The 57,671-nt window shown below is 46.2% G+C and carries 44 protein-coding genes and 2 pseudogenes (2 of these 46 cut by a window edge); 25 read left to right on the top strand and 21 right to left on the bottom strand.

The genetic code is table 11. From position 1 onward, the window contains the following. A protein-coding gene (locus L0659_RS13490) for a pyridoxamine 5'-phosphate oxidase family protein (protein ID WP_235126613.1) crosses the window boundary here: on the bottom strand, positions 1 to 404 show its 5' portion. The gene continues 322 nt to the left of window position 1, outside the view; the window shows 404 of its 726 coding nt (coding positions 1–404); the start codon lies at positions 402 to 404; the stop codon falls past the left edge of the window. A gap of 58 nt (positions 405 to 462) precedes the next feature. Beyond that, complete coding sequence (locus tag L0659_RS13485; protein ID WP_235126612.1) at positions 463 to 894, bottom strand: hypothetical protein; 432 nt, start codon at positions 892 to 894, stop codon at positions 463 to 465. 264 nt (positions 895 to 1,158) lie between these two features. Here L0659_RS13485 and L0659_RS13480 point away from each other — a divergent pair, with 264 nt between their 5' ends. Both L0659_RS13480 and L0659_RS13475 read left to right on the top strand, forming a co-directional pair. After that, on the top strand, positions 1,159 to 1,533 hold the full coding sequence (locus L0659_RS13480; RefSeq protein WP_235126611.1) for a nuclear transport factor 2 family protein: 375 nt from the start codon (positions 1,159 to 1,161) through the stop codon (positions 1,531 to 1,533). 190 nt (positions 1,534 to 1,723) lie between these two features. Further along, on the top strand, positions 1,724 to 2,278 hold the full coding sequence (locus tag L0659_RS13475; protein ID WP_235126610.1) for a hypothetical protein: 555 nt from the start codon (positions 1,724 to 1,726) through the stop codon (positions 2,276 to 2,278). A gap of 582 nt (positions 2,279 to 2,860) precedes the next feature. On the opposite strand, the gene L0659_RS13470 is transcribed toward L0659_RS13475, so the two are convergent. The 3 genes and pseudogenes from L0659_RS13470 to L0659_RS13460 form a co-directional block, all read right to left on the bottom strand. Beyond that, complete coding sequence (locus tag L0659_RS13470) at positions 2,861 to 3,757, bottom strand: Rpn family recombination-promoting nuclease/putative transposase (protein WP_235126609.1); 897 nt, start codon at positions 3,755 to 3,757, stop codon at positions 2,861 to 2,863. A 235-nt stretch (positions 3,758 to 3,992) separates the two neighbouring features. Further along, positions 3,993 to 4,139: pseudogene (locus tag L0659_RS13465) on the bottom strand (EamA family transporter); the annotation flags it as partial. A gap of 12 nt (positions 4,140 to 4,151) precedes the next feature. Further along, entirely contained in the window at positions 4,152 to 4,481 is a 330-nt protein-coding gene (locus tag L0659_RS13460; protein WP_235126608.1) for an EamA family transporter, read from the bottom strand. A 128-nt stretch (positions 4,482 to 4,609) separates the two neighbouring features. On the opposite strand from L0659_RS13460, the gene L0659_RS13455 reads away from it, so the two are divergent. After that, positions 4,610 to 5,329 carry a hypothetical protein gene (locus L0659_RS13455; protein WP_235126607.1) on the top strand — a complete coding sequence of 240 codons (720 nt, stop codon included), beginning with the start codon at positions 4,610 to 4,612 and terminating at the stop codon, positions 5,327 to 5,329. Positions 5,330 to 5,462: 133 nt separating this feature from the next. On the opposite strand, the gene L0659_RS13450 is transcribed toward L0659_RS13455, so the two are convergent. From L0659_RS13450 to L0659_RS13420, 7 genes are read right to left on the bottom strand one after another with little or no spacing between them, the layout of a single operon-like run. Further along, entirely contained in the window at positions 5,463 to 6,623 is a 1,161-nt protein-coding gene (locus L0659_RS13450; protein WP_235126606.1) for an exo-alpha-sialidase, read from the bottom strand. A 2-nt stretch (positions 6,624 to 6,625) separates the two neighbouring features. Next, the gene (locus L0659_RS13445) at positions 6,626 to 7,852 is read right to left on the bottom strand and encodes an AGE family epimerase/isomerase (RefSeq protein ID WP_235126605.1); all 1,227 of its coding nucleotides are present in this window, start codon (positions 7,850 to 7,852) and stop codon (positions 6,626 to 6,628) included. A 6-nt stretch (positions 7,853 to 7,858) separates the two neighbouring features. After that, positions 7,859 to 9,376 (bottom strand): sialate O-acetylesterase, encoded by a 1,518-nt coding sequence (locus L0659_RS13440; protein ID WP_235126604.1) that lies wholly within the window; start codon positions 9,374 to 9,376, stop codon positions 7,859 to 7,861. Beyond that, positions 9,373 to 11,976 carry a sodium:solute symporter family transporter gene (locus L0659_RS13435; RefSeq protein WP_235126603.1) on the bottom strand — a complete coding sequence of 868 codons (2,604 nt, stop codon included), beginning with the start codon at positions 11,974 to 11,976 and terminating at the stop codon, positions 9,373 to 9,375. Before L0659_RS13435 ends, L0659_RS13440 begins: the two co-directional genes overlap by 4 nt. A 47-nt stretch (positions 11,977 to 12,023) precedes the next feature. Then, positions 12,024 to 12,965: a dihydrodipicolinate synthase family protein gene (locus L0659_RS13430; protein WP_235126602.1), complete on the bottom strand. Its 942-nt coding sequence runs from the start codon at positions 12,963 to 12,965 to the stop codon at positions 12,024 to 12,026. Positions 12,966 to 12,989: 24 nt separating this feature from the next. Beyond that, positions 12,990 to 14,570, bottom strand: a complete 1,581-nt coding sequence (locus L0659_RS13425; protein ID WP_235126601.1) for a RagB/SusD family nutrient uptake outer membrane protein — start codon at positions 14,568 to 14,570, stop codon at positions 12,990 to 12,992. A 1-nt stretch (position 14,571) separates the two neighbouring features. Continuing rightward, positions 14,572 to 17,958, bottom strand: coding sequence for a SusC/RagA family TonB-linked outer membrane protein (locus tag L0659_RS13420; protein WP_235126600.1), 3,387 nt, complete (start codon positions 17,956 to 17,958; stop codon positions 14,572 to 14,574). Positions 17,959 to 18,139: 181 nt separating this feature from the next. Here L0659_RS13420 and L0659_RS13415 point away from each other — a divergent pair, with 181 nt between their 5' ends. Further along, positions 18,140 to 18,841: a FadR/GntR family transcriptional regulator gene (locus tag L0659_RS13415; protein WP_235126598.1), complete on the top strand. Its 702-nt coding sequence runs from the start codon at positions 18,140 to 18,142 to the stop codon at positions 18,839 to 18,841. 11 nt (positions 18,842 to 18,852) lie between these two features. Here L0659_RS13415 and L0659_RS13410 read toward each other — a convergent pair whose 3' ends face one another. Beyond that, the gene (locus L0659_RS13410; RefSeq protein WP_235126597.1) at positions 18,853 to 19,560 is read right to left on the bottom strand and encodes an SOS response-associated peptidase; all 708 of its coding nucleotides are present in this window, start codon (positions 19,558 to 19,560) and stop codon (positions 18,853 to 18,855) included. 161 nt (positions 19,561 to 19,721) lie between these two features. Here L0659_RS13410 and L0659_RS13405 point away from each other — a divergent pair, with 161 nt between their 5' ends. The 12 genes from L0659_RS13405 (at position 19,722) to L0659_RS13350 (ending at position 30,014) form a co-directional block, all read left to right on the top strand. Beyond that, entirely contained in the window at positions 19,722 to 20,162 is a 441-nt protein-coding gene (locus L0659_RS13405; protein WP_235126595.1) for a LexA family transcriptional regulator, read from the top strand. A gap of 1 nt (position 20,163) precedes the next feature. Next, the gene (locus L0659_RS13400) at positions 20,164 to 21,426 is read left to right on the top strand and encodes a Y-family DNA polymerase (protein ID WP_235126593.1); all 1,263 of its coding nucleotides are present in this window, start codon (positions 20,164 to 20,166) and stop codon (positions 21,424 to 21,426) included. Positions 21,427 to 21,556: 130 nt separating this feature from the next. Beyond that, on the top strand, positions 21,557 to 22,288 hold the full coding sequence (locus L0659_RS13395) for a hypothetical protein (RefSeq protein WP_235126592.1): 732 nt from the start codon (positions 21,557 to 21,559) through the stop codon (positions 22,286 to 22,288). Positions 22,289 to 22,339: 51 nt separating this feature from the next. Next, positions 22,340 to 22,714: a DMT family protein gene (locus L0659_RS13390; protein WP_235126591.1), complete on the top strand. Its 375-nt coding sequence runs from the start codon at positions 22,340 to 22,342 to the stop codon at positions 22,712 to 22,714. 18 nt (positions 22,715 to 22,732) lie between these two features. Beyond that, positions 22,733 to 23,428: a hypothetical protein gene (locus L0659_RS13385; protein ID WP_235126590.1), complete on the top strand. Its 696-nt coding sequence runs from the start codon at positions 22,733 to 22,735 to the stop codon at positions 23,426 to 23,428. 20 nt (positions 23,429 to 23,448) lie between these two features. After that, on the top strand, positions 23,449 to 24,132 hold the full coding sequence (locus L0659_RS13380) for a response regulator transcription factor (protein WP_235126589.1): 684 nt from the start codon (positions 23,449 to 23,451) through the stop codon (positions 24,130 to 24,132). Further along, positions 24,129 to 25,469 (top strand): HAMP domain-containing sensor histidine kinase, encoded by a 1,341-nt coding sequence (locus L0659_RS13375; RefSeq protein WP_235126588.1) that lies wholly within the window; start codon positions 24,129 to 24,131, stop codon positions 25,467 to 25,469. The genes L0659_RS13380 and L0659_RS13375 overlap by 4 nt, the downstream gene beginning before the upstream one ends. A 163-nt stretch (positions 25,470 to 25,632) precedes the next feature. Next, the gene (locus L0659_RS13370) at positions 25,633 to 26,763 is read left to right on the top strand and encodes an AI-2E family transporter (protein ID WP_235126587.1); all 1,131 of its coding nucleotides are present in this window, start codon (positions 25,633 to 25,635) and stop codon (positions 26,761 to 26,763) included. Positions 26,764 to 26,817: 54 nt separating this feature from the next. Beyond that, positions 26,818 to 27,111, top strand: a complete 294-nt coding sequence (locus L0659_RS13365) for a TIGR03643 family protein (RefSeq protein WP_235126585.1) — start codon at positions 26,818 to 26,820, stop codon at positions 27,109 to 27,111. Between the two features lie 161 nt (positions 27,112 to 27,272). Next, positions 27,273 to 28,361, top strand: a complete 1,089-nt coding sequence (locus L0659_RS13360; RefSeq protein WP_235126584.1) for a sensor histidine kinase — start codon at positions 27,273 to 27,275, stop codon at positions 28,359 to 28,361. Next, the gene (locus L0659_RS13355; protein ID WP_235126583.1) at positions 28,358 to 29,113 is read left to right on the top strand and encodes a LytTR family DNA-binding domain-containing protein; all 756 of its coding nucleotides are present in this window, start codon (positions 28,358 to 28,360) and stop codon (positions 29,111 to 29,113) included. Before L0659_RS13360 ends, L0659_RS13355 begins: the two co-directional genes overlap by 4 nt. Before the next feature lie 127 nt (positions 29,114 to 29,240). Beyond that, positions 29,241 to 30,014, top strand: a complete 774-nt coding sequence (locus L0659_RS13350) for a hypothetical protein (protein WP_235126582.1) — start codon at positions 29,241 to 29,243, stop codon at positions 30,012 to 30,014. On the opposite strand, the gene L0659_RS13345 is transcribed toward L0659_RS13350, so the two are convergent. The 7 genes from L0659_RS13345 to L0659_RS13315 form a co-directional block, all read right to left on the bottom strand. Further along, positions 29,983 to 31,188 carry an efflux RND transporter periplasmic adaptor subunit gene (locus tag L0659_RS13345; RefSeq protein ID WP_235126581.1) on the bottom strand — a complete coding sequence of 402 codons (1,206 nt, stop codon included), beginning with the start codon at positions 31,186 to 31,188 and terminating at the stop codon, positions 29,983 to 29,985. The two genes, L0659_RS13350 and L0659_RS13345, sit on opposite strands and share 32 nt — an antisense overlap. A gap of 43 nt (positions 31,189 to 31,231) precedes the next feature. Continuing rightward, entirely contained in the window at positions 31,232 to 35,623 is a 4,392-nt protein-coding gene (locus L0659_RS13340; RefSeq protein ID WP_235126580.1) for a CusA/CzcA family heavy metal efflux RND transporter, read from the bottom strand. Positions 35,624 to 35,710: 87 nt separating this feature from the next. Further along, complete coding sequence (locus tag L0659_RS13335; RefSeq protein ID WP_235126579.1) at positions 35,711 to 36,031, bottom strand: DUF6660 family protein; 321 nt, start codon at positions 36,029 to 36,031, stop codon at positions 35,711 to 35,713. Between the two features lie 124 nt (positions 36,032 to 36,155). Further along, entirely contained in the window at positions 36,156 to 37,175 is a 1,020-nt protein-coding gene (locus tag L0659_RS13330) for a chemotaxis protein CheB (RefSeq protein ID WP_235126577.1), read from the bottom strand. Between the two features lie 69 nt (positions 37,176 to 37,244). Next, complete coding sequence (locus L0659_RS13325; RefSeq protein WP_235126575.1) at positions 37,245 to 40,430, bottom strand: CheR family methyltransferase; 3,186 nt, start codon at positions 40,428 to 40,430, stop codon at positions 37,245 to 37,247. A 357-nt stretch (positions 40,431 to 40,787) separates the two neighbouring features. Further along, entirely contained in the window at positions 40,788 to 42,146 is a 1,359-nt protein-coding gene (locus L0659_RS13320; RefSeq protein WP_235126573.1) for a hypothetical protein, read from the bottom strand. A gap of 180 nt (positions 42,147 to 42,326) precedes the next feature. Continuing rightward, complete coding sequence (locus L0659_RS13315; RefSeq protein ID WP_235126572.1) at positions 42,327 to 46,337, bottom strand: hybrid sensor histidine kinase/response regulator transcription factor; 4,011 nt, start codon at positions 46,335 to 46,337, stop codon at positions 42,327 to 42,329. A gap of 220 nt (positions 46,338 to 46,557) precedes the next feature. Here L0659_RS13315 and L0659_RS13310 point away from each other — a divergent pair, with 220 nt between their 5' ends. From L0659_RS13310 to L0659_RS13285, 6 genes are all read left to right on the top strand, one after another. Beyond that, positions 46,558 to 49,644 carry a SusC/RagA family TonB-linked outer membrane protein gene (locus tag L0659_RS13310; RefSeq protein WP_235126571.1) on the top strand — a complete coding sequence of 1,029 codons (3,087 nt, stop codon included), beginning with the start codon at positions 46,558 to 46,560 and terminating at the stop codon, positions 49,642 to 49,644. A gap of 20 nt (positions 49,645 to 49,664) precedes the next feature. Then, on the top strand, positions 49,665 to 51,170 hold the full coding sequence (locus L0659_RS13305) for a RagB/SusD family nutrient uptake outer membrane protein (protein ID WP_235126570.1): 1,506 nt from the start codon (positions 49,665 to 49,667) through the stop codon (positions 51,168 to 51,170). 92 nt (positions 51,171 to 51,262) lie between these two features. Further along, positions 51,263 to 53,776 (top strand): membrane or secreted protein, encoded by a 2,514-nt coding sequence (locus tag L0659_RS13300; protein WP_235126569.1) that lies wholly within the window; start codon positions 51,263 to 51,265, stop codon positions 53,774 to 53,776. A gap of 101 nt (positions 53,777 to 53,877) precedes the next feature. Continuing rightward, positions 53,878 to 54,312, top strand: coding sequence for a helix-turn-helix transcriptional regulator (locus L0659_RS13295; protein WP_235126568.1), 435 nt, complete (start codon positions 53,878 to 53,880; stop codon positions 54,310 to 54,312). Positions 54,313 to 54,381: 69 nt separating this feature from the next. Beyond that, a complete protein-coding gene (locus L0659_RS13290; RefSeq protein ID WP_235126567.1) occupies positions 54,382 to 54,957 on the top strand; it encodes a Panacea domain-containing protein in 576 nt (191 codons plus the stop codon). An 8-nt stretch (positions 54,958 to 54,965) separates the two neighbouring features. After that, positions 54,966 to 55,391 carry a hypothetical protein gene (locus L0659_RS13285; RefSeq protein ID WP_235126566.1) on the top strand — a complete coding sequence of 142 codons (426 nt, stop codon included), beginning with the start codon at positions 54,966 to 54,968 and terminating at the stop codon, positions 55,389 to 55,391. A gap of 73 nt (positions 55,392 to 55,464) precedes the next feature. Here the strand turns inward: L0659_RS13285 and L0659_RS13280 are convergent, their stop codons facing one another. Further along, the gene (locus L0659_RS13280) at positions 55,465 to 56,058 is read right to left on the bottom strand and encodes a hypothetical protein (RefSeq protein ID WP_235126565.1); all 594 of its coding nucleotides are present in this window, start codon (positions 56,056 to 56,058) and stop codon (positions 55,465 to 55,467) included. Positions 56,059 to 56,422: 364 nt separating this feature from the next. On the opposite strand from L0659_RS13280, the pseudogene L0659_RS26545 reads away from it, so the two are divergent. The 3 genes and pseudogenes from L0659_RS26545 to L0659_RS13270 all read left to right on the top strand — a co-directional run. Continuing rightward, positions 56,423 to 56,596, top strand: a pseudogene (locus L0659_RS26545) (DUF1016 N-terminal domain-containing protein); the annotation flags it as partial. Further along, positions 56,573 to 57,199: a YhcG family protein gene (locus L0659_RS13275; protein WP_409019078.1), complete on the top strand. Its 627-nt coding sequence runs from the start codon at positions 56,573 to 56,575 to the stop codon at positions 57,197 to 57,199. The pseudogene L0659_RS26545 and the gene L0659_RS13275, both read left to right, overlap by 24 nt. A gap of 280 nt (positions 57,200 to 57,479) precedes the next feature. Further along, on the top strand, positions 57,480 to 57,671 hold the start of the coding sequence (locus L0659_RS13270) for a cupin domain-containing protein (protein ID WP_235126563.1). 375 nt of this gene lie beyond the right edge of the window; only the first 192 of its 567 coding nucleotides appear in the window; its start codon is at positions 57,480 to 57,482; its stop codon lies beyond the right edge, outside the window.

Here is a 57,671-nt window from a genome sequence, read left to right as displayed (position 1 = left end):
GTGTTGGTATTGCCCACCGTAATGTATTGCTTGTTACCCCGCAAGTCTGCAAACCCTAATGTAACGGGATCAATCATGTGGAGAAACCCTTTCTTACCGCCTCTGTGCTGAACGTAGGGAAATCCGTTTTCACCAATACTTGCAATATAAAAACTGTCCCGATCCTTAATAAAATCCTTTTCGCTGTCTCTGAGCCCGGTTCCCGGCGCTTTCTGTTCCAAATGGGCATATGCCTTTCGGCTTCCGAAGCGCTCCTGCAAAGCTTTTACTTCCTCCGTAAAAGCCACAGACGCATAATTCTCCTGCTTTTTCGGTGGATTCAGATTCTCATCGTTCCACATCGTATCACCACATTCTTCGTTAACAAAAGGAGTCTCATCATCAGGCCAGTAATCCGGTTCCATATATAGTTGTTTTAAAATGCAGGTGTATTTCAGCAAGGCTCGATAGATCGTAAATACGTTATTCGATTCGCTTCCATTTTGAAATATAATTTATTGCTGTTCTATTTTCAATAGTTAGCTCCATTGTGTCAGCGTAAAATTTCGGAGTGTAGTACGATCTGTCTCCACCTGGAATTCCAACATTTAGAAGTGTATCAATCCAATATTTGCTAGTTCTTGTTTGTTTTGTTGCATAATCGAATTCTAATAGCACACTATCAGGAAGAAAATACCAATATCCATTTGATTTGTAGGGTGGTTGATATTCTCCGTTACCGGAGTAAAAATTTTCCCATTTGCCAAGAATAACTTGCTGACGATCAATTTCATCCTCTTTACATCCTGACATAAATAAAATCAGTAATAAAGAACCTAGTAACCTTAACGGGGAAAAACGGATGAGTTCCTTCCAGCATAAATTAACCCGGGAAGAGAGTCTGAAACCTTTCATATTTTAGAATAATAGGTAGTTTAGCTTAGACACTTTCCGGATCCCATAGGTTGCAATAATATACATGTCAACCGATATGCATAATCCGGCTTCCCTCCCTAAAGTAAGACCATGGATCTATATTTGAATCATCAAAATCAGTAATGAACACTAAAGGAAATTAGAAAGAACCGAGCATTATATTATTAAACAATCAACGCCAGTATTCAATTCGAAAGCGATAGCCGGCGTTGCTGAAGCGACGAACAATAAGCCCCTACACCCATGACATTATTAGAGCAGTATATCGCCGGCTGGCGCACGCATAATACGAACGCGATCCTTGCAACGCTCACTCCGGATTGTGTCGTCATCGAGAGCTTCGGACCCGTTTACCGCGGCCACACTTCGGTCGAACGCTGGATTGCGGCGTGGTTAGCCGAGAATGGCCGCGTCATCGATTGGACAATCCAGAATTTGCAATCGCTAGGGGATGTGGAAATTGCAGAATGGACATTCCACTACACTTGGCGCGGCGAAGAAAAGAGCTTCAACGGTGCAACCATCGCGAAGTTGCATGAGGGAAAAATCTCATATCTGCGCGAGTATGCGACAACCGCCCAGCTCTATGATTGGCTAGGTGAGTGGCGTCCTTTATAGCGATGGTTTGAATGAACCGGCCTCTGCAAAATATCTCTGTTTCTCTGCGGGTCACAAAATTTGATAGAACTAATTATCACTTTTTGCTTGACCTTTTGCGTCATTATCGATACTTTTGGAACCACAACATTGATATCAATAGTATCAATGTTGTGATTAACGTTCTTCATCAACATTATCGATCAACATTATGAATACAGCATCAGGCATGACCGAAAGCGAGACCTACAAAAGCCTTGGCTTATCCAGCGACGACTTTGCTAAAATCGGCGATCGAAGTTTCGTTTGGTTGCTAATCCCATTCCCTGCCGAAGTGCGAGAATCAATAGCTGCATTTTCAAGCTTCGAATGTGCTCTAAAATTAGCGCAGCGCTTGAATGCATTTGCAGAGGATGGCGTTGGATTACGTCCGGTGTCTGCATCAATGAATAAATTAGAAGTTGACAGATATAAGAAACCTGCCGAAATAGGCATGACTCCCTTTACAGTTCGCCTGAACGAGAATAATGGAAATATTGAACTCGTAGACATAATCGGCGACAATCTGGATGAATTAGAAATTAATGAAGCACTCGGACAAATCATCTCCCAGCCCTATGCTGACATTGCAGGCACTTCCGGTATCAGCTTTCATGGGACATTTTGGGCTCCTAGCTCCCACCTTGCGATTAAAAAGGCGAAAGTATTTCAGAAATTGCTGATCGCGCTGGTCAACAAGGAAAGGAAACTTACTTCCGTAATTTGAAAACTAAATGTTAGGTCATCAAATTCATCAACTTCAAATCACTCGATTATGGAACAAAGACTTAGCCTGGTTACGCTTGGCGCGAACGACTTAGCCGCATTCTTATCAAAATTCCACCATCCAGATTTTCTGTCAGCTGCAAGCTGGAAAATTTAGGATTTAACTCACTTCGGACTAATCAACCATTCAGAAAGTGCTGATAAGAATATTTGCTGCTGATCGATAAACAATGTATGGGAGCAGAGCTGTCGTTTGTGTAGAAGCTTTAATTGTGGACTTACGTCAATGTTATGCTTCGATTCGTTCGCCCAGAATGTTGGTACTGCCTTTTCGTTTTTCACGTAACCGGTGATTAGCGGATTAGTTTTGTACGTGTCATAGATTGTCCTTGCCCGGTCGTTTGGTGCCGACAAGTTGAAGAATCCATTGGCTGATGCATGTTTGAAAACGAGTTTTCAATAGTCCAGTGAATTCGTGTCCAACCGGGTGATTGATGGGAGTTCCTTTAAATTGATCTGCGTCGGTTATTCTGTCACCTTCGCGGCAAGATATCTAGTTTGTCCAACTCTTGCCAAGACCTACCTACTTTTCAGCAGTTATATTTTTCCGGATATCTGAAACATAGCTTACAGTAACTTCCATAGCGGAAGCAATCTGCTCATCTGTAAGCAATGATTGCTTAATGAGGTTCTTTACCGCGTTTTCTGTCTTTTCCCTCCGCCCTTTTTCAACAAAAATTTCTAAGGTATCCATAACCGTTTCTTGGTTTTGTATTGGTAGTGATGTGATTAGTGCAAAGATCTGATCTTGATTAAGACCGCTATTCACGAATGTATAAACAATGAGGCTGTTTTGCAAGTTCTTTTCCGTTTCACCAGGTAACTTCAATATCGCCGGAATCAGGCTCTTTAATCTGTCTTTAAGGACACTATATTTCATGGCTAGAAGCGATGCAGCCAGAAATTTGTTATGCAGCGCCTGAATCTCTTCGTCAGGTATTTCGCCCAGATTGTGAAAAATGTATTGGTAATCTGGTACAAATCCCTTTAAAGCCGGTTCGGGATTATTGAAAAGATCAGCCAGCGTTTTATACTCCCAACGAGCTTTGCCATGATAAAGAAGTATGGGAATGATTAGCGAAGGGGCTTCGCCATTGCCGATTTGTTTCAAAAAGCCGGAAAAAAGATAACTGCCCATCTGGATCGGTGTGTACTTATCAATATAGCTCTTATGCTCGACAAGCAGCGCAATTTTCACTTCTTCCGTTGCATCCGCTTTCCGGCAGGTGTAGATAATGTCTGATATGGATTTTTGGAGGTCTTTTGAGACATAAGTATCAGGAAGTTGCCGGAGGGTTGAAAAGTCGAGCGTATCCTGGATGTTTTGGGGAAGACAGGTCCGGAAATAATCCAGCGCGACCTGCTGATTTCCCATAATCGCCCTGATGAATGTGTCGTGTTTTTGTGTGTGTCGGCTCATCTGGCGAAGATATAAAACGAAAAACGAGACGGCCGGATCCAATTATTTAAAGGTATCCCAAAATTATTTTCCTACCCGGGACGCCCTACGTGGGTCGCCCTGCGCGGGTCGCCCTGCGTGGGTAGTCGTACGCGGGCCGCCATGCACGGCCTACTAATAACTTACATTGCACTGCCCGTAATTTACCCGGGCACTTAAATTCACAGCTATGGCCAGCTGGACGGGAATGACACGCTTATTTACCAGAATCAGACACGGCAATCAGAACTGCTCCACCAATAATCAAAATGGAGCCGGCAATCAGTTGCCAGGTAAGTTTTTCTTTCAAAAACAGCACAGATAGCAGCACGGCAATTACCAATGAAGACCGTTCGATTGTCGTAACGGAGGAGGCTTACCCCAAAGACAATGCTTTAAAAGAAAATAACGTTGAAAGTGTAGTCGCAACACCGGCAAGCCCCAGAAATACCCAGGCTTTTGTTTCAATTTCCTTGATGCCCGGCGTTGTCCCTTGCCATGCAACTACGGCCCATGTTATGGAGACGATCAGGACGGATTGAAGTGCGAAAGCAAGGCTCGAATCAACATTTTTTAAGCCAGCCTTCGTCAATACAGTTACTAATGCTGCTGAAACAGCAGCCAACATTGCCCACATCCACCACATCTTCACACTATATTTGGTCCTTGATTTATAATATTTCCGGATAGAACTTATAAGAATCATACCAACCAAATGTCCTGAAAGAGTTCATTTATTTCATCATCCGGTAATCATCCGTTGTGCCTGGCGATAGACTGGGTAAATTGTCGGATAAACAGTACTTTATCATCCTGTAAATTTTATTGCCAAAAATGACTAAACACTTTACATGCCTTTTATGCCTTCTCGCAATGGTGCACCTTTTGAGTTGCCGAAGCCAGAAGGACAGTCCGAAATTTAATTTCGCTGATGGGGTTTATCATACCAGCTTGAAAGGTCAGCGGCAGCAGGTGTATGTCGAAAACACAGAAGATTCGATCTCGATATATCCCCTTAAAAAAGGCTGGCAACATGCGCCTTTAAAGCCCTCTGAACTAATGAAGCATTCCGTTTCTCAAAAGGCTCAGATCACTGATAGCAAGAGCAGCAAATACTGGCAAAATGGATTTGATGTGGACATTCTGACCATTCCCATTAAATTCCGGCCCTCATCAAGCACCTTTCCAAAACAATTTAGTAATCACCTGAATGGTGCAGTTTACCTGGGCTACCGCACGGATGTTTATCGATTATCATTTGTGAGAGACCCGATTGGCAGGCTTCACGAAAAAGTAAAACATTACGGAATCTCCGGCGGATTCGTCACAGGTTTTGGCTTAACACCCATAAACCCTTGGGTGACAAACAATGGTATATCAATAGAATATGATGGCATGGCTTGGTCAAAAGGTGTTGCAGTGCTCATGGGCGTCGAAAATTTGACTTTCGGATTAATCGGCGCCGTAGATCACTTGTTAGATGGAAACAGATCTTTATGGCTTTACCAAGGAAAACCCTATTTAGGATTGGTCGTAGGGCTCAACCTTAATTAACAACCATATGCAACTGTTGCAGGTGTTACCAAGTCACTTTGAATGGTCCAGGCTGTGACCAGCCTCGTTTACTCTTTCGCTTGCTTATGGTATACTTGCTTTGGCAGTATCCTGTGGAAACGAGGAAGGAAACCTAATCCTTCCAAACAACCTCCTTAAACATGATCGAGCGGTAACCGTTGAACTCGTATATGACACCCACGCTTTTCTTGCTCGTTTGCACGATGTCCGAGTAAGCCGTGTAATCCTTTTCGCCGTTTTTGCTTTTATCAATTACATATTGCTTCGTCCACGTTTTCCCGTCGTCGAAACTGATCCTCAATGTGAGGTTGTCGCGTTTTGCGGTGTCGGCTGCGTTTGAGAATGCCAGGATGTTGTGTTTTTTGTTTTTACCAATGGTTAGAATACTTCCTTCGCAAACGGGATCCGGGAGATTATGGTCAAAGTAAGTCGTGTCCCATTTCACGCCCCCGTCACTGCTTACCGCCACGATCCGCGCCCCCACGTCGCCTTTTTGATTTCTTGCATTGAACATTACCCGACCGCCCGAAATCTCCGCCGCGGTGGATTCATTGGAGCCTTCGATCGCAATTGTTTCGCTCAATTTGAATGTTTTGCAATGATCGTCGCTGTAAAATCCGTGTGCCTGGTAATCTGCACCTTTGGGTTTGGGATCACCCGCTGAATGGTTGGCTGCAATGTAAATTCTGCCTTTGAACGGACCTTCGGTGAGTTGCATGCCGTGGCCCGGCGTGTTCGCGTAACTTCTCCAATCCGCATCCGAATTGTAAGCCGCATTCACTTCCGGCTGTTTTGGCTTGTGGACCTGCGTCGTAATGTTCACCGGCTCAGACCAGGTTACGCCTGCATCGGTTGAGGTTTTATACCAAACTTCCCGTAACCCTTTGCCCTTCCGTACTTCACCTTCATGATTGTTCCCGGTGTTGAAAAACAAAAACAACCTTCCCTTCGGAAACGCCGGATCGCTCAAATCGAACACTGGGGCTGGATTTCCGGCTTGTAGTTTGTCATAACCGGCCACAACCTGCGATGAGGACCAGGTTTTTCCTTTGTCTTTGCTGCGCTTCATTACAATGTCAATGTCGCCAAAGTCACCGCTTCCGGCGACCCTGCCTTCTGCAAATGCAAGCAGGTCATCATCCGGCGCGCGAACAATGGCAGGGATGCGAAATGACTTATAGCCTTCTGCGCCGGACACGAAAACGGGTGTTTGTGCATAAGCAGCCGTCAGGGCGATGATGCATGCGATAAGGGTTAGATTTATGATTTTCATATTCAAGATTGCTGTTTTTCAGTTTCAAAAATGTTGCTTTCCAGGCTCGTTCCAACAAATTCCTGCATCAGTTGGGCGCAATACCATTCTTGTCGCGGCAAGTGGAACGGGCCTTTGAACAAATTACCTTTTGCGGTTTGCGCTACACTTCCGTCCCGGTGTAAATAGCCAAACCATTCGCCATTTTCCTTATCATGAAAGTGCGTGTATGCCCAATCGTGCACCATAATGTGCCATTTTGCATATTTTTTATCCTGCGTAAGTGTATAAGCGAGCAATGTGGCAATAATGGCTTCGTTATGCGGCCACCAGAATTTCATATCCTGCCAATATTCCTGCACGGGCCGGTCATAAACATCCCGGAAATAGAATATCCCGCCAAACTCCTTATCCCAGCCGCGCTCCCACATGTAATCGAGCATTTTGCAGCCCAGCGCAATCAAATGCGGATCATTGTTCCTGTATTTGGCCTCATGCAAGATGAACCAAGCGCCTTCAATCGCGTGTCCCGGATTGAGCGTCCGGCCATCTATATGATCAATAATACTGCCATCCGGTGCGACTTGTTCCATCACGCATTGCATGTCGTCTTTGACAAAATCTGCCTCAATTTCTTTGATAAACTGGTCAATCAATCCGTCGCATCGCGGGTCGCCAATGGTCTCGCGGAGTTGCTGGGCGGTGTTCATGAGGATCATCGGCACGCCTATTCCCTTCGCAGGGCGGGTTGGGGTAAACTTGGGTTCGAGCAAGCCCGGAACGGTCGCGTATTCAATGCATTTGCCAAATAAGTAACGCGCTTTTGCTGCGGCTTCTTCATCTCCGCTTGCTTTTGCGTAGGCTGCATTGGCTATCACGGCGAATGTTTCGGAGAAGAAATAGCGGCGTTTGCGAATGGGTTCCCCGGCGCGGGTCATGTGGAAAAACATGCGTCCATCCGTGTCGAAGCAATGTTTATTCAAAAAATCAATCCCTGATTTTGCACTGTCCAGCCATTCCTGCCTTGGCTCTATGGTGTTATACAAAGTAGCGAGCAACCAGGCCGCACGTCCTTGTATCCAGACCGCCTTATCATCGTCAATCAATGTTCCATCGTGATCGCGCATCAAAAGATATCCGCCAAAATCCTCATCCAGCGACCTGGGAAACCAAAACGGCAAAGTGTCGTTCAGAAGCTGGTTTTTGTAAAAATCGCCCAGGTTTTGCAGCTCTGTTTTTGTGTAATGCATTGCTTTCTATTTTACTGCTATTGAAAAAGTTGAAGCTGGTAATCCTGCCTCATTATAAAGATTCGCCCGCGTAAATGGCTGATATGCGTACAAAACGGCTTTGATCCGCTCACCAGCCGGAACACTGATCACGACTTCATTGCCTGAAATTTTCGCGTTTGCAAACAGTCTATGGCCATTTTCCGTAAGCAGTTCGAAGCCCGTCAACGGTGCGTTATTATTGGTCAAAAGACTGTTTTGTTTTGATAAATCTCCCTTCCCATTTGAAAACTGGATCCTGATCTCGCTATCTTTTAGCAATGCTTTTTCAGGAATAGGCCCTTCGGCAATGACATTCATTTGATATATATCCCGCAGCGCGAGCAATGCCAGCCGCTCGCCGACTTCCTTTTTTCGGGTTGGATGCACATTCAGCGAATCGCCAAAATCGTAACTCACCGCCATGCCTGAATTTGGGATTTTGGCTAGCATAAGCCGTTGTGAATCCCTGAATTCGGGCCAGTTAGGCCGGTTAATGCCGGACAATTGCACAAAATAAAATGGAAATGGATAGCCCCAATTCTCCCGCCAGTTTTTCACCAGCATTTCAAAAAGCTGCGCGTGAAGCGGCACATTAAATACATTACTTTCGCCCTGATACCAAATCACACCTGCAATCGCGAAGTCGGTTAGCGGGGCAATGCCAGCCTGGAAGTTGTAGCCGGGTTGGTAAGGATGCTTTTGGTCTGCCGAATGAGCATTCATACTATTTTTTGCGGCGCGCTCCCGGCACCATTCCATCACCAAAGTTGAATGTTGCCAATCGCCGAGCATTCCTGCAAATTGTTGGGATTGCTCCAAAAGCGAATGTTCTATCCATGATTCAGTAGGAGAGCCGCCCACCGCAATCTGGATCAGGCCGATCGGGACGTGGGCTTCCGGTTTTATTTTTTTACCAAAATAATAAGCGACTGCCGAGAAAGAAGCGGCGGAAACTTTATTTAATGGTTTCCAGCTGCCGGCAAAAAATTCATAACGATTCACCCTGGCAAGCGAAGCAGAATCCCACGCCACATCGCCGGTTGAAACAATGCCGCCCATTTTCAGCAAGCGCATATTCGGATCGAACTGATCGGCCTGCAATTCCTCAGGCCCGGTCTCCGCATCCCGCAATGCAAATTCCATATTCGATTGGCCTGAGCACAGCCACACATCCCCGATCAGCACATCATTTATATTGATCTTACGATCTTTTGCAGAAACTGAAATCGAATACGGACCGCCTTCTTGGGATGCTGGGAAAACGACATTCCAGTTACCCGATCGATCGGCTTTTGTAGTCAATGCTCTATTTAAAAATTGAACATGAACATTGCCTCCACTCGATGCTTTTCCATAGATTCTGATGGGTTTGTTTCTTTGCAAAACCATATGATCCGAAAAAACGGGAGCTAATGCTAATGTGCTTTCCAAGGCATTCTGCGCTTTGGTAAAACCATTAACGAAGACATTGAGCAACAACAAAAGGAGCATTCTCACCATCATTCGTACATGGTTAGCCCTTTCAAATCACGTTCTGCGGGCATTATTAAACTGAATAAATAACCGAAAACCACGCAGCTTACGAGCCCGGTGAAGGCGTACATCAGCAAGTGAATGTTGGTGTAATGCTGGATCAGGATCTGCGTGAAGCAGCTGATCGCCATGCCTGCCATAACCCCGTTTCCGCTGGCTTTTCTGGTAAAAATCCCGAGGATAAATGCGCCGCCTATGCATCCTGTAAACAAGCCCAGAATGGTGTTAAACTTATCCCAAAGCGAGGAAACGCCCTTATGCGCCATGTATAGCGCGATGCAGGTCACGAAAATGCCGAGTAATAATGTTGTCGTTCTGGCAAAAAACAGGGTTTGCTTTGGGGTAACTTCGGGTTTGAATTTCTGGTAAAAATCAGTTGTCAGCAATGTGGCGGTAGAGTTCATGCTGGCCTCCGTGCTGCTCATGGCTGCGGCGAAAATGCCTGCAATGAGCAAACCCGACAAGCCCGCCGGAAGCTGGCTCACAATGTACCAGGGAAAAATGTTGTCCTGATCACTCAAAGCCATATTTACCTCCTGCGGATGCTCGCGGAAGAATAAAAACAGCAATGTGCCAATGGAGAAAAAGACCAATGTGGAAGGCAATGTCAGCCACGCGCCGAGTTTGAGGCTTTTGATGGATTCCTTTTCTGATTTGGTCGTCAGGTAACGTTGTACGGTGGTTTGGTCCGTCCCGTAAGTCAGCAGGTTAATGGCTAACCCGCCGATGACCACGACCCAGAATGTGGGCTCGGTAAAATCAAACCGGAAGTCGAAAACCTTTAATTTATCCGCTTGATCCAATGCTTTGAAACCAGAATTCCAGTCATTAATGTGAAATGGCAAGTAAAACAAACAAAACAATGCACCCGTCGCCAGGATCAGGACCTGAATCACCTCGACCCAGATCACAGCCTCAATGCCGCCTTTGACCGTGAAGAAAATGCTGATCGCGCCGATCATAATGATGCAAATGTTGATGTCGATGCCCGTTACCAGCGTCAGCGCAATGCTCGGCAGGAGCACCACAATGCCCATCCGGCCAATTTGAAGCAAAACATAAAGCGCAGAAGCCATCACCCGCGAGCCGTAATTGAAGCGTTTGCCCAGATATTCATACGCGGACGTCACATGGAGCCTTCTGTAAAACGGGATAAAATAACCCGCGACCAGCGGCATCACCATAATGATGGTCATGAGCAGGAAAAAATACGTCCAGTCGGTGCCGTAAGTCTTGGCCGGAATGCCCATGAATGTGATCGCGCTGAGTTTTGCGCCAAAGATGCTGATGCCCGCTGCCCATTGCGGAATGCGTTCACCGCCTTTGAAATAATCGTCTGTGTTGCTGGTTTTGCCTGTGAAAAGGAACCGGCCGGCTGTCATTAATAGGAAACAAATCCCTAACACCGCTGAGTCGATCCAGGAGAAAAATGGCTTGTGCTGAATGGTGCCTTTGGTAATGATGGGTGTGCGGGTTCCGGGGCGGATTTCGCCGCTGGGGATGAAAATGTCGTTGTCCCATTTTACGGCCGTGGTAGTAACCTGCGCCGGGCCGGGGAGCTGGCCGATGGTCGTCCAGGCGTCGGTAATGGTGTTGTATAAATATATGTCTTTGCTAAAACCCTGGTGGGAAGTCAGCAGCGTCACTTTTTCTGCTTGCAGCTTTTGTTTCAATTCCGCTGACTCCGCCTTGGCGATCTGCGCATTGAATGTTTCGATCTGGTGAAACACATTGCCCTTATCGCCGCCGATCAGCATAATGTAGGACGCGCCGCTGGCAACGCCCGTTCCCGCAGACCAGTTTGTGACCGTTTTCCCATCGCTGATGTCGCTGAGTTTCTGCCAGGATTTTTTCGCAGGATCATAAGTAAAATTGGTGCTATGCAAATCGCTGATCCCGCTAGCAGTTGCGCTTCTTCCGCCCAGCACATACACCTGGGAATGCTTCCCATTCTGCTGGGACACCACCACCGAATGCGACATTGCCATTGGAAGCTCAGGTAAAATTTCCCATTTTGGCACAGCGTCTGAAAGATTTAATGCAAAAAAAGCATTAGATGGTTTACCAATGTTTTCGCCGCCCGCAACATATATTGTGTTACCAATGCTGGTCGCGCCGGCATTGGCCAGCGCAACCGGCATATCCGGTAAGGGTTTAGAAATTACTTCACTTTTTGCAGCATTCCACTGCATTAAAAAAGCCTTTTTACCCACACCATTTTCCTGTTCTCCACCTAGACAAACGATGCCATCCGCAACCGAAACGCTTGCACCATAGGCAGCTTTTTCTTGCAAACGGGGCGTTTTTGAGACAATCCACTCATAGGCATCGCGCTTTTTTTGCAAAACATAAATCTCGTCCCTATACACCTTTTTACCACCTTTCCAAGGCATTCCGTCGGGAAAATTGGCACCGCCAGCTACGATGAGCACACCATTGTGCACGCCTGTGAAGGCACCTGCGACACCGAACTGTTTTTCGCCTTCGGATGGTTGCGGCAGACTCGTAAGTTCCGTCCACACGATATCATTCGCCTTTTGATCCTGGGCATGCAGGGTTGGTGACCACATAAAATGTAAGCAGAGTAGAAAACAGAGAAAAGGAATTTGGCGCTGCATTAATAGATGGTTTTGGCCACAGGCTGGCCCGATTTAAATGAATCAAAATCCAGCGCCGCCACATCCGATCGGAATGCTTCGAACTGCGCATCGCTCATGTTTTTCACTGGCAAGCGAAATGTACCACAATCCATCCCAACAACCTTCATATAAGCCTTACCAACCGAAATTCCGCCGTATTTTCCCAACAACCGGATCATATCAATGGATTTCTGCTGCAATGCACCGGCTTTCTCCATATCATTTTGTTCAAATGACTCAATAAGCTCATGATAAAGCGGCGCTGCATAATTGAATGTGCTCCCTACCGCGCCCTTAGCACCCACAGCCAGGGCAGAAAGCATGTTTTCATCACGCCCCCAGAGCATATCATATTGGCCATTCCGGAAGTTCAGGCAAGACTGAAAATCCATGAAATCCTCATGCGTATACTTGATCCCGGCAAAATTCGGAAGACGGCCGTCGATCACCTTTAACAAATCGAACATTGGAAAGTTCACGCCTGTGAGCACGGGAATGTGGTAATAATAAAACGGCATTTCAGGCACCGTTTCGGCAATGGCGATGATGCATTCGGCCAGCATTTCAACATTCGCAGGCTTGAAATAGAATGGGCTCGTAAACGAAACTGCGTCTAATCCGATTTGTTGCGCGTGCTTGGCCAAGTCAATGCAATCTGCAATGCAAGTGCCGCCCAGCAATGGCATAACGGTGAAGTTTTGATCGTCTTTGGCGCAACTTGCCCATGCTTCGGCCACGTGCTTCTTTTCGGAAACGGTCAGCGAAACGCCTTCGCCTGTGGAACCGCAGATGAATGCGCCGTTGATGCCGTTTTGTTTTAAAAATTGATAATAGTCCGGGATCAAATCCAGGTTAAGGCTGCCGTCGGCTTGCATGGGTGTAAACGGAGCGGCAATGAGGCCTTTTAAATGTAAATTCATAATATAACAGTGAAAATCTGATGCTTAATTAGGTCTTGCAGTTTGGTAGCCGGGCGTCTGCGCCACGAGCGGGTCATTGGTCCAGATAGCAGCCTCGATTGGCCACAGAATCCGGTACGCTTGTGTGGCTTTGTCGAGCAGTCCGTAGGGATGGCCTGGACTCTTAAATATAAGTGGTTCAGCGCCATACTTCATCCTGCGGAGGTCATACCAGCGCTTTCCTTCGTGCACAAATTCTTTGGTACGCTCCTCGAAAATGGCCAGCTCATTGGCATCTTTCCCGGCGTTTTTAAATGGTTTGGGATCTTTCGCTGGGGCATAGGCGCGGTCGCGCACGGGCTGGATAAATGCGGTTGGATCGCCGCCTTCTGCATTGGTGATTTCGGCCAGCATAAGGAGTCGGTCCGCTTCGCGATACACGGGCCAGTCGTCTGAAAAGTAGCGTTTGTTGGCGTCGATTGTTCCCAGGAACTTCACCAGGGCTGTGTTTTTAATGGTTACCGCATATGGTTTCACATCCGTATTGACTTTATAAAAATCATAAAATGTGGCATTCCGTCGCGTGTCGGCCACATCGTAAGACTGGAAAAGCTCGAACGTGTAGGCATAACGCTGGATCACCTGCATGGAATTAGGCGCAGCCAGCACCAGCGGATCAACTAAAAAATTCCCAACCCCGGCACTTACCGTCGAATCCTTATAATGCAGTCCGTTGAAATTGAAAGTGGAATAAGTATAAGCCGCCACATTGCCCATTTCAGCCTCTCCTACCCGGAAACGGATCGCGAAAATGATCTCGCTGTTGTTTTTCTGGCCATAGGCAAACACATTGGCAAAATTGGGAAGCAATGCACTGCCCGTCACGGCGTTCAATGCGGTTTTAGCTTCTGCCAGATCGGCGGTCGCATTATACACTTTGGCAGACCATAGGAAAACCTCGCCTTTGAGCATCAAAGCCGCATTGGGCGACCATTGGCTTTTATCTGTAACCGCAGCCTGCGCGCCAAAAAGCGAGATAGATTTGTTCACATCTGCCTTAATGGCCGCCAAAACATCCGCTTCGGCAGCACGTGCTTTTCGTAATTGCACCGCATCGGTTGACCCATTCAAAACATCCGCTTCCAAAACCAGCGGCACGCCGCCATAAGTGCGCAGCAAATGAAAGTAATAGTAAGCACGCATCGCATACGCTTGCCCAAGCAGGTAATTTTTGCGCGTTTCGGGCAGGAAACTGATGGCTTCTACTTTTTGGATAAACAGATTGAGTTGCAAAATCGGGCCGTAAAATCCGCCCCAGTTGCTGACGCCCGATGATGTTTCTTCCAATCGCTGCTCAATGACGGGAAGCTCGTTCAGCGAAGTGGCCTGCCGGTCTACGGTGCTGTAATTGCCTCCGCGCATTTCGCCCAGACGCAAAAACTGGAACTGGTTATCGCGGAATTGCTTGTGCAGGCCGACCATAAAGTTGCTCACCTGCGATTCGTTTTGCCAAAAATTGCTGTCGCCGAAATAGTCCTGCGGCGTAAGTTCAAGCGCATCCTGGCAGGAGCTCGCCAGCACCGAAAGCAGTGCGCAGCATATGTAAAGTCTGATCTTTTTCATCATTTCAAAAAGTGAAGTTGGCTCCAAGGATAAGGGTTGTAGGAATAGTATAAGCGCTGTTTTGCGAGCCCGTGCGCTCAGGGAGGCTCAGCATTTTGTTGGTAACATAACCCAGATTCTGGCATGTTGCAGTGAATGTTAACCCGGCAATTTTAGCCCTTTGCAGCCACGCCGACGGCACCGTGTAGCTAAGTGAAATTTCACGTAATGCCAGGTAAGATGAATTTACCCAGAACATGCTGCTAGGCCGGTCGAAGTTCTTGGAATTCAGCTGATCGGCCCAGGTGTAGCGTGGATATTTGGCGTCCGGATTTTCTGGTGTCCAGGTGTCTTTCACCAATTCGGTTGCATTAAATTCTCCCTGAAAACTGCCCAGCGACCACATTTGCTGGAAGTCCATTTGTTTGTGACCCAAGGCAAAGTCCATACGGGCAAAAAGTGAGAGGTTTTTCCAGCGAATGGACGTGTTGAAACCGCCTGTCCATCTTGGAATCGTTCGTCCGAGCGAAACCATATCGCGCGTGTCGATGGTGTCATTCTGGTCCAGGTCTTTCCACATCATGTCGCCCAATTGGGTTGAAATGTAAGTTGCCCTGTTCAGATTTTGGGAGTTGATCAATGCATTGCTGGCAACCCTTTTTCCGGCAGATGCGCCATATTGAACTTCACCCGCCGCAATGTCGATCTTATTATATTTATCCAGATCTTCACCTGTGCGAATGATCCCGTCGCTCACATAGCCAAAAATCTCGCCCGGCTCCTGCCCTTCCTGTAAGCCGCCCGCCCAGATCACATTGCCCGAACGCGGATCGTAAATGCGCTGTCCGCCCTGACGGTTGTTTTCATTTCCGTTAAATGGCAGTTTCAAAATCAGATTTTTGTTCCAGGCCGCATTAGCCCCGATTTGCACCGTAAAGTCCTTTTTCTGGATCGCCTTGAAAACGCCTTCCAGTTCTACGCCGCGGTTGCGCATGCTGCCGTTGTTCGTACGAATGCTCGCCACACCCGCGGATGTAGGCAGCAAAACGCTGGCGATTTTATCCGTCGTAACCCGGTTGTAAACGGCAATGTTGGTTGTGATGTGGTTATTGAAAAATCCCATTTCCAAACCACCTTCAACTGTATTACTTTTCTCCCATTTCAGGTTTGGATTGGCAACGCCGGTTTGTAAAAATCCAATGCTGCCATTGTAGGGAATTTGTGATCCATAAGAACCCTGCAACTCGTAAACGCCGATTCCATTGTTGGTGCCGATGCCGATGTTTCCGTTTTTACCATAACTAGCACGCACTTTCAGGAAGGAAAGCCATGATTGCGTGGCAGCCAAAAATTCTTCTTTGTGCACCAGCCAGCCTGCCGAGAATGCCGGAAATGTACCAAACTGGTTGTCCCCGATCAGCCTGGAATAGCCGTCACGCCTTACTGTAAACGAAGCCAGATATTTGCCGTCATAATCATAATTCAGTCTGGCAAAAGCCGAGATAATGCGCTCCTGGGTGTGGTAGGAATCAATGGTCCGGGTGTTGGCGTCGTTAATGGTCAGGCCTAGATCCTGGAAATCATCGGTTGGCGCGAGGCGTCCTGCGGCGCTGAAACCTTTGGTGGCTTCGTCGTAATATTCAAATCCGGCCATGGCGTCGATGAAGCTTTTGCCAAGGAAGGATTTTTTGTAATTTAAAATGGCATTGTAAGTCTGGCGGATGATGCGGTCGAAACCTGCGGAAGAAGCCCGGTCACGGTTCCATCCCGTATTTGGGTTGGTCGTGCTCATGATCCCGATTCGGAAATCGCGGTTGAAAGACTCGGCCTCAGCTTCGTCATACATTAATATTCCACCCACGCGCAGATAAAGATCATCGCTGAAATCAACTTTGAATGCTTGTCCGAGCGTGAATTTGTCCGACTGGTTTTTCCTTTTGTATTTATCAATGTTTAAGCTTGGGTTTCCATCACTGGCATCGCGACCGAGAATCAGCTCGCCGTTTGCGTTGGTCCCGCGCATGGTAGGCGGTGCGGAAAGCATTCTGCCCCAGTAATTTGCCTCGCCATTTTGCAGCGACTGATCCCGCCAGTTGGCTCTCGCAAATGCTAAGCTGCTTTCTGATTTCAACCAGCTTTTGATCTTGTAATCACCATTCAATGTGAATGTTAACCGGCGGTAAAACGTGCCCAGCGAAAGCCCGTCTTCATTATAGTAGCCCAAATTGGCATAGTAACCTCCTTTTTCATTGCCACCATTCATTCCAATGTTGTAATCCTGGGAAATAGCGGGTGATTTGAATGCATAATCCCCGTAATTGAAATCTTTGTAAATCAGATCTGCGTTGGTTCCGTTGGGATCATATGCGCCAGACTCATTGGTTTTGATGGGATCTTTCATCGTTTTCCAACCGTCGTTCGCACTTAGCAATTCACGGTTCTGGTCGGTCAGGCGCATGGTGCTCCATATCGCGCGTGAATCGTAGTTTCCGTCCAGAATGGCGCCGTTTGCATCCTTATATAGGTTCCCGGTTCCGCGTGGGCCTACGCCACTGAGCAGCGAAGACGTGGTAACGCCGTTTTTAATCGCTTCCAAAACACCCATCCGCGTCCATTTGATATAATCTTCTGCATTGAGATAGTCATAAGGAACATTCAGGAAATTGATCCCGGTTTTGGATTTGAATGTAATGGATGACGAGCCGGCTTTTCCTCTTTTTGAGGTGATCAAAACAACACCATTGCTGGCACGCGCACCATAAATGGCTGTGGCCGAAGCATCTTTCAACACTTCCATGCTTTCAATATCATCAGGATTAATGTCGCTCAATGAGCCACGGACTTGTCCGTCCACCACGATAAGCGGGCTTCCGCTGCCATCGAAGTTGGTCCCTCCACGCAATGTAATGCTCGCCACCGATCCCGGGCGACCCGTTGACGTGGCTACGCGCACACCCGCAATCGTCCCCGCAAGCGCCTGCGCCGGATTGGAACGCATCCCCGTTTCCAAAACCTTGGAATCCAGCTTGGCAATGGATGAGGTGATTTTAGCGCGACTGGCTGAACCGTAACCCGTTACAACCACTTCGTTCAGCGCCGACACATCCGGTTGCAGCAAAATATCCAGTGTTTCTGAAACACCCACCGGCACTTCCTGGATCACATAGCCGACCATTCTGAACTGTATCACGTCACCGCCGCTCACCTGGATCGAATAGTCGCCTTCCACCGAAGTTTCCACGGCAACACTTTTTCCTTTGAGTAACACGGTAACATTAGGGAGGGGTTGCTTGTCGTCCCCGGAGATCACCTTGCCGGTGAGTTGCCTGGTCGACTGTGCTTGCAACCCCATCGCCAGGAGCAGCCCGGCAAGGCTTAGCAGCACTTTTAAGCGTGTAATGTTCAATTTCATAAAAGGTTAAGTTTAAAAATATGTATTATGTATGACATAATAAAGGTAAATGGATTAGGCCGTTGATTGCAAGCATCTTGTGAAAATTATTTTTTATGATCTTAAATTGATAATAAAAAAATCACTTGCAGATTGGAAGAAAACCTGCACTTTTGTCAGACATAATACGCTATACGCTGCAATGGACGACATTTTTCAAAGCATCAAGAGCATTGATACAAGCTCGCTGGTGGACAAAGTTGAGAGTAACCTGATCGCGCTGTTTATCGAGAAGGATTTTAAAGTGGGTGACTCCATTCCGAAAGAACTGGAACTGGCGCAGTCGCTTGGCGTGAGCCGGACGGTTGTTCGGGAGGCTATGCTGCGGCTGCGGCTGATGGGTTTGGTGGAATCAAAGAAACATCGCGGCGCGGTGATCACAAGCCCGGACCTGGTTTCGATTCTTGAAAAGAGCATGAACCCGAAGATCCTGGATGACAATACATTAAAGGAGATTTTCGAAATGCGCCTGTCGCTCGAAATCGGTATGGCCGACTTCATTATGGAGCGCGTGACGCCGGAAGACATTGCTGCTTTGAAAGTTTTGGTCGAAAATGAGCCTTCTTCCTCGGACCGGATGCTTTTTCAGATCGAGCACGAAATTGCGTTTCATGGCAAACTATATGAGATTACCCGCAATGAAACGATGAAGAAATTCCAACGGCTGCTTTTGCCTGTGTTTGATTATGTGCACAAAAGCGGATTGCTGCGTAAATATTCGGCCAATGCCAATTTTGTGTCACATAAGGGACTGGTCGAGATTATCGAAAAGGGCAATTCCGAACAGTTAAGGAATGGCATGCGCAGCCATCTGGAAAACCATTTTGCCAGACTTTTTACCTAGCATCTTTCAAATTATGCCGCCTTCCCAAGTGGATTTCCGTAAGGATCCAGCACTTGCGGCAAATTAGTATCTATCTGGTTACTGTAAACGCCGTCAATAACCCGGTAGGCCGAAAGTTTATCTTCGGGATACTGAAAATAAGTTAAATCCATAATCTGATTTTCACTCAGGCCGGGGATCATCCAGGACAATGCAGCATCTCCTTTTAAAATAAGTGGCTGACGCTTACCATCATTATGTATCGCGCCAATCATCGGGCTGGCGTCCTGTGTGACAATGGCAAATGTGTTTATCCCCTTCCAGGTCGAATATATCGCTCCCATTGCAAAGAACTTTTTCTCTGATGGTTTGATATACCAGGATTCATAATTCTTTTTGTTGTTCAGATCCGGGTAGTGTGGCTCAAAAAATCCTGTGCAAAGGACCAGGCAGCGGTTGTGCTTCGCATATTTCCACCACATTTTGTCGCGATTAAACAAGTCGTAGTTTGTTGCATTCAGCGTATTGAACCGGAAAGCTTTCTCATCGGTCACATTCGGCGGAACCAGCCGCCATCTGTATAGATCAAGCGATTTCGGCGTTGTCATAACCGGTAAAAACGGCTTTTCAAAGCCATTGAAATCGTATCTCTTCTTGAATTGTTCAAGCTTGTCAACAGGCAATTTGAATTCTGCTTTCAAAGTTTCAACATCGCTTTCATTCGACACATGATAGCACATAACCTTAATATTTAATTCAGAAACGTTGGTTTGAGTATCTTAAAAACGTAAAGATGCGTAAAGATAGTTCAAATGGATTAAATCCACAATATTGGAATATTTCCAAAATAAGTCTTGATTTCTTCCTTCGTCTGTGCAACCTTTGTAAAAAGTGAAAGGTGATGGAGGAGATTTTCAACGTTCAATCATTAAGCATTTATCGACAGGTTCCGAGCAAAAACTGGTTCACTGCATTGATTCCGGCGATCAGTGCTGGTTTCCCGTCTCCTGCGGCCGACTTTATTGATCTGGAAATTGATTTGCAAAGGGAGATTGTGAAAAACCCGGCAAGCACGTTTTACGGACGGGTTAAAGGCACCAGTATGCGTGATGTGCATATCGATGACGGCGACATTATAGTTATCGATAAAAGCCTTCCCTGCAAAAACAATTGCATCGCTGTCTGTTTCTTAGATGGTGATTTCTTAGTGAAGCGTATAATTTACGATGAAGGCGGATGCTGGCTTGCCGCTGAAAACGATCAATATGCACCGATTTGGGTCGCTGCTGATACGGACTTTTTGGTTTGGGGAATTGTAACAAACGTTATTAAATTCTTCTAAAATGTTCGCTCTGGTCGATTGTAATAACTTTTATGTGAGCTGCGAGCGAATGTTCCGGCCTGGATTGAACGGTAAACCAGTGGTTGTGCTCAGTAACAACGATGGGTGTGTCATTGCCAGGTCAAATGAAGCAAAGGCGCTCGGTATTACGATGGGAGCGCCTGCATTTTTATTTGAAAAGAAATTCAAGGAACAGGATATCCATGTTTTTAGCAGCAACTACGCGCTTTATGGCGATATGAGCAACCGGGTGATGACGCTTTTGGGCCGTTACTCACCTGCAATGGAGGTTTACAGCATTGATGAGGCTTTCCTTCGGTTTGACGGCCATAAGCATCTGGATCTTCGGGAAATTGGAGAAGACATGCGGAAAACGGTGACGCAAAGCACTGGTATCCCGATCACCGTGGGCATGGCGCCTACAAAAGCGCTTGCAAAGCTGGCCAACAGGATTGCTAAAAAGTTTGCAGATAAAACGGGCGGCGTGCATGTCATTGATACACAAGATAAACTGCTGAAAGCGATCGCATTTTTCAGGATTGGCGATGTCTGGGGCATTGGCCGTCAGCACGAAAAGCGCCTGAAAGCGCTTGGCATTGAAACAGTCCTGGACTTCACCTTGCTACCCGAAGAGTGGGTAAAGAAAAACATGAGCATTGTAGGCCTGAGGCTCCAACAAGAGCTTGCCGGCATTAGGACGCTCGACCTTGAATTACCTCAGTTAAAAAAGAACATTGCCGTAACCCGGTCATTCAATCAGAACTTTACAGCTTTCGACGATGTAAAGGAACGGGTGATCACGTTCGCATCGGTATGCAGCGAGCGTCTCCGCGAACAGGATAGTTGCTGTAATGTCCTGCAATTATTCGTCCATACCAACACTTTCCGACCCGACCAGCCGCAGTACAATAAATCAATAACCATTGACCTCCCTTTTCCTACCAATTCTGCTCTGGAGCTTGCTCATTTTGCTTTGGATGCCCTGAATAAAATATTCAAGGAAGGGTATGGTTACAAAAAAGCAGGAGTGATCGTCATGGAACTCACCCCGGCTAATGCGAAGCAGCAGCAGATTTTTGAAAACACCGATCCCCGCCACGGCCACCTGTTGGCAGTTGTCGATAAGCTGAACAAATCCATGGGCCAGAACAAAGTGCTTTTAGCAAGTCAGGACCTGCATACGCGCTGGAAGATGAAGCAGGACAAACTGTCACCGCGATACAGCACGCGTATGGACGAGATCATCACAGTTCACGCCAAATAAAGGCTGATGATCGGTTTTGCTATGCAATAACCTCAGATAAGGAAAAATTAATTTCCTCCTCATATCAGCCTTATCTGGCTACCCTACCTTCGATTCGAAAATAAAACGAATCATTTCAACAAAGAAAATCATGAAAAAATTAGCATTAGCTGCGCTGTTTATCTACGGATTGACCGCTGGCTCAAACGTTTTTGCGCAAATTCAGGCACCCGCTGACGGACCAAAATTAGCCGGACCGATGGCAAAAGGCCCGGGACAACAGCCTCCGCACCCAGGTCAGCCAGCGCCCGGCGAGCAAGGTCTACGGGTTGTGAGCACGGTAACAGGGAAAGTTGTGAAATTACAGGGAAATAATGACTTCGTTCTTGATGGTTTCTATATGATCAACGGAAGCGACAGTTTACTTGTAAAAATTCCTGCCCATATGGGTTCGCAGATTTCTCCAATGGTTAAACCGGGCAGTCAGGTCTCCGTATCAGGTGTTTCGGAAAATATGCCGGGTACAACAAAGGAGATGAGAATGGTAAGTTTGACAGCAGGCGGTAAAACGCTGACAGATAACCCACCAGCTGCACCGGTAACACCGGCACAGGAAACCACCGTGACTGGAAACGGCAAGGTTACTTCTTTACAAACAGATCGGGAAGGACGTGTTAGCGGTGTATTTATCGACAACAAAACCATACTTCGTTTTCCGCCGCACGTTTCAGCGGAATTGGGCAATACATTAGCAAAAGGCGCAGCCGTCGCATATTCGGGAAGCGAGAAAAACAAAGTTCAGGGGGAAGTCTCTCTGGAAGACTATAAGGTGATACATTGCAGCACGATCACAATGAACGGCCAGCAATATCTGGTTCGATAATTTAGAAGAAACAGGCAGCAAACACGCTGTCTGTTTTTATTATTTTTCAAAATGAGCAAATACATTTCAACAATCGGACTTCTGGTGCTTTCCAACGTCTTTATGACCCTGGCCTGGTATGGGCACCTCAAATTTTTCAGCAAAGAAAGTGGTCATAGTTCAACATCACTTTGGATGATCATATTACTGAGCTGGGGCCTGGCATTTTTTGAGTATTGTTTTCAGGTTCCGGCAAATCGTCTGGGATCCTCGGAAACCGGAGGGCCTTTTTCACTGGTACAATTGAAGATTATTCAGGAGGTAATAACACTCATCGTTTTTATGGTTTTCTCGGTCACATTTTTCAAGAATACCCAGTTTACCTACAACCACCTGATAGGCTTTGCATTACTGGTGGGAGCCGTCTATTTCATTTTTAAGGCATGAAGGAAACCTATGATCCGGATGCGAGTGAATAGAAAATGGTCAAAACTGATAGGATTTATGCTGCTGCTGGCAACTCTGGCAGCAGGATTATCATGGTACCTATCCCCAAAAAAGGGCCAAAATCTTCAAAAAGCGATACTTCCGCACCCAGGTCCTGATGACAATAAACACTTCAATATCACTGGAAGAGTTATTAAATACGGAAGCAATCATGAGGGTGACATTGACAAACTACTGTTATCATCAAACGAGGGAGAAATCTGGCTGCACTTCCCTCCGCACATGGCAAGACAGGTGACGTCAGTGGCAACCATTAACGCTCAGGTTAAAGCCCTGGCGAACGAGAGTCGGCCGCGGCCAGGGGAACATCGGAATGATTCTTACACAATTACATCATTGACAAATAATGCTTTTCAAACAAAAGTTGATCTTCACGACATTCCCGCTCCCATTCCCAAAAAAGGAATTGAAATTAAAATGAAAGGAAAACCGTCAGTGAATCAAAATGAAAATGCTTTTATGCTGGCAGGAAAAATGGTGACCTTGCCGCCACACATGGCAAGAGCATTGTTTCCGTTAATCAATCAGGCAAAAACAATAACGGTGAAAGGTTTTGTGCGCGATTCGACAGATGGATTTTTGTCAGAATCGGGCATGCCGATTGTTAGACCGACTCTCGTGGAAATCGACAGTGTCACATACAAAATACGTTAATCTAAGTCCTCGCACGCTGCATGAAAATACTAGTAGTTGAAGATGAGCAGAAACTTGCCGGATTTATTCATCAGGGACTTCAAAAAGCCGGATATCTGGTAGAAACTTCAAACAATGGCTCTGAGGCGCTTTCAATGGTTGCTTCGGAAACTTTCGATCTGATTTTGTTGGATCTCATGCTGCCGGGAATGACCGGGATTGAAATGCTTAAAAACATGAGGGCGTTTAATATCTCCTGTCCGGTTATCATACTAAGTGCCCTGAGCGGAACCCCGCAAATTGTGGAAGCCCTTGATCTTGGCGCCGTCGACTACATAAAAAAACCTTTTGAATGGGAAGAACTTCTGGCCAGAATACGGATTTTACAGCGTAAAATTTTTGCCAGCGAAAGCACGAAAATCCGGATCAATAATCTGTCTGTTGATCTGATGGCCAGACAGGTAATGCGTTCGGATACGCAAATCATACTTACAGCAAAGGAATTTGCGCTGCTGGAATATCTGATACGGAATATCAACCGGGTAGTAAGCAAAGTTCAGATCTTAGAAAATGTCTGGAATATGGATTTTGACCCGGAAAGCAATATTGTCGAAGTCTACATGCACCAACTTCGAAGAAAGATCGATAAGGGTTTTGATAATCCGCTCATTCAAACAGTTGTAGGAGTTGGATATAAATTAACAGGCTCAAAATCTTCGCTGTGAAAACGCCCGTCTCCTACCCTTTTTACGCCAGCCTCAGGTTTCGGTTCGGACTTATTTTCGGATTTATATTCCTGTGCTTTTTACTGGCAACCGGGTTTGTACTTTACACAAACGTAAAAAGTCAGTTTGAAAAAAGCTTCGCAGCAAGGTTAAAGACCCAGGCCAATCTAATTCTTCAGGAAACCGAAATCAACCCATTAACCATTCCTCTGCCCGCTTCCGGAGAGTATTTCCGGTTGATTTATGATGCAAATAATAAAAATGAACCGCTCTTTGATAATCTGCCAACATCATTAAAAAAGAATACAAAACAAGCTGATTTACGACTGTGGCGAACCAAAGAGCTTACCAGAATTCTGGAAACTGGGGGACAAATACGGATCTTATATGTGGTTTCTGCGGAAGAATTGGTGCAAGACATAAACAGGCTTAAAATCATCCTGTTCATCTATTTTCCTATATCCTTTTTTGCCGCTTTAATCGCTGGTTATTTCCTGTCCGGTTATCTGCTGCGGCCGATTGAAAATATTGTAAACAAAGCCAATGATATCAGCCTGCAAAAACAGATCATCTTGCTGGAAGAACCACGCGTAAATGACGAAATCCACAAATTAACGACCTCCCTGAATCAGATGCTTACCAGAATTCAGAAACAGGCTCAGTACCAAAATGCTTTTTTCGCATCCGCTTCACATGAACTCAGAACGCCGCTGAGTGTAATGCTGACCGAATTGCAAACTTTGCAAAATGAGCAGACAACATTCGCCTTTAAACCAGTAATCGATAATCAAATAGCGGAAGTGCAGCGCCTGAGTAAACTGGTAAACGACTTTTTATTGATGAGCCAGCTTAGATCAGGAATGCTGGTTTGTAATAAAAGTGAAGTAAACCTGCCTGAAATTACGATGGAAGTTCTCGAACGAATGACAACCAAAGCGCTTCTTAAACATCAAAATTTTAAAATCGAAATCACGCCTGAAGATGGACAGTTTGTTGTCAATACCGACCGGTCGCACCTCAGCACTATCCTGATCAATTTGATCGAAAACGCTATAAAACACAGCTTATCTGATACAACTATACACATTCAAATTAAAGATTCAGATCATGAAAATACGGTTATCATTCGGAATACTTCAAATAGCCCGGTTACGGATGTTTCGCTGTTAAGCCATGAATTCACTAAACAGGATCTTTCAAACGATGGTTTTGGGCTTGGACTCTGGATTGTTAGCCGACTTGCCGAAACTATTGGGGCTGATTTTAAAATTCAATTTCAGAAATTTGAATTTGTAGCTAAATTATCTTTTAACAACAATGTGCGCCATCCATATTGAGATAACACGTTATGCCTCAAATCATAAAGTAGAACCAGACTATTCTAGTATCCATCAGTCACATCATTATCAATGAGTTATACAACTTTTGGGAGTATTTAGCGCGAGCATATGGCATGCTTTTACTATATGGCAGTAAAGTATCAAACCAAAAAAATTCTAAATGATCATTTCTACCCCATTTTACACACGCCTCGCCCAAGTGCTGATCAGCATTATCTGCTTGGTTTACATTGCCATTATAGGTCAGACATTGCTGGCACCGCTACTCTTTGCGATGCTTTTTTCGCTGTTGCTTTTGCCATCCTGTGTATTCTTCGAACACCGTTTACGTTTTCCCAGGGCATTATCCTCGCTATTGTCTTTGCTGGCACTCATCGCGGCTATCGCTGGCGTATTTACTCTGTTAGGCTCGCAGTTGACAGCATTAGCGCAGGATTGGCCGGCATTCAAGCAGCAAGTGCTCGACACAACGGTAGATCTGCAAAAATGGATCGAAGCAACATTCCATGTCAACAGTGAGGAGCAGATGAACTACATCAATGATTCGGCGTCAAAGGCGGTAAACACGGGCACGAGCATTCTCGGACATACCATCCTGTCGGTTTCCTCCATCGTCCTTTTTCTGGTTTTCACGTTCCTGTACACATTCTTTATTCTCCTGCACAGAAGGCTGCTGCTCCGTTTTGTCGTTTCGGTTTTTGACCAGGAGCATAGTGTGGTTGTGTATGACATCGTCAGCCAGATCCAGTACATCGTAAAAAAATACATCTTTGGATTGTTCTTGCAAATGCTGTTGGTAACAGGACTTACATGCATTGCCTTTTGGGCGCTGGGTGTGAAGTATGGTTTCCTGCTCGGACTGATTACCGGAATTCTGAACCTGATCCCATACATCGGGATACTGACTGCCCTCATCCTGTCCAGCCTGATCACCTTCGCAACGGCGGGAACCAGCCAGTTGATCTTCGTCGCCATTGCTATCGTAGTGATCCACTTGATTGACAGCAACTATATCATGCCCAAAATTGTCGGTTCAAAAGTAAAGATCAATACGCTTGTCGCGCTGATAGGGCTTGTGCTTGGAGAGATGATCTGGGGCATCACTGGAATGTTCTTGTCGATCCCGGTAATAGCAATTTTCAAGGTCATTTTCGACCGGGTAAACGGGCTGAACCCATGGGGAATGCTTTTAGGAGAAGATGATAGTGATCCTGATTCAAAACCTGCCATTCGGGAAGTCGTAGAAGATGAGCATAACAAGGGAATGGACACTGGTAGCCAGGTACGTTAAGTCCCAATGGCTTACACAAACGCAGATATTTTCACAACATTAAACGGTAGTAATATGCACGGAAAAGATAAGGAGTTAAGGCCGGAGGAAATTGACCGCATAGTGGAAATGGCCTGGGAAGACAGGACGCCCTTTGAAGCAATTGAAGCGCAGTTCCTGGTAAGCGAACAGCAGGTAATCGAAATTATGCGGACTGAAATGCGGTCCAGCAGTTTCAGAATGTGGCGCAAGCGCGTACAGGGCCGGGTTACCAAGCATTTGAAATTAGCAGTAAGTCAGGAGACACGCTTCAAATCAAACATGCAGAGACAAATTAGCATGAACAAGATCAGTAAACGCGTGTCATAAGCACCGTTTTCCCCGGCAGGGTTATACCTGTTTTTTTTAGCTTTTTACATCTTCAAGCGATGCAATTGACTTGCTCATTTTGTGATTGTTTACTAAATGTGACATCATTGCCGATCCAAACCAAATAAAGCCTTACTTTGGCGTAAAGCTTCCTGTGCAATATGCGTCCTCGTTTTTTTGGTCAGAAGTGGTTACTGGGCTTCGCCCTGGCGATCGTTTACATTCCGTTGAGAACTTTCATCAATGTCCGGGTAGATTTCTGGACGACGATCCTGCACAAACTCCCGTTATTTTCGGTTGAAATTCTGATTAGTACGGTGTTTTATACCAGCTGGATTTACCTCATGGACTGGTTTCTCAAAAAGCTTCCGGTGCTGACCGGCAGCGAGCGGTCTGCGGACTTTAAGTTGTCGCATCAACTGATTGCACTGATTCCGGCTGTTTTACTGGCGCTGGTTTTTAATATTATGCTCATCAATACCTGGGGGTTTATGGACTCTAACTGGATTTTTTCTCCAAAATATGACCATTACCGCACGATGTCGATGGATGCTAAAATTACTCGTTACCATGCCAACCAGGCACTGACGATCCTGGCATTGATAGCGGGCTATTACCTCTGCGTCAGCAGCCAGGCCCAGGAAAAATTGCAAAAACTCCTGGTGGATTCCGAAAAGCTGGCCACGGAAAATATGAGCGCGCGTTTCCTGGCATTGAAAAACCAGATCAGCCCGCATTTTTTGTTTAATAACCTTAGCGTGCTGGCCTCGCTGGTGGAATCCCGGCCTGAAAAGTCGAGCGAATTCATCCAGCAGCTTTCGCTGGCCTACCGTTACATCCTGGAACAAGCGGAACTGCGGCAGATCAGCCTGAAAGAAGAATTGAATTTCCTTGAAACCTACACCTATCTGCTTCAAATGCGTTTTCATGAGAAAATAATATTGGATGTCCATGTATCTCAGGCCGATCAGGACCGATATGCCATTATTCCACTCACTCTGCAGCCGTTGATCGAGAATGCCGTCAAGCATAACACCATGTCCGTGGCAAATCCGCTTCGCATTAGCATTACTATTGAGCATTCAGTGTTGATTGTGCGTAATCCTTTGCAGGTCAGGAACCTGAGAGAACAGACAACCGGTCTTGGATTGAATAATCTCGCCAGCCGGTATAAATTGTTACAGGACAAAGCAGTTGTCATCGAGCAGACCGAAACTGATTTTACAGTCAAAATTCCCTTGCTGTCATGAATGTGCTGATTGTGGAAGATGAATATTTCAGCGCGGAACGGCTGAGAAAAATGATAGCTAACATGGACGCGTCTATGCATGTGCTGGCAGTGATACCATCGGTGTTTGAAACAATTGCTTATCTGCAAAATGAGGCAAACACAAGCCCTGACCTAATTTTTCTGGACATTCACCTTGAAGATGACAACGGGTTCAGGATCGTGGAAAGTCTGAATCTCACCATTCCCGTCATCTTCACGACCGCTTTCGACGAGTATGCGCTTAAAGCATTTAAAACCAACAGCATAGATTATCTTTTAAAGCCTATAAATCCCCTCGAGCTGCAAGCGTCGCTGGTTAAATTTAAAAAACTGAACGCCACATTGCCTCCTGCCAGCGGGGCCAATGCTGCGGAAGCACTGGTTGCGGAAAAATACAAAGACCGGTTCCTGTGTACCGCCGGTTCGCGAATATTTACTTTTACAAGCATTGAAATCGCTTACTTCGTGATCGAAGAAAAAGCCACCTTTCTGCGGCTATTCGATGGCCGGCACTTTGCGGTCGAATACAGCCTGGACAAGCTGTCCCAGCTCATGGACCCGGCGCAATTTTTCCGGATCAACCGCTCGCTGATGATTTCTATTACTGCCATCCGGAACATCCATGCCATAACCGCCGGAAAGCTCAAAATCGACCTGGATCCGGCATTAGGTCAGGAAACTTACGTCAGTGCAGACCGCGTGTCTGCATTTAAAAACTGGCTCGGAAGATAGTATTCCCATCCATTAAGCTCGTAAAAACGGATCTTCGGCGACGGGATCCCGTCATTCGGCAATTGTCTTTTTATTAATTGACTTTAAGTTACAACATTGGGTTAATGCATTAGCCCAATGTTGTAAAATGTCGTCGATCAAATTCACTGTCCGCAAACAATTTCACCTGCTCCTCTGTAAAACGCGGAACTGGGAGGCCAGCTACGAATTCGCTTCACATTACCGCCTGGTATTTGTCACCGGCGGGGACGGGCAGTTTATATTGAACTACGAGATGCATAATTACTGCCAGGGCGGTGTTATCCTGTTAAAACCCGATGAAATGCCTGTTTTTCAAGAAGATATATCAACCGAAGTTTTGGTGATCGCATTCAATTCGCCAGCGCGTGCGGACGTTGCTGAAAACCATATGTCCGAATTTGCAGAGACTTACAAACAGGTTGAAAATATTTTCAAAAATCTGCGCGTGCGTCAGGGGAAGCCCGTTAGTAACGAGCGGGATGCGGACACGATCCGCTATTTGGTGGAACAAATCACATTCGAGCTGACGCAGCAGCAGGCCTTATTTCTCAAACTGATAAAAGGCAGCGTTGCACTGATCGTGAACACTTTGGCCAGAAATAATTTTGAATTCCGCAAAGCCGAAGAGCCTGAGGCGCAACTGAAACTGTCAGAGGCGTTGGTGGAGCATCTTAAAAATGAACTGAGAAACGGGAAGACGATCCGTGTTCCGGAGTTGCTTATGAAGTTCAATATTTCAGAAGAAGCCGCCAACTTGTGTATGCTCAATAGCACCGGCATGTCGCTGCGGAATTTTATTTTCAAATACAAAACGGACCTTTTCAAAAGCCGGACATTAAAAATGGACGTCAGTGCCCCTCTTCTTCCTCGGAGTTTTTGAGTTTTGATAATAAGGCATAGGCCCCTTTCAGCACAATCTTTTGATTTTTCGCATCAAAGCCCTGCGGGAATTTGATTTGTGTGTACCCGTTCTCTGATACACCTTTCGTGACGGCGACCATTTCAAAAGTTAGCCCGTCGGGCTCAGTGCCTGTGCTATCAGCGAGGGCACCTTCCGGGCGCTGGATGAAGATATAGGAAGCCCCGTCAAAATCGACTATGGCCGGGCTCGGCAGCGCAGTGACAGGATTTGCGCCGATTTCGATCACAGCCTTTACGAAATTCTGTGGTAACAAGCCTTCGTCGTCTTTTTCAAGGTGGCAATGCACGCGCACCGTTCGGTCTTCATTGATCTTTTGATTGATCAGATACACCTTGGCCAGGTATTCTCTGGAAGGGTTGTTACTGACTGTAAAGCGCACCAACTGCCCCAGTTTGATTTTGGGGATATCCTGTTCAAAAATGGAAAGCTCGACATGCAAGTGATCGGTATCAACAATTTCAAACATCACATCAGTCGGGTTAACATATTTTCCAAGGTTCACATTAACCGTCGTAACAGAACCGCTGATGGGTGAACGTATTATGGCGCTGTTGACAATGGTGCCCTTTTCTAATGTATTAAGGTTTATACCAGCTGTAAAAATCCTTTCCCTTAGCCCTGCCAACCGTGCTTTCTGGGTTTTCACTTCTGAGGTTGCTTGCTGCAATACTTTTTGGGCATTGATGTTTTCCTTGCTCAGTTCCAGTTGCCTGCTATACTCTTGTTGGGCATATTCCAGCTTACTTTCCGTTTCCAGGAAATCCTGCTGGATCTGGATAAAATCAGGGTTTTCGATTGTGGCCAATATCTGCCCTTTCTTTACCTGCATACCCTGCAACAGTTCAGTTTTTCTGACAAACCCACCCAGTGGTGCGGATATGCTCACCAGGTTTTGCGGCGGGATATCGATCACGCCATTGGCATTGACAACATCGCTCAAATTACGCGTACTAACCTGGCCCAGTTCAACGGCGGCAGTTTCATACTGCGCTTTGGTGAGCTCAACGACATTCCCTTCTTCTTCATGATGCTCTTCTTGCTCGTGGGCTGGCTCCTGCTGCTTTTCTTCTTGCTTTTTGCCGCAAGCCCAAAGGCCCGCCAGAAGGAACAAGACAACTAATATATTTTTCATTGAATATAGATCAATAGTTAACGATAGATAATACAAAAGCGGATCATTGCTGTTTGGCTAGCAGAAATTCAATTTCAATAACCGATTGGTTATAACTGCCCAGCAGATCCAGGTATGTTGACCTGATATTTAAGGCCCTGGTCAGCGCCTGTGAAAATTCCACATATCCAATCTCGCCTGCTTCATAGGCCTTTGTGGCATTGCCTGCGATCACATCAGCAAGAACCAAGGTTTTTTGCTCATATATAAGCAGACTTTGAGCCGCACTTTGATAAGACTGCACAGCTTGCTGCAAGCTGCTGCCCACCTCCATCCGCGCAAGTTCCAATTGGTTCTGAGCGACTTTCTCATTGAGCTGTGATGCTTTTACACGTGCTCTGGGCGCGCCGCTGAAAAGCGGGACGGACACGCCAACCTGAAATCCCTGAAAACGCTTTCCGGCTCCATAAAAGACTTCGGTTCCATTGATATTTTGCCCCCCGATCAAAGACTGATTGAAATACCCTACACTGAATTCAGGTAACAAACTGGTGCGCTCAAAGGCCGTTGTCTGTCTTTCAATGGCAATCTGCTGGCTTAGGAACTGCAAATACGGATTTGAGCTAATGCCGGCAGTATCGAGTACAATAGTGCCCAGCGAGCGTTTTTCGAGCGTATCTGTCTGGGCTTGCATTGGCTCTGCACTGTTGAGCAGCATTTGCAGCTGTCTTTGCAGGACTAGTAAGTTGCCCCGGTTTTGAACAACCCGCGCCTGGATTTCACCTTGCTCACTTTGGGCGACTGAATATTCAAGTTGGCCCGTTTCTCCGGCCTTAAAACGAAGCGCCGCTGCTTTGACGAACCGGTCGGCACGCAGGCCTTCCGCCAATAGCATCTTTTGTTGCTGTTTTAAAAGGACCTGCTGATAATAATTGACTTTAACCTGTCTGATCAGCTCCGCCTTGGTCACTTCCAACCTTGCCTGGACGCCGTTAACCTGGGCAGACAACAGCTCTTTTCTTCTGGTGGCCACCTTTGGATGGGGCAAGGTTTGCGAAATATTGAACTGGTTATCAAACCGGTTACTGTTGTATTGACCTCCCATCCAGGAGATATCTGTTTTTGCGATCTGGGCCGAAGTGCCAAGCATTGCATTCTGGTAATCGATCTGGTTAATACCTGCTTTTACTTCCAGGTTTTTGTTGGTGGCTTCATTAATGGCTCCTTCAAGCGAAATCTTCCGGCTTATATTGGTTGAATCTTGTGCCTGGATATGGGGAGCATTAAAGGTGCATGCGGCAAAAACAAGTAGAAGAATCGCGGCAGGTTTAAATGCAGCGCCACCAAAGCGCTTCTCGACAATCAAGTATAATACCGGCAGCACCAGCAGGGTCAAAAGTGTTGCAGACACAAGCCCGCCGATGACCACCGTTGCCAGGGGACGCTGGACTTCCGCTCCTGAGCTGTTGGACAGCGCCATGGGCAAAAATCCCAGTGATGCCACAAGGGCCGTCATCAACACCGGGCGTAAACGAGTTTCTGTGCCTTGGAATATAACTTGTTTCAAATCAGTCATGCCCTCTTTGCGGAGCGAATTAAACTCTGCAATCAGCACAATGCCATTCAAGACCGCCACACCAAAAAGCGCAATAAAGCCGATCCCTGCCGAAATACTAAAAGGCATTCCGCGAAGTGAAAGCGCAATGATGCCACCAATGGCCGACAGCGGGATCGCGGTAAGGATCAAAAGGCTTTGACGCAGTGAATTAAATGTAAAATAAAGCAGCACAAAAATAAGCAGCAGGGCAATCGGCACAGCAATGCTTAAACGGGTATTAGCCTCTTGCAGATTTTGAAACTGGCCGCCATAGGTTGTATAGTATCCCGTGGGCAGCTTAATTTGGTTATCAATTTTGCTTTGAAGCTCCTTGACAATGCTCTCTACGTCTCTGCCACGAACATTAAATGCCACTGTGATCCGGCGTTTTGCATCCTCCCTTTGGATCTGGTTAGCGCCCGTTTTCATCTCGACAGTTGCGATCTGGCCAAGCGGGACCTGTTCTCCGTGCGATGTGGTCACAAACAAACCCCGGACATCGTCAAGAGTCTGACGGTTCTCGCTTTTGAGCCGGACGACAAGGTCATATCTTTTTTCACCTTCATAAACCACACCCGCGCTGCTTCCGGCAAATCCCGTATTAATGGTCCGGTTCGCATCTTCAATGCTGATGCCAAACTGCGACATGCGGTTGCGGTCGAAGTTTACCACGATCTGCGGCAAGCCGCTTACTTCTTCCACATACAGGTCTTGGGCACCTTCGACAGAAGCCACCAGTTTACCAATCTTGTTTGCCTGCTGGGCCAGCACGTCCAGGTCTTCCCCAAAAATCTTGATTGCTACATCCTGTTTAACCCCTGAGATCAGCTCATTGAACCGCATCTGGATGGGCTGTTGAAACCCGAATGTCACGCCGGGGATGGTTTGGGTAAGCATGGCCTGCATTTTCTCGGCCAATTCTTCTCTTCCTTCGGCTTTTGTCCACATTGATTTATCTTTTAATATGACCATCACATCACCGGCTTCCACGGGCATGGGGTCTGTGGGTATTTCAGAAGAGCCTATTTTACCTACTACTTCTATAACTTCATCAGGAAAATTTTTGCGCAGCACACCGGCCGCCTTTTGAACGGCATCCACCGATTCCGACAGCGAGCTTCCCGTCAGTACGCGCATTTCAATCGCAAAATCACCTTCGTCAAGCTGCGGGATAAACTCCCCGCCCATATTCATAAACATCCACAGGCTCAGGCCGAAAAGCGCTAAGGCAGTCACAACCACAATGAGTTTTTGCCGGAGCGCAAAGCTTAATACAGGCAAGTATAACCTGTGAAAAAAAGAAATGATCCGGTTAGAGATATTGGGCTTATGCTCATTTTTCTTACTCAAAAACAAGGCAGACACCATTGGCACGTAAGTCAGCGAAAGGATGAAAGCGCCGAGTATGGCAAAGCTTACGGTCTGCGCCATAGGCCGGAACATTTTTCCTTCAATGCCCACCAGAGCCAGGATCGGCAGGTAAACAATCAGGATAATGATCTCGCCAAAGGCGGCTGAATTGCGGATCTTGGAGGCGGACTCGTAGACTTCGTTATCCATCTCCTGCTGGGAAAGCCGGTGGGTATATTTCTTGCCCATTATATGGTGCAGCGTGGCTTCAACAATGATCACGGCACCATCAACGATCAAGCCAAAGTCAATTGCTCCCAGGCTCATCAGGTTTCCCGAAACACCAAAAAGATTCATCATACTGACTGCAAAAAGCATCGCCAGCGGGATCACCGAAGCCACCACGAGCCCGGCCCGAAGGTTTCCCAGCAAAAGGATCAATACAAAGATGACGATCAACGCCCCTTCGATCAGGTTTTTGGAAACTGTACCAATGGCATGATTGACCAGCTTGGTGCGGTCCAGGAACGGCTCGATCACCACACCTTCGGGAAGTGTTTTACTGATCTGCTGTATCCTTTCCTTCACATTGCCGATCACCTTGGCAGCATTCGCGCCTTTTAACATTAACACCAGCCCTCCTACTACTTCGCCTTCGTCGTTGCGCGTCATCGCACCATACCGTACAGCTGCGCCGTACTGCACCATTGCAATATCACGGATCAGTACGGGCAACCCGTTCGCCGTTTCTTTGACCTGGATGCTTTCAATGTCTTTCAGGTTTGTAATAAGCCCCTCACTTCTGATAAAGTAGGCATTGGGTTTTTTATCAATGTAAGCTCCGCCCGTATTTTGGTTATTTTTTTCAAGCGCTGTAAAGATTTCAGACATTGAGACCTGGGCGCTTCTTAATTTAAAAGGGTCAACCGCTATTTCGTACTGTTTTAAAAATCCACCAAAGCTGCTTACATCCGCGATGCCTTCTGTGCCCAAAAGCTGCCTTCTGACAATCCAGTCCTGGATGCTTCGGAGCTCCATAGGCGGGTATTTTTTCTCGTAGCCCTTTTTGGTATGCAGCACATACTGGTATATTTCGCCCAGTCCGGTGGTTACCGGCGCAAGCTCAGGCGATCCGGCGCCAGGCGGAATTTGTTCAACAGCATTTTGCAGGCGCTCGGAAACCTGCTGACGGGCCCAGTAAACGTCAATGTTATCTTTGAAAACAATGGTAACAACCGACAGCCCAAACCTTGAAATAGACCGGATCTCCTCTGTACTTGGAATGGTCGCCATGGCAGTTTCGACTGGGAATGTAACCAGGCGCTCTACCTCCTGAGCGGCCAGTGAAGGGCTGCTTGTAATGATCTGTACCTGGTTATTGGTAATGTCGGGCACAGCATCAATGGGTAGCTGCGTCAGCGAATACCCGCCCCAGACGACAAGAGCCAGGGTAAATATTCCGATAACGAGCTTATTATGAATGGAAAAATGAATGACCTTATCTAACATCTGAACTTAGAATTTGTGTAGAATGAGCCTATAACCGTGACCTGTAAAGTCACAGCAATAAAGCAAACCATAAAAGAATGGATTACACTAAATCCTTGGGGGTTGCCAGATAGATGCCGGATCACCGCCTTTGCTGCCAGCCGTATAGGCGAATGCATCATCCTTAAAAAATGGGACGGAAGTGACCTCAGGTAATGAAGCAAATGGCTGTTGCAGTGTTATGCCCGCGCAGCACGCACAGATACAAAATGGGGAGCAAAGGTCCACAGTGCCCTGATCCTGATGATCAGCACTGGTATTAATCGTGGCCGGGATGTCTTTATGTGAGAAGCGCAATGGTTCATCCTGACACGGAATGCAGGATAGAACTACTGTGTAAAAAGCCAATATATAAAGCGCTAATCTCATAACACCGCAAAAGTAGCTCAATAAAACATGCAACAGGTAGGCAGAAACAAATAAGAACCGAACCGGATTTAAAGACTATCACATGGGGGTAATACGACAATGCGCTTGTTCTGTAAGTTCAGGGTCAAAACGAGACATTCGTTGCTGCTCCCCGGTCATCAGCGAGCAGGATTGCTTTAATCCGGTCGATATGCACCTGGGAAAGCTCTGCCCTTTCAATCGCCGACTTCTTGACTGCCCCGGTTTGCTCTTTGGCAAATGTGGTAAGCAAATTTCGCCTTTCCTCAAACATGCGAAGCGCAGTCCACATGGTCTCTTCGATCTTCAGGGTCTGCTCGGTGATCAGACCTTGCGCGGTATACGCATGGCCTGTATGACAACGGTAACGTGTCAAGGGGCCTTTGTCCACTTTCCATAGCACACCGCCACAGCCAGGACAATTAAAGGGCACCTGGTCACCGAGGGAGTTAACAGCAGGTAAATCGCTTAACACCCGTTTGGCAATCTTTGCTTCGATCATTATATCCTTTGGGACCGGCTTATTTTTTTCTGGTTTTGCCGCCAGGAGCTGATACAGCAAACCGCCCATTTCCAGAAGGGGTAGACAAAAATCGACCTCAACCTGTTTGATAGCATTTGCAGGCATATCAGGGTATTCTGCATCTGCGGGGTCCTGAACAATGCATATACCGCCGCACCGCTTGATAGCGATCATCCCGGCTGTGCCATCATCCAGATAACCCGTTAACAGGACGCCAATCACATTGCTGCCGAAAACAACGGCAGCCGACCTGAACAATGGGTCGATCGCCGGCCGGGAGCGGTTTTCCTGTGCACCCTTGGTGACCAGGATTTTGTGATCATCACCAATCATTAAATGGTGATCAGAAGGTGCCAGGTATAAATGCCCGTCTTTAAGGCTTTCTCCGTTTACAGCATGCTGACATTTCAGATTATTTTGTCTTCCAAGCACGTCTAAAAGAATGTCGCCCGTTGAGTCAGCTGAAATATGCTGGACAACCAGTATGGGCGCCGGAAAATCTGCCTGCAGCTGGCTGGTTAATATTTTTAAGGCACTAAGGCCACCGGCGGACGTGCCGATAACGATCACTTTTCCCGACGGGGCCTGTTTGTTTTCGGACATAGCAACATGGTGGTAAAGTGTGGGCAATGTAAGTATACCAGTAAAAAGATAGCAACAATTGACTGGCTATTATTGCAGCCCGGCTATCGGAAAATAGATCACGAACTTACTTCCCGTACCCGGGGTGCTTTCAACCCGGATACTGCCACCGGCCGCATCAATGATTTTTTTAGCCAGATAAAGCCCGATGCCCTGTCCTTCATGGGCCGTTTGGAGCCTATGGTACTTTTGAAAAATATTCTCAATATCCTTTTGTTCCATCCCGCTCCCGTTGTCCTGGACAGACAATGCGGTAAATTCCCCTACCATTGACGTTTGGATGGTGACAAAAGGCGCATCCTCGGACCGGTATTTGATCGCATTTGAGACCAGGTTGAACAAGATGCTTCTCAGGTTTTTTTTGGAAAAAAGAATCTGACTCACTTTCAAGTCACTGGTAATCGTTGCGCCGGTCTGTTTGATTTTATCACCCAGGCTCCATATGATGCTGTCCAGAATTTCATTCAGGTCTACCATCTCTGTTGAAATGGCTTCGTCTTCGATCCTCGCCACAGCGCCAATGTCTTTCACCAGGGAACTGAATTTTTTTACTGAATCACGGATGACAGCCAGAAATGGTTTGAGCTCGGGATTGTCAACGGGTATATCCTCCATCAAGGAAATACTAACTTCGATATTCCCCAGCGGGGCAAGCAGGTCATGGGACGCCGTGTGGACAAAGTTATCCAGATCGGCATTGATACGGGTTAGGATCTCGTTCTTTTTGTCCAGCTGCTGTTGTATCTCTTTCAGGCCGGTAATGTCATTAAAAGTGATAATGGCGCCGGTCCTTTTATTGCCCTGCTGCTGAATATAGGCCATAGTCATGACCTGGTACCACTTGCCATCATTGGCCTGGATTTCCCGGGTGATGGAATAACCGTTTTCCAGGACATGGTTAATATCCTCAGAAAGGCTTTCAAACCTGAAATTGGTAGAAATATTACTGATCGGACGTCCAATGTCGCTTTCAACCAAGTTGATATGCCGGACTGTACCCGGCGAAAAGCGCATCAGCCGAAGGTCCGAGCTGACAAAGAGCTGGCCGTTGATATTGCTTTTGAAGTAATTGTTCAAATCATCGTTGAGGTCTAGCAGCTCCCGATTCTTTAACTGGTAATCCGCATTGATTGTGTGCAATTCTTCATTAATGGACTGCATTTCCTCGTTGGTGCTCTGCATCTCTTCGTTGGCTGAGAGCAGCTCCTCATTAAAGGACTGCATGTTTTCGTTGAGTGCAAACAGCTTTTCGCTGGCAGTGGCCAGTTGTTCCTTGAGGTCCTTGTTTTCCTGTTCCAAAAACCGGGTATAATCGTCCAGAAACAACTTCTGGTCAAACTGAATTTCATTTGAAGGTTGTTCAAAACCCTCATGCTCCGAAAACTGGACCACTAAAAACCCATTAAGCCGGCCTTTGTGAACAACCGGACTAACAGATAGGTTTACTTTAATTGCCTGCTCTCCCTGCTGGATCTGCACCCCTTTGACGACTGCTCGTTTATGGATTTCGCTGACTTTTTTACAGGCGGTCTTGTAAGCGATGTTCAATGGACCTGGTAACAGTTCTGTCAGATCCGAAGTTAAAATCTTCTGGGCAAGGAACCTGCCGGTAGGGCCATAGGATTTGAGCACCTTGTTGTTTTCATCAACACAAATAAGCAGGCGCTGCTCTTCATTCAGGACCGTTTCATGGATTGCCGCATCCAGGATACGGTCGGCTATTTTATTTGTTTCCGGCTGAGAAATCCCTAAGCTGGACGGCTTCTGGTAGGTATATTCCGGCAGTATAAATGTCTCGAAGTTTACCGATTGGACTGCATCCAGTTTCTGGTAGATCTTCGCACTTTTATCAATGATTTTCAGGCTTTTTAATATCGGCGACGGGTTCTCACTGGACCCAAGAAAAAGATATCCCTCGGGTTTAAGCCCAAAAAGGAGCATATGATAGATTTTCTGCTGCAATGTCGGAGTCATGTAGATAAGCAAATTGCGGCAGCTGATCAGATGCATATTGCAATAGGGCGGGTTTTTCACCAGATCGTGCCTGGAAAATATGACCATTTTCCGCAAGGCACCAGTTACCTTGTAATGTTCCCCTTCCTGCACAAAGTATTTTTCAAGATAAGCTTGCGGCATTCTGGACACCACAGCAGCAGTATAGATGCCTTTACCGGCATGGGCCAGTGCAGCTGTGTCGATATCGGTAGCAAAGATCTTCACTTCATGGTCTTGGACCTTTTCTCCCAAAAGCTCCCGCACCAGGATGGCCATCGAGTATGCTTCTTCGCCCGTTGCGCAGCCCGTAACCCATATCCTGATCTCCTGGCCACGCGAAAGACTTTCCAGTATGGAAGGGAGGACCCGCTTTTCCAGCGCATCGAAGGCTTCGGTATCCCTGAAAAAAGCAGTTACGCTGATCAGGAAATCTTTGGCAAGCGCTTCAATTTCATCAGGGGAACCTTTGGCAAATTCGAGGTAACTTTCAAGCTGCTCGAAGTTATTATAGGCCGCCCTTCTTTTGATCCGGCGCAAAATGGTAGACTGCTTGTAGTCTGAGAAATCCAGGGGCAACTGTTGGCTGATAAGCCCAATTAAACTGGCCACATTTTTCCCATCAGAGATGCTGGCTGCGAGTAATTCGATTTCCCGATTTACATAATCTTCAATTATGGCGGGCATAGCCTCTGGCTCCGCAATGAAATCCACCATTCCGGTGGCAATGGCATTGGAAGGCATGCTGTTGAATTCTGTGGTTTCCGGGTTTCTGGCGATCAACATTCCGCCAGTCTTCTTGATCGCTTTCACGCCTTCGCTGCCATCAGAGCCCAGGCCTGACAGGATGACACCAATTGCCTTGGGGCCACATTCGGTAGCAAGGGAGGCTAAAAATGTATTGATGGTCAGGTGCGGACTGCGCTCTTTGGATTTATCACTTAAATGTAAATGTCCCCTGTTAATGGTCATAAACTTATCTCCGGGAATCACATAGACAAAATTGGACTCAACACCCATCCCTTCTGCCGCCTGCACCATAGTAAGCTTGCTGTAGCGGGATAAGACTTCTGCCAACATGCTTTCATAATCAGCCGACAAGTGCTGGACGACAATATAGGCAACACCATCCAGCGGGGTATTTTCAAAAAAGGCAATCAGCTCATCAAGGCCTCCGGCCGATGCGCCGATGGCAACGATGTGATGTGGTTCAATTGAATTCATTAAGTGGAGAGGTAAGGTGCACGGATGTCGACTGTTACTGCCACATCACTAAATATTTAGTGCTATAATGTACAGAAAGTTCTTTAATGTGTTATAATGATTTTCACATTAAAGCAACCAAATGTAAACTAAAATTGTCGGCTGGTCAGTAATCGGGATGGTTACCTAACAGAGATGGTGAAGTAAAGAAAACCTGGTGAAAACCAGGAGGTTTTTGCGACTGCATCAGTAATACAGTCGCAAAAAAAAGTTTTCACAAAGTGAAGCTTCGAACTGGCCGTATACAATTAGATCATCGCTTTTAATTGCATATGCACGCGAGTAATGAAGGGGGATTAATTTAAGCCAGATTCGACGCTATTCAATGGTGATGATCTTATGATATCGCTCACTGATTTTGTCAACTTCGCTTACAAATACCTCATACTTTCCTACCGGAACTTCTTTGGGAATGTTAAAGAGCGAGAAAGGGATGAAAGAGTCAGTCTTGCCGGAGAAAGGCAATTCGAAAGTTTTACCCGAAGCAACATTTTTTAAAAACATAATGATGTTGCTCTTGTTACCTCCGTCGCGCAGATCGGCAATAATTGGTTCGCTTTTCTTGAAGGTTGTGATAGCTTTGTAAAGCGTTACTTCGCCCAATACAGCATTTCTTTCATTCGAAAGGGTGGCTAAACTTGGCTGTCTGGCGTCTTTTTTGATTTCGAGGATATTGCGGTTATAATTCCAATATGATGGCATTTCCTTGCCATCGATAAAAAGTGTCGCTTCGTAATTCCCACTTGGAAAAGAAGCTGGAATTTCCTGTTTTAAAGTTAAATAGTTGGTAGGCGATAATGTTACCCGTTTTGGTGAAGTGAAATCATTTTTGAGTTCCATGATATACTTATGTTCCGGCAATAGGTTGTAACCAGAATAGCTGATGCTGTTTGAAGTGTCCTTGCTGGCCGAGGTAAAAGGTAACATTCGTACAATTGACTTTCCATATTTCAAAACAAGCGCATCCGGGATAACGACCTTTCGGTTTTGCTTCTGCACCGTGAGCTCGTATTCCCCGGCTTCCATTGCTGCGGGGATCATGGCAAACAGATCATTATTAGGGTTTTCGAGATAGTATGCCCCGCGGGAAGGGGTCACGACGCCGGTTTTCTTGTTTTTGATAAAGATTTCAACGTCACTAACCCATTTATTGTTTTCAGTAATGGTTTCTGCGGTCCCTAGATTCTGGACAGGGATGTATACGAAAGTTTCTGTGCCGTCTAACGTCTCTTCGTAGTTTTTGCCCGTCGAAGGGGCCGTCATTGGGATTGTCGGATCAACGTATAAATAAAAGGCGCCCGGGTAAACGTCGTTTTTCTTATCATAGACGGTAAATGCAAGGCAGCCCGTTTTTGAAAAGTTCAGCTTCATTTCGCTCGGGTTGTATTCGTTCATGGAACCGTCCCGAATGAGAAAACCTTCCATCATTTTGATCGTGACCGTCATTTCGTCACCTTTTGCATATTCCTTAGGCAATGTGATCACGATCCGATCGTGGTGCGGCCCGTTTTGTTCGATCGTGGCAAAGCGGATATTTTCCTGGGGCACTTCGTCAATCGTAAAAGAAAGTAAACCGGTTGGCAGGTTCTGGGTTACCATTTCGGGAGCAGGCCCTTCATCTTCCTTTTTACAGGTAACTAATAAAACAATTAGCAGAAGCGGATAGAGGTAACGCACAGGAAGTTAGGGTTGAGTGTAAGTATAGCGGAAGTTACACAAATTTTGTTTTTCCGTAATAGTAGGGTCACAGTATTTTCGCACATTGGGTTCAACACGACGAAACCGATCATTGATAGTGAAAACGGATGGAATCCACATATCCATCAGATGTGTTTTAGGTTAAAAAAACCGAAATGTTTAGAAAATCTGCTCTGTATTAAACTTTCCCAAAGCCTTCTTGCCATATTCCTTTGGCGTAACCCCAAACTCCTCCCTAAAACATTTAGAAAAATACGAGAGATTCGAGAAACCTACATCATACATCACCTCGGACACATTGCCCTCATTATTTTTCAGCAGCAGGGAAGCTTTTTTTATACGGTATTTTTTAATGATCTCATTGGCCGAAAATTGCGTCAAAGTTTTCAATTTCCGGGACAAATGCGCTGAGCTCATGCCCATTTCTGAGGCTAACACTTCCACATTAAATTCAGGATCGGAAATGTGAACTTCAACGATACTCATCACTTTTTTGACAAACTTCTCATCTACATTTTCCTTCCCGTCTTTCAATTCCGGTGTTACGATCAGATTCTGACGGACATAGGTGCTCAATTCTTCCTTACGTTGCAAAAGATTGCCGATCTGCGCATCAAGTAGTTCTATGTCAAACGGTTTGGTAATGTAAGCGTCGGCACCGATCCTGATTCCTTCGATTTTCTGGGAGGTCAAACTACGCGCAGTGAGCAGTATCACTGCCGTGCGGCTGGTTTTGGGATTGCTTTTGAGCATTTTACAGAATGTCAGACCATCCATAACGGGCATCATTACGTCTGAAATAATCACGTCCGGCAGGAACTGGGTGGCCTTCCGCAAACCTTCTTCCCCATCTCCCGCAACCACAAAACGATATTTATCTTGCAGCGTAAGGCGTATAAAATCAACCATATCCGGATTGTCTTCGACGATCATCACAAGTGGTTTTTCCGCATCTGAATGCACCGCTTCGTACAATTCTGTATTTTGAGATTTCCCCTCGAACATCGGATATGAATCCGGCTCAACGCGTTCCGCAGTCAGTTGCTCCGCGTTTCCTTTTGGAAGCAAAATAGTGAATTTACTGCCTTTTCCCGGCTCACTTTCGAGCTGTATTTCCCCGCCGTGCATTTTCACATATTCTAGCGTGAGCGCCAGCCCGATCCCCGACCCCATTTCCCGTTTTCTGGATTCAGCGGTCTGGTAAAAGCGTTCGAAAATGCGTTTTTGATCTTCTGCTGAAATGCCTACACCCGTGTCGGAAATGCCAATTTGTAATGCAAAATCAGCGGGATTTTCATCGTTTATAATCTGAACGTCAAAGGCAATGCAGCCGCCCTTTGGGGTGAACTTGAATGCATTTGAGAGGAGGTTCAACACGATTGTTTCGATCTTCTCCGCGTCGGCAAATAGCTCAAATTCGGGTGTGTTGCTGGTAAATGTATAATCGACCTCGTGCCTGGCTGCTTTGTCGGCAAAATGCGAGTAGAGCTCCCGCAGCAAGCCGATAATTTCGATTTTAGAGGTGTTCAAATACAATTTATCTTCCTGCATTTTCTTGAAATCCAGCACCTGGTTTACCACACGCAGTAAGCGGTGCGAATTCTTTTCGGCGAGGGAGATCAGCTTGAAATTATCAGCATCCAGCTTCCCATTTCGCATGATCTGGTGAATGGGCGGCAGTATAAGGCTGATCGGCGTGCGCAGCTCGTGGGAAATATTGGTGAAAAACTGCTCTTTGGTTTGCTCTATTTCTTCAGCATGCGCAATTTCCAACTTACTAATTTTCAGTTCGTTTTCCAATTTGATCCTGCCGGAATAGATTTTCAATGCAACATAAACGCCCGCTGCGATCAACATTACGTACAAAGCCAAAAACCCTTTGCTTAGCAGCAATGGCGGATTAATGGTGATTTCAGTTGTGCTTGTTTCTTTGCTCCAAATCCCGTTATTGTTGGTGCCTCTTACCTTAAAAGTGTAGGTTCCGGGCGAGAGGTTCGAGTATACGGCAAAGTTTTTATTGCCTGATGTCGTCGTCCAGTTTTTGTCGGCACCTTCCAGCTTGTAGGAATACGTGTTCATTTCCGGTTGCCAGAAATGCAATGATGCAAATTTCAATTCAAGCGAGCGCTGTCCATAATCGAGCTCTATTTTGGGCATATAGGAAATGTCCCGGTCCAGAATCACGCGGTCATCTACTTTTTCACCGATTTCCACTTTCTTGTTATTGAGCAACAAATCGGTCAGAACCACCCTGGGCTGATAGCCATTTGGGATCGCCTTTTCCGGTGAAAACGAGATATAACCATTGTCTCCGCCAAAAAACAGTTCACCGGAAGCTGATCTGCCCACACAACCCGCATAGAAACTTTTAATAGGAAGATTTTTATTGAGCGGGTAAAATTCTACTTTCCCGCTTACAGGCGTAAACTTTTCCAGGGCCGTATTGGTTGCAACCCAGATATTGCCCTTTTGATCTTCCGTGATGGTGGCCCTGGCCATGTTATGGTTCGGGATGGCGTGAAAAGATGCTTTGTTTGTGGAAGGGACATATTCAACCAGTCCATTCTCTGTGGCAGCCCAGATGCTTCCGCTTTGGGATTTGAAAAAGCTGCTCACCGTTTTGCGATCCGCTACTTGGGCAAAAGGAAGGATTTTTTTCTTAATACCTGTCTTCAAATTCAGGCCAAAAAGCTCGTCAAACTCTATTAGCCATAGCGATTCTTTATCTGATAGAAACTGATCAGTCTCAGCTTTTGACACCAGTTGAAAATGCAGATCCTTAACGTCTTTCAAACTTTTCGTCGATTTGAAAATGCCGCCTTCCCAGGTTCCGACCAGCAATGTCCCGTCAGGCGTTTCTACAAAATTGTTAATGTAATTGGAAGCCAAGCCATTATTTTGCCCGGCAGTAATCGTCTCCATGCTCTGCTTTGCATCATCCCAAACGTGAATGCCTGCAACAGTTCCGATCCAAATGCGTTCATCCCTGTCTTCATGCAAAACGGTCACATTATTGATCATCAGACGGCCTGGCCCGGGTGACTCAATGCTGAACTTTCGGCTCTGACCGGTCTCTGGATCAAAACGAATAACGCCGTGCAACGTGCCGATCCAGTAAATTCCCTTCTTGCTGACCAGAAAAGACTTCACCTGACTTCCAATCGTTTGCCCGCCAACCTGCTGCATCACATGATGGTATTGATACAGATTATCCATTTGGTTCACCTTACTGATCCCATTGGATGTTACAAACCAAACCACACCCGCCCGGTCTTCAAATATCTGCCAGATCACATTGTTGGCAATCGAGTAAGGCGATTGCGGATTGTGAAAATAGTGCTCAGTGGTGTTGTTGACGGGATTATAAATGTTTAAACCAAAATCGGTGCCCAGCCAGATTTTATTATCATCGCCCGTATAAATGGCCTTGACAACCTGATTACTCAGTTTCGTCTGATCGTTCAGGTTTTCACGCGCGCCGGAAAGCATATTGAAGCGGCAGAGGCCAGTTTCCGTGCCCACCCAGAGTAGCGAATCATTTCCTGCGACGGGCTTAATGTCGCAAATGAGGTTGTTCTGAACATTCGGAGCGCCTTTTCTTTTCAGATTGAATGCTTTAAATGTGCTTGTTTTGGGATCCAGTCTGTTAAGCTTGTCATAAGTGCCGATCCACAATATGCCCTTGTTGTCCTGAAATATCGTGCGGACGGTGTTATGGCTGAGGTTGGTGTTTTTTGTGGTTAACGTTGTGAACGTCCCATTATTCGGGTTGTATTTAATCAGCCCGGTCATAGTCCCGATCCAGAGGTTGCCGTCTGAACCTTTTGAAAAGCAACGTATGTTGGTATGCGTTCCGGTGGGAATGCGGGTGATTTTAAATGTGATCGTATTGATTTTGCTCAACCCATTCACTGTCCCAATCCAAAGATCGTCGCCATCTGCGTAAACATTCTGGACGCCGTTGCTTGGAATGGAGTTTGGTGTTCCGTCTTTTTTGAAAATCCTGAAATGATAGCCGTCGTACCGGGCCAGGCCATCCCCGGTGGCGATCCAGATGAAGTGATTGCGGTCCTGCGCAACCGCATTGATCAGGTTGGTGGGTAAGCCTTCGCTTACAGAAAGTGTACTGAAAAATTTCTCCTGCCCATGCGAGGAAAGGCACGCCAGCATTAAAAAGAAAATAATCCCCCACGTTCTGCTTATCCTACCGACCCGACACATTCTCTTTTGGCGTGAAAACTGACTTTTTGAACAAAAAATATAATAAATACCAGACAAATATCAGAAAATTATCGCTTTCCGTCAGATTATTTCTAATCGAATTTGGGCGGTGGATCTACCTTGCAACCATGAATTATAATGTAAAATATAAACTTAATCCATCAATTCCATGAAGAAAATATTACTGCTTTTGCAGATTTTCCTAATGACTTCCTGCACAGTGCTCCTGGCGCAGCAGACGGTCATCAAAGGAAAAGTGACTGACAACACGGGAGGCGGTTTACCCGGCGTAAATGTGGTTTTGAAAGGAAATACGAGCGGAACATCTACCGACCAGAATGGCGATTATTCGCTGGCCCTTCCCAACGGCGCGACCGGGGAGCAAACGCTTGTTTTTTCTTTTATAGGGTATATCAAACAGGAAATCGCCATCGCGAACCGGACTGTAATTGATGTAAAATTGCTGGTAGACACGCAAAACCTGGACGAAGTCGTCGTTGTCGGATATGGAACGACTGCCAAGAAAAACCTGACTACGGCCATCTCAAAAGTCGATCCTACCAAAATTCCAACATCGGCCAACAACAATGTATCCGAGCTGCTCTTCGGTCGTGCGGCGGGATTGCAGGTGACACAGCAAAGCTCGCAACCGGGCGGTAACATTTCGGTTTCGATTCGTGGAAAAGGAGATCCATTGCTGGTCATTGACGGCGTGGTGTATCCTGGAAATAGCATGGAGCCGGGCAATGGTTCCGTTGAAATGCAGGGCGTTAACCGCGGCGGACTGGCTGGCTTGAACCCAAACGACATTGAATCCATCGAGTTTTTGAAAGATGCGAGTGCGGCGATTTACGGTGTTTCGGCGGCCAACGGTGTCATGATCATTACCACTAAAAAAGGGAAAGCGGGCCGGATGAGTGTAAGCTACGATGGTAACCGTTCCTTTTCGAGGAATATGCCGTATCTGAAACCATTGAGTGCGTCGGATTATATGCTGTATTTCAATCAGTTGAGCAAAGACAAATACCAGGCAGACCGCAATATGGCGCCGTTTGGAAATGTGCCTGCGGATTTGAGTGGTTACACAGAGAAATTCACCGATGAGCAAATACGCAATGCGGGAGAAGGAACGGACTGGCTCGGACAGGTTTTGCGGCCGGGAAGCATTGATAACCACAATGTAAGCGTCAATGGCGGAACAGAAAAAGCGACTTACTTTTTTTCCGGCAACTATTTCAACCAGGTCGGATCCATGAAAAAGTCTGATCTGACGCGTTTCTCGGGCAGGCTGAATGTGAATTTTGTTTTAAGCAAGATATTCAGGCTGAATGTGAATGTGAATGCAAACCGTAATGCGTATTCCAATCCGCAGGCGGGCTGGCAAACGGGCGGCTCGGGAACGCAGGGCTTTAATGCTTTGCAGGCTGCATTGGCCTACCCTTCTTCTGTTCCGGTTTACAATGCAGACGGCACATACAGCCAGTTTGCCATCACCGGCAACCCGGTTTCACTACTCGATATCAAGGATAAAACCAAAGCGCAGGGCTTGCTGGCCAATACATCGCTTGACATTGACATTATTCCAAACACACTGACAGCCAAGCTCCTATATGGTAATAATAGTGAAAGTTCAATTCGTGATTTCTACATTCCCGTCACTGTTTTCTGGGGGCAACTTTACAAGGCTCGCGCTTCGCTGGCTGAAACACGCAGACAAAACCAAACGATGGAAGCAACCGTTTCTTACAAAAAATCATTTGGCGACTGGCTTAATCTGGACGTCGTGACGGGTGTAGGTCAATATCTGGAAGATTTTTCAGGGTTTAGTGTGGAAACGTCGGATATGCAGGATGCGATCAACACCGACAACCTGGCTTCTGCAACCGGGCCAAAAGTAATCGGTTCATACAGAGGTGTTAACAAGCTTCGCTCATTCTTTATCCGTAGCAATTTCGATTTTCTGGATCGTTACCTGCTTTCGCTAACCGTGCGCCGCGATGGTGCGGATAAGTTTTTCCCCGACAATAAATACCAGTATTTCCCATCTGTGTCGGCGGGCTGGAAGATTAATAATGAGGCATTTATGCAGGATATCCCCACGATCAGCACATTGAAGCTGCGCGCCAGCTATGGTATGACGGGCGAGCGCCCGGGCAGTGTTGCTTACGGTGCTTATGGCGCTGATCCTAATGCGGTTACATTCAACAATGGCTCGGCGGTTTACTTCCCATATCGCCTCACGGCATTTGATAATCCAAACCTGCGCTGGCCGATCACCAAGACATTTAATGCAGGTCTGGATTTTGGTTTGTTCAAAGAGCGCATAACCGGTTCTGTGGATGTTTTTACAGAAAACCGCACCCGTCTGCTAAGCAGTGCTACAACCCAGCAATTGTCCATCATTTCGACTTCTCCGATCAACGGCGGTCACCAGCGACGCAAAGGTTTTGAATTCAGCATTAATACAGAGAATTTGAAAACCAAGAATTTCAGCTGGAATACGACATTGAATGTCACGCATTTTACAAACCGCTGGGTAGAGCGCTTTCCGAATGATCCTCCGGCGCAGTATGGCCGTGTAAATGATCCGGTGGGCGGCGATATTATTTATGTATATCAAACAAACGGCATTTTGCAGGCTGGGCAGGAAGTGCCTGCATGGCAGCCTGCATCGGCACGTAAGCCTGGTAACCCCATTTTTGTCGATAACAACGGCGATGGAAAGCTGGATTTCAATGATGTAAAAAGCTACTCAGGCATTCCCAAAGCGATCGTCGGATTTGGCAACAACTTCACTTACGGCAAGTTTGACCTGAGCTTGTTTTTCTACGGACAATATGGTGCGTGGGGCAATGACTTCACCACGCTTTGGGGTGACCCGGTGAGCTTGTTGTCCAGCAACCAAAGCGGAACAGAGCGGATCAAAGATGCTTGGAGCACCTCCAATCCAAACGGAACGCTACCCGGCGCAGCCTATAATGAAGGGGCGATCGCATTGGACGCCGGACTCGATACAAGGCTTGTGAAAAGGGATTTTCTTCGTTGCCGGAACATTACATTGGGCTACACCATCAACTCAGGTGGTTTGACCAAATATGTGAAGAGCCTGCGGGTTTTCGCGGATGTACAGAACGCATTCATTCTGACTGGCTTTAAAGGCGTCGATCCCGAAATCCAGGCGAGCTCGATCAAAGGCGGACCAGCTCCCTATCCGATGGTGAGAACCGTATCACTGGGTCTGCGGGCTAATTTTTAACATTCGACATTCAAAATCATATGAAAAAGATCATCATTGCCGGCATACTGGCAGCCAGCTTAACCGTCACCAGCTGCGAGAAAAATTTTGACCCGGTGCTCACCGGCGTGCTCTCCCCTGCCAACTTCCCCAAAACGGAGGCTGACTTCAAACTTTACACATTGCAGGCTTACAAGCCCTTTGGCTCCAAATGGGGTTACAGCGATGTGGAATACCAAAACATGTTTTTTAGCCCGGAATACGGACATTTAGCCATGTTTGACCTGCCCACGGATCAGATGAATGTGTTTACGGAATGGGGTGGTTTCTGGGAATTTTTCAGTAAAGGAGATTTCACATTTCTCAGGACACAAGGCAAGCAAAGCCATTTTGAAAAAGTGCGTTATGTTACCCGGATGACGCAGGTGATTGCTGATATCGAAAAAGCAACCATCAGCGACGCCGCCAAAAACAAATTCATCGCCGAGGCCAGAATGGGACGCGCATGGACCATGTATTATTTGCTGCACATGTATGGCCCGGTTCCCGTGATTTTTGACGCGGCAAAGATCAACACCAATGCCGAAAGTGACCTGACCCGCCCGTCACGAGAAAATTATGTATCCATGATTGCTGCTGATCTTAATTTTGCAGCTGAAAATCTGGAACTAAGCCCTTCGGAATATGGCAGGTTTAACAAAGGATTGGCACTGGGCATGTTGACGCGGTTGTATCTCAATGAAAAAAACTGGGCGGAGGCCGAGAAAGCAGCGCGGGCAACGATTGCATTGGGCAAATACAGCCTGGTTTCCGACTATGCCGGTTTGTTCCGCGAATCGACGGAAGTGAATACTGAAACCATCTGGGCTGTGAACTGCGACCCGGTGGCGCCCACCAACGGCGAAGGCGGCGGCAATTTTAATGCAATGGCACTTTATTGTCTGCCAAATGACTTCAAAAGCATCAAACTCGGAGGCGGCTGGGCTAACCCAAGCGGCGTCTTCTGCCCTACCTGGGCATTTTACGACACTTTTGATCCGGCAGATAAACGCAGAAACCTGCTCATTCCCACCTACACCGACAAAGCCGGAAAAGTACGCAACCGCACCAACATGCGTGGACCTGTTTTGAGAAAATATCCTGACGAATCTTCACCGGGTGCTGACGTTCAGGGAAATGACATGCCCGTTTTGAGGTATGCCGATGTGTTGCTAATGCTGGCCGAGTCTATCAATCAGTTGTCCGGCCCGACGGCAGAGGCCATTGCTTTGGTGAATGAAGTAAGGACAAAACACGGCGGGGTTGCTGCTTTACCGGCGACAGCTACGGCTTCCAAAGCTGCATTTAATGATGCTATTCTTCGGGAAAGAGGCTTTGAGTTCTATTTTGAAGGCGTTCGCAAGATTGATCTGGTTCGTCATGGAAAATGGGCTTCCGCGCTGGAAGCAGCCGGAAAAGTGAACCACGGGCCGTCAGAACTGTTTCCTTTGCCGCAATATGTGATTAATGTGGGTGAAGGGAAGATTGAACAGACGAAAGGTTATTAGCTTTTAGCTTTTAGCAAACTAACAGCCAACAGCTAACGGCTAAAAGCTAACAGCCACTTTGCACAATTTCTTACATCTTAATTCTTTTCCAAATGAAGATTGCCCTTACCCTTTTGCTTCTCATCTTTTTTACCTGCCCAATCGCCTTTTCGCAAAAGTCCCGGGATGTGTATGTGGACAAAGACGGCGTCATGCGATGGGGCACGTCAAAAGAGGAAGTGAAAGGGTTTGGGGTAAATTACACGGTTCCTTTTGCATATGCTTACCGGGTGGCAAAACAACTCGGCGTTTCCCCTGAAAAAGCCATTGACGATGATGTATACCACTTTTCACGGCTGGGTTTTGATCTTTACCGCGTCCACGTCTGGGATACAGAGATCAGCGATACGCTGGGAAATCTGCTGGAAAATGAGCATTTGAAACTGCTGGATTATGCATTGAAAAAGATGAAAGACCGCGGCATCCGGTTTGTGCTCACGCCCATTGCTTACTGGGGAAATGGCTGGCCGGAAAAAGATGAAAAAACGCCAGGATTCTCGCGGAAATATGGCAAAGCAACCTGCCTGACCAATCCTGATGCCATTAAAGCGCAGCAAAATTACTTGTATCAGTTTTTAAACCACGTCAATCCTTATACCGGAGTTGCTTACAAGAACGAGCCCGATTTGATTGCCTTTGAGATCAGCAATGAGCCTCAGCACGGCGGGAAAGCCAGCGATGTAACTGCATTCATTAATGGCATGACGAGTTCCATGCGGAAGACCGGCTGTCAAAAGCCGGTCTTTTATAACATCAGCCACAGCATTCATTTGGCCCAGGGCTATTTCGATGCCGACATTCAGGGCGGAACATTTCAGTGGTATCCCACCGGATTGCAGGCCAAGCACGAGATTATGGGCAATTTGCTGCCAAATGTGGACGACTACAAAATCCCCTTCGCGGCCAATCCGAGGTTTAAACAAATGGCCAAGATCGTCTATGAATTCGATGCGGCCGATGTGGGCCGCTCTTACGTTTATCCCGCCATGGCGCGCAGTTTCCGCACGGCCGGCATGCAGCTAGCCACGCACTTTGCCTACGACCCAACTTTTTTTGCCTATGCCAATACGGAGTATGACACGCATTATATGAACCTGATTTACACGCCGCAGAAAGCATTGAGCCTGAAAATAGCGTCGGAAGTTTTTCACAATGTTCCGCTTTATAAAGATTTCGGCAGATTCCCGGCAGATACGTCTTTTGGCGATTTCAGGGTAAGCTATGGGCAGGATCTGGCGGAAATGGTTACGAAGGAAAAATTTATTTATAGCAACAATACAACCACGATTCCACCCAATGCAGCCGCATTGGCACATATCAGCGGGTCGGGCAACTCGGCGGTTGTAAAATACGAAGGAACGGGCGCGTACTTCCTGGATAAGCTCGAAAATGGCGTGTGGCGATTGGAAGTTTTACCTGATGCAATCTGGGTGCAAGATCCATTTGGCTACAATAGTCTGGACAAAGTCCTTGCCGTGATCAACTGGCGCGAGTGGCCCATGTCGGTCCAGTTGCCGGACCTGGGCACTGATTTTGAGATCAAACCCTTGAACCAGGGAAACACTGCTAAAAGTGTCCAGACCAAAAATCAGACATTTGACATTACGCCCGGCGCTTATACGCTCGTTAAAAAAGGGGCTTCGAGCAAGTTAAATGCAACCAGCAAATGGAAGAATATCACATTAAACGAATTCGTAGCACCAGCAACAACACTCACAAAAACCCACGTGCTTCACACGCCAGTTAAGGAGGTTTCCGCTGGTGAAAGCGTGCCAGTCAAAGTGCAGATTGTTTCTTTAAAAAAACCTGAAACGCCGCATATCAGAGTTTTTACGCAAGGCCAAAAACCAGTGGACTTAACGTTAGCACACGAGCGCGGCTATCATTACTCGGCAATTATACCACAAGAACTCTTGAAAGACAATGGCCTGAAATACAGCATCTTAATCAAAGAAAACGGAGTAGAAAACTTCTATCCTTCCGATCAGGAAAAGCCTTTCGAAACGCACATTCCGCCAAAATCTTCACCAATTACCATTTTCAACGCTGCGCTGGATCACGAGCAATTATTAAGACCGTATCTGAAAACATCACACTTGACACCCTTACCCGAAACGGGAACTTCTGAGCTAAGTATAAGCCCTGAAAAAGCAGAAGAATATGCAATGCGCTATAATTTTAAAAGCAATATAGCAGGCCGCACTTCGGATTTATCATCGAAAAACAAGTTGGTTTTTCAAGGCCACTCGCTCGATCAAAAACCTTGCACCATTCAGCTTGCACTTATCGGCAAGGATGGTTCCGTTTACGGCGCGACATTGGATGTGAAACCCGAAAACAGCACATATGCTGTGTCGCTGGACAATCTTAAAAAAGTAGATTTCATCAGTCTCCCACGCCCTTATCCGGGATTTTTACCCTACTCACTAGACACCACACCGAAGGCTGGAAAAGTAGATTTAATGAATGTGGAAACGTTACAGATTGCCATTATACCAACACAAACGACCGATCAGGATAAAAAACCACTCGCTGGCATCACGATTCAAAAAGTAACGCTGGAATGACAGAACCCGCCCGGTAACTTACATTTCGTTCTGCGTAAATTATCCGGAAACTTCCGGGGAGATTTACATAAATTGCCTTTTTAACCAAACACCCTTTCCAGATGACACATACTACCTCCAATCCCAAGATCCACGAAGGCCGCAATCTGAAAAGGTTTCGCGAAATGCTCGCGATCAAACAAGACGCCCTCGCATTCGAACTAGGCGAAGATTGGAACCAGCAAAAAGTCTCCCTGCTCGAACAGAGGGAAAAGATCGATTCCGATATTTTGGAGCAGGTGGCGGCGATTTTGAAAATCCCGGCCGAGGCGATTCGGAATTTTGATGAAAATCAAGCGATTAATATTATCACGAATACTTACCACGACTTCAAGGATAGCGCATTCGTCAATAATGGGAACACTCCCACATTCAACGTAAATCCGATTGAAGAGATCAGGAAGTTACATGATGAAAAAATGGAGCTTTATGAGCGGATGTTGAAGGAGAAGGATGAGATGATGGGGCGTTTGGAGCGGTTGATTGGGGGGCGGTGAGTTGTATCTGAAAAATCCATCTTTTGGTATTACTTTTGCCCTCACTATACACATACACCTGAAATAACTATGGAAAGATTTAGAACAGATAAAGCCCTTAACGCACTTATTCGCTTTGCCAATCTTGGTGGCGGCGGCTTGAACAAAATGAGAGCGCTAAAACTGATCTGGCTGTCTGATCGATATCATTTACGGCAATACGGCCGAACAATCACGGGAGACCAGTATTTCGCCATGAAAAATGGCCCCGTAGCTTCCTGCACATTTGATCTACTGAAAGGCTCGGGCATTTCCTTTGACATTGGGGAAATGCAAAACATTGCTGAGTATTTAACATCCAGCCAATATAACTACTCAGTTCACGGAGAGGCCGACATAGATGTTTTTTCTGAGACAGATATAGAAGTGATGGATCTGATTTGGGAAAAGTACAAACACTACGACCATTTCGCTCTATCAGAACTATCTCACAACTTTCCTGAATGGATTCGCTATAAAGCAAATTTCGAAATCGCTGAAAAGGGCAGGTATGAAATCGTCATGGATGATTTCTTTGTAAATGTTAGCGATAAGATTGGCTTGTTTAATGACAGTGAAGAATTCCTGAATGAATCCAGAGAAATTTTCCTAGAATTCTCTGCTTAATCGACCCGATGGAAGTTAGTTTTGAGACCTTTTATCAGGTACTTAAGGAAAAAAGTATCCTCTACTTTTCACTTAACTATCAGGGAAATCCGGATCCGCATTATTATGTATTGCTTGACAAAGGCACAGAAATCCTGTTGTTTTCGGTATGTACTTCCAAGCTTGACACGATATTGAATTATGTTAAAAGGCGCAACCTTGATTATGACACGATTGTCTTTATCCAGAATGAGCCGGATAAACCTTTTAGCAAAAATACTTACATCAATTGTAATAGTCCTGTTTCAATTCCCGTGGAGGATTTTAAAAAAATGTTTAACGAAGGAAAAATTAAATATAAGGATCAATTGGATGACGAGCATTTCGAGCTAATCATCAATGGAATTCTGAAAAGTAGACTGGTGGAGCGGAAGATTAAGAAGCTTTTTTTGTGACTAGAGGAGTTTTATATGTGCGCTCTTGATCAGGCAATATTTGGCTGGCAATTCGAAGTCTCTTTGATGAAGATTAGCTAGTATGAAATGGTATTGATGGTGGCTCATTATCCCACTCCCTCATGGTGACATATGGCCGTTCGCTGGATCCAAGAATGTTTGTTCCAATTCGGAATTCAGTATCGTGGGACTCGGTAAGTGATGAGATGATATTTTTCGAAATATCAGTGTACACCAAGCCAATTTTTGATGCTGCGAAAAATCGTTTAATCTCGTGAGACTCTCCGGATCCTAACGAAAAGAGTTTAATAAAGGGGGCTTCCCAATCGTTTGAGTTAGGCTTTTTGTAGGACATTTTTATGTTGATCGCGGCACCCTTACCAACATTTTGAATGGTCCAGGTCTTGTCAGCCGAACCTTCTTTTAAAATTAATAATGGCCTCTCACGAGCTAAGTCTTCTTTCGTTCCCTGTTTCCAGATGTAGAGCGTTATTATTGTTAAGATTAGTAGGTTTGCTAAGCTAACCCACACATTCATAAAATCTCCTAACATTCCTAATTCAGCTCTGTCAGTAGACAAATAGATGCCAAAAGTTTCTATGTAGTGATAAATGGGATATGCAAGCGTCACAGCAAATATGATCAGCAGCCATAAAATTAGTTTCATACATTCTAGTGTTAGGATAATGAACAACATTGACCGTGAAGGTAATTATAATATTCGTTGTGAAACGTTGTCCCGAATTCAGATTATTGCGAAACAAATACTAAATCTCTGACACTTAACACAAGTTTTACAAAGCCTAGAGTTAAGCTAATTTAGATCGCCGGTCAGTATCAATTCTCCTACAACCAGACTTTCATCGGAGCGTTTCAGCCACTGTCCCGCGTTCACAAAACACACCAAATCTGAATGCAGCTAGCTTCCAGCCAGTACCCGCAAATCCTCGCAGAACTAAAAGTTACCATCCGCCAAAGTCGACTAAAAGCATCTTTTTCGGCCAATGAAGAAATGCTAACGCCAATTTGCGACCGCATATCCAGACCGCGAATTTTTGCAAGCGGCACTTGCACAAATTACCTGGTACCATCATATCACACTTTTGACCAAAGTCAAAGAGCCAGAGGAAAGGCATTTTTACATTCAAGAAACCGCGACACAGGGATGGTCCAGGGACGTGATGGTCGCTCAGATTGAGACTGGATATTACCGTAGAAAAGGCTATGCACTCACCAATTTCAACAAAACGTTACCCGATCCAATGTCGGATTTGGCCAAATACATTACAAAAGATCCATATGTATTTGATTTTCTGACGCTGGCAGACGAACACAATGAAAAAGATCTCGAAGATGCATTAACTGATCATATCACCAAGTTTCTTTTAGAACTAGGTGCTGGATTTGCTTATGTGGGCCGACAATATCATTTGGAAGTTGGCGAACAAGACTTTTTTATTGATCTGCTGTTTTATCATGTGAAGTTGCATGCCTATGTCGTAAACGAATTGAAAAGAGGGAAGTTCATGCCGGAGTATGCCGGGAAATTGAATTTCTATCTGTCAGTGATTGATGATCAACTTAAATCAGAAATAGATCAGCCGAGCATTGGAATACTAATATGTCAATCGAAAGACAAAGTTGTGGCGGAATATGCATTGAAAGACATCAGTAAGCCAATTGGAATTTCTTCTTATAAATTGACTGAATCCATTCCGGAAAATTTGAAAGGAAAACTGCCGTCGATTGAGGAATTAGAAAAGGAGCTTGAAGTTTTAACGAGTCAGGATGTTGCAGACAATAATTAACATATTCGTTTTTATAACTTACCACACATTAACCCCAATCAACTCCACATCCAAAACCTCCTCAATCCGCGCAATTTTCGCGGCCGCGCGCCCTCTCCAACTTATTTAAAGGTAGCACTCCGCACGTCCGACATCCTTACATTAGTTGCGCTTCTCCTCTAAAATATCAGCTTAAATAATCAACGCAAACGCTACGCGTCCATTTAGCGGTAATGCGCATATTTGCCTCTTTTTTGGATGCCTTTAACCTTAAAAATCAACTTTCAACATTCATTATCTTATGAACAGAAACGCATTCATTGGCAGTATGGCTGTCATTACTTCACTTCCTGCCATTGTATTTGCGAAGGCGGCGGCATTAAGAGGAATGATCGAAAAAGTATTCAAAACGAAGGCGGGTGAAGGGCGTAAGCATGGGCACATTCAGTTGAAGGGCGTCAATGCGAATGTGTTGGATGTTAAGGTTTCGGGT

Source organism: Dyadobacter sp. CY347 (assembly GCF_021502655.1).
GTDB lineage: Bacteria > Bacteroidota > Bacteroidia > Cytophagales > Spirosomataceae > Dyadobacter.
The sequence above is the reverse complement of the archived record's forward strand: the minus strand, read 5'-3'. Positions and strand labels throughout refer to the sequence as shown.

Coding starts and splice junctions, on each gene's coding strand:
- L0659_RS13485 (WP_235126612.1), bottom strand. CDS start 894: ATGAAAGGTTTCAGACTCTCTTCCCGGGTTAATTTATGCTGGAAGGAA.
- L0659_RS13480 (WP_235126611.1), top strand. CDS start 1,159: ATGACATTATTAGAGCAGTATATCGCCGGCTGGCGCACGCATAATACG.
- L0659_RS13475 (WP_235126610.1), top strand. CDS start 1,724: ATGAATACAGCATCAGGCATGACCGAAAGCGAGACCTACAAAAGCCTT.
- L0659_RS13470 (WP_235126609.1), bottom strand. CDS start 3,757: ATGAGCCGACACACACAAAAACACGACACATTCATCAGGGCGATTATG.
- L0659_RS13460 (WP_235126608.1), bottom strand. CDS start 4,481: ATGATTCTTATAAGTTCTATCCGGAAATATTATAAATCAAGGACCAAA.
- L0659_RS13455 (WP_235126607.1), top strand. CDS start 4,610: ATGACTAAACACTTTACATGCCTTTTATGCCTTCTCGCAATGGTGCAC.
- L0659_RS13450 (WP_235126606.1), bottom strand. CDS start 6,623: ATGAAAATCATAAATCTAACCCTTATCGCATGCATCATCGCCCTGACG.
- L0659_RS13445 (WP_235126605.1), bottom strand. CDS start 7,852: ATGCATTACACAAAAACAGAGCTGCAAAACCTGGGCGATTTTTACAAA.
- L0659_RS13440 (WP_235126604.1), bottom strand. CDS start 9,376: ATGATGGTGAGAATGCTCCTTTTGTTGTTGCTCAATGTCTTCGTTAAT.
- L0659_RS13435 (WP_235126603.1), bottom strand. CDS start 11,976: ATGTGGTCACCAACCCTGCATGCCCAGGATCAAAAGGCGAATGATATC.
- L0659_RS13430 (WP_235126602.1), bottom strand. CDS start 12,965: ATGAATTTACATTTAAAAGGCCTCATTGCCGCTCCGTTTACACCCATG.
- L0659_RS13425 (WP_235126601.1), bottom strand. CDS start 14,570: ATGATGAAAAAGATCAGACTTTACATATGCTGCGCACTGCTTTCGGTG.
- L0659_RS13420 (WP_235126600.1), bottom strand. CDS start 17,958: ATGAAATTGAACATTACACGCTTAAAAGTGCTGCTAAGCCTTGCCGGG.
- L0659_RS13415 (WP_235126598.1), top strand. CDS start 18,140: ATGGACGACATTTTTCAAAGCATCAAGAGCATTGATACAAGCTCGCTG.
- L0659_RS13410 (WP_235126597.1), bottom strand. CDS start 19,560: ATGTGCTATCATGTGTCGAATGAAAGCGATGTTGAAACTTTGAAAGCA.
- L0659_RS13405 (WP_235126595.1), top strand. CDS start 19,722: ATGGAGGAGATTTTCAACGTTCAATCATTAAGCATTTATCGACAGGTT.
- L0659_RS13400 (WP_235126593.1), top strand. CDS start 20,164: ATGTTCGCTCTGGTCGATTGTAATAACTTTTATGTGAGCTGCGAGCGA.
- L0659_RS13395 (WP_235126592.1), top strand. CDS start 21,557: ATGAAAAAATTAGCATTAGCTGCGCTGTTTATCTACGGATTGACCGCT.
- L0659_RS13390 (WP_235126591.1), top strand. CDS start 22,340: ATGAGCAAATACATTTCAACAATCGGACTTCTGGTGCTTTCCAACGTC.
- L0659_RS13385 (WP_235126590.1), top strand. CDS start 22,733: ATGCGAGTGAATAGAAAATGGTCAAAACTGATAGGATTTATGCTGCTG.
- L0659_RS13380 (WP_235126589.1), top strand. CDS start 23,449: ATGAAAATACTAGTAGTTGAAGATGAGCAGAAACTTGCCGGATTTATT.
- L0659_RS13370 (WP_235126587.1), top strand. CDS start 25,633: ATGATCATTTCTACCCCATTTTACACACGCCTCGCCCAAGTGCTGATC.
- L0659_RS13365 (WP_235126585.1), top strand. CDS start 26,818: ATGCACGGAAAAGATAAGGAGTTAAGGCCGGAGGAAATTGACCGCATA.
- L0659_RS13360 (WP_235126584.1), top strand. CDS start 27,273: ATGCGTCCTCGTTTTTTTGGTCAGAAGTGGTTACTGGGCTTCGCCCTG.
- L0659_RS13355 (WP_235126583.1), top strand. CDS start 28,358: ATGAATGTGCTGATTGTGGAAGATGAATATTTCAGCGCGGAACGGCTG.
- L0659_RS13350 (WP_235126582.1), top strand. CDS start 29,241: ATGTCGTCGATCAAATTCACTGTCCGCAAACAATTTCACCTGCTCCTC.
- L0659_RS13345 (WP_235126581.1), bottom strand. CDS start 31,188: ATGAAAAATATATTAGTTGTCTTGTTCCTTCTGGCGGGCCTTTGGGCT.
- L0659_RS13340 (WP_235126580.1), bottom strand. CDS start 35,623: ATGTTAGATAAGGTCATTCATTTTTCCATTCATAATAAGCTCGTTATC.
- L0659_RS13335 (WP_235126579.1), bottom strand. CDS start 36,031: ATGAGATTAGCGCTTTATATATTGGCTTTTTACACAGTAGTTCTATCC.
- L0659_RS13330 (WP_235126577.1), bottom strand. CDS start 37,175: ATGTCCGAAAACAAACAGGCCCCGTCGGGAAAAGTGATCGTTATCGGC.
- L0659_RS13325 (WP_235126575.1), bottom strand. CDS start 40,430: ATGAATTCAATTGAACCACATCACATCGTTGCCATCGGCGCATCGGCC.
- L0659_RS13315 (WP_235126572.1), bottom strand. CDS start 46,337: ATGCTGGCGTGCCTTTCCTCGCATGGGCAGGAGAAATTTTTCAGTACA.
- L0659_RS13310 (WP_235126571.1), top strand. CDS start 46,558: ATGAAGAAAATATTACTGCTTTTGCAGATTTTCCTAATGACTTCCTGC.
- L0659_RS13305 (WP_235126570.1), top strand. CDS start 49,665: ATGAAAAAGATCATCATTGCCGGCATACTGGCAGCCAGCTTAACCGTC.
- L0659_RS13300 (WP_235126569.1), top strand. CDS start 51,263: ATGAAGATTGCCCTTACCCTTTTGCTTCTCATCTTTTTTACCTGCCCA.
- L0659_RS13295 (WP_235126568.1), top strand. CDS start 53,878: ATGACACATACTACCTCCAATCCCAAGATCCACGAAGGCCGCAATCTG.
- L0659_RS13290 (WP_235126567.1), top strand. CDS start 54,382: ATGGAAAGATTTAGAACAGATAAAGCCCTTAACGCACTTATTCGCTTT.
- L0659_RS13285 (WP_235126566.1), top strand. CDS start 54,966: ATGGAAGTTAGTTTTGAGACCTTTTATCAGGTACTTAAGGAAAAAAGT.
- L0659_RS13280 (WP_235126565.1), bottom strand. CDS start 56,058: ATGAAACTAATTTTATGGCTGCTGATCATATTTGCTGTGACGCTTGCA.
- L0659_RS13275 (WP_409019078.1), top strand. CDS start 56,573: ATGGTCGCTCAGATTGAGACTGGATATTACCGTAGAAAAGGCTATGCA.